This window comes from Streptomyces sp. NPDC057950 (assembly GCF_042887295.1).
GTDB classification, from domain to species: Bacteria; Actinomycetota; Actinomycetes; order Streptomycetales; family Streptomycetaceae; genus Streptomyces; species Streptomyces kaempferi.
This window is the reverse complement of record NZ_JBHVPP010000012.1, coordinates 217,742-274,868: the sequence shown is the minus strand read 5'-3', so window position 1 is coordinate 274,868 and position 57,127 is coordinate 217,742. Positions and strand designations below refer to the sequence as shown.

Sequence of the window (57,127 nt, the reverse complement as noted above, 5' to 3'; positions counted from 1 at the left end):
GTGAACGCGGGGCGGTCGGCGCGGGTGCCGGACGGCGTCCCGCGCGACGTCGCCGACCGCATGCGTGAACTCGGTGGCCAGGTCTTCGGCCATGGCTTCGTGCACGCGATGGGGCCCGCCGTGCTGGTCGCCGCCGCCGTGCTGCTGGCCGGCGCGCTCGCCTGCCTCGCCGTACGCCGTCACCGGGGGCCGTCGGCCAACCCGCACGCCCTGCCCGTGTACGAACCCCAGCTGGAGGAAGCGGCCTCATGACCACCGACACCATCGACCTCACCGTCATGTACGCGGCCCACGACGCCTTCCGGCGCGACCTGGAGCGCCTCGCCAAGGCCGCGGTGGACGGCACCGCGTCCGCACCCCAAGTCCGCGCGGGCTGGGGGAACTTCAAGCATCAGCTGCACATCCATCACACCGCGGAGGACAGTGATCTGTGGCCGCGCGTGGAGCGCGGGGCCGCGGGGCGGCCCAGGGACGTCGCGCTGCTGGCCGCGATGGAGGCGGAGCACGCGGGCCTCGGCGCGCTGCTGACGGCCGTCGACACCGCGCTGCGTGACCGTTCGGCCGAACTGCCCGCCTGTGTCCACGCGTTGGCCGCCGCCCTTGACGACCACCTCACGCACGAGGAGGACAGCGCCCTTCCGCTCGTCCAGGAGGTCCTGACGTCGGCGGACTGGGCTGCCTTCACCGGGAAGATCCGCGAGGCACAGGGGCTGCGCGGGGCCGCGCTCTTCGTGCCGTGGATCGTCGACGGCGTCCCGGCCGCCGACCGCGCCAGGTTCCTCGGCGCGCTCCCGCCGCCCGTGCGGGTCCTCAACCGGCTCTTCTGGGAGGCGGGTTACCGCAGGCGCGGGTTGTGGCGGGCCTGAGGCCGAGGGGTGCCCGGACGGGGCTTCGGCTCCGTCCGGCTGCCCGGCCCGTGTCCCGGGGCCGCCGGCCGAGGGCGGGAGGATCGGGGCCGGCGGCCGGTTTCGCGCGGGAGAGCCGCCGTCCTGCGCGGGGCCTCCGAGAAGGGCCGGGTTCCAGTGGACCACCGAATTCCGTGCGCCGGTAGCGTGCGACGGGCTCCGGCGCGAGCGTGTGGTTCACACGGGGCGCACAGAATTTCGAAATCCGGTGCGAGTGGGTCGAGTTGGCAGAGCAATTGACCATCTTTCAAAAGTGCGGATGTTTCCCAGGCGCCTTGTTGGTCATGAGTGTGTTGTGCGAGGGTGAACTCACTGCGCGTGGTCAATGGCCGGGTGTGAAATCCGTGTTCGTCATTTCGGACCGCCGGCGAGCTCGAAAGACTCCGGACGAGGGTCTTCGTCGACCTTCCCGCCCGGCTGTTCTCCCGGCGCATCGCCAAAAAGGCACGCAACGGGCAGGGCTGCTTTTCGGCGGCCGGAAATAGCCCGTGTGCCACCTTGCACCGTGGAAGGAACCCGCTCCGTGCCCACCCCCCACCCCCCTCGTCCCGCCCATCCTCCCGGCGGCGCTTTCGGCGAATGCGACGAGAGTCTCGCCGCCCGACTGAGAGGCCGACCGGCGGGTGGGGCCACCCAGTCCGTCGCCCTGCTGATGGCCCGCCACTGGCAGTCGACGTACGACTACGCGGTCGTCTGCCTCGCCTCTTCGTCGCACGTCGCCTCGATGGTCGCCGCGACCTCCTTCCATTACGCGCTCGACTGCCTGGTACGCGGCGAGTCCGGAGCGGCCCTGCGGCCGCGGCTCCTGGTGACGGTGCGGGACACCGTCAAGGAATGGTCCGCGGAGGACCGGATATCCGGTGTCCTGCCGGATCTGGCGAAAACCGCCGGTGGGCGTGGTATGCGGGTGGCGGGATCCGCGGGATCCCTGACGGCCGAAAATCGGAAGCTCGCCGAGCGTTCCTTCCATACTCTCCCGGGTTCCGCGCAGTGTCTGCTGTGGCACGCCGAGGTCGAGGCCGAGCCCATATCCGTACCGGCCGGTCTGTCGGGCATGGACATCGGGACCGCGGCGGCCGCTCTGGAGCGGGCCCGCGAGCAATTCCGGCAGGGTTGTGTGCGCGCCCATCGGGAACTCGCGCCGCGCGAGGAATGCGGCTACTACAACCGGCTGCTGGATGTCCCGACGCGTCGCGGCGGTGCGCCGTCGCCGGAAGACCGGCACCATCTCGCGGGGTGCGTCCACTGTCGGTATGCCGAGGAGCAACTCAGCCTGTGTGAAGGTGAGTTGGGTGTTCTACTGACCGAAGCCGTGCTCGGCTGGGGCGCGCGGCGCTATCTCGACACCCGCACGGGGGGCGTGCGGCGAGGAATGCGCCCCCCGGACGGGCCGGCGTTCGGAGGCATGCCTTCGGCCAGTCCCGGCGTACCGGGCGGCCGGCGAGGTGGCCGTGGCGATGGCGCAGGCGCGGGACGTCACGGGGGTCCGGGCGATGACGGAGGTCCCGCGGCGAGTGGGCGTGCCGGGAGCGGCGGACGCCATCGACCGCCGGAGGGGATTCCCGCGCGGGGTCGCCGGATCCTGACCGGACAGGCCCGTTCCAAGGCCCTGCTCACGGGGGCGGGCACCGTCTCGGCCCTGCTGCTCGTGACCGTCCTCGCCGTGAGCCTGTCGTCCTCGGGCAGCGGCGGAGCCGACCCGGCCGCCTCCACGGGCGTCGGCAGCACCCGCACCGTTCCGGCCGCCCCGGGTTCCTCGCCCCCGGCCTCGGCCGGACTTCCCACCGGTACCGAGCGGACGCGACTGCGCAACCTCGCCGCCGACCTGTGCCTCGACATCCGGGGCGGTAGGGCGACGTCCGGCGCGGAGACGGAGCTTGCCGCCTGCTCCTCCGCCGGGACCCAGCAGTGGTCCTACGAGGACGACGGGCTGCTGCGCAGTGTCGCCGACCCCGGAATGTGCCTGGACTCCGGGGCGGTCGACGGTGTCGTCGCGCTGAGCCGCTGCGTCGGTCCGGGGGACGCGCACCGCGACGACGTTCGCTATGACCTCACCGTGCGCGGCGAGTTGCTTCCCCGTGCGCGAAACCGGCTCGCGGTCGCACCCGGTTCCACCGACCCGGACGCCGACATCGTCGTCAAGGACCGAAGCGGTTCCGACGCGCAGCGCTGGCGTACCGACGCCTCGCCGGCCGCACCCCGGTCGTTGTCGATCGCGGGCACGGCGAGCGCGTCGACGCGTCCCGTCACCGAGCCGGTGTCCGCCGGCGGCACGACGGCCGGACAGCCCGGCGACCCGTCCGGTGCCCCGTCCGGTGAGCAGCCGACGCGCGCACCCGATGCCCCGGAGATGACCGCGCCGGTCGCCCCCGACGAACCCCGTCCGGTGAGCGCCGACGACCGCACCAGCCCGGAGTCCGTACCGCCGCCTGTACGACTTCCGCCCGCGGCGGCCGGGACGGCCGAGACGGGCCCCTGAGGGATCGGTCCCCCGGCGCGCACGAGGCGCCGGGGGACCGGGACCCGGTCGGGACCGGGTGGCCCCCAGCCCGGGGTGCCCCGCGGGACCGGCCGGCGCGCGGGATCGGGCACGGTCGGGGGACCGGGCCCGGTCGGGGAACCGGGTCGGGGAACCGGGTCGGGCCGGGGGACCGGGTCGGGGAACCGGGTCGGCCGGGGAACCGGGTCGAGCCCCTACGACACCACGTCCCGTAGCGGCTTGCCCGCCACGAAGTCGGCGGCGTTCTGGACCGCCGCCAGCGCGATCCGTACCAGGGTCTCGCGTGTGACACCCGCGACGTGCGGCGAGAGCACCACGTTCGGGGCCTTGAGCAACCGCAGCGCCGCCGTGGGCGGTTCGGGGTCGAAGACGTCGAGACCCGCGCCGGCCAGGGCACCCGCGTCGAGCGCGTCCGCGAGGGCTTCTTGGTCGATCAGGGCGCCGCGTGAGGTGTTGACGACGAACGCGGTGGGCTTCAGGAGCGCCAGCCGTTCGGCATCGAGCAGATGCCGGGTCGTCTCGGTGAGCGGCGCGTGCAGCGTGACGTAGTCCGACGTCCGCAGCAGTTCGTCGAGTTCGACATGGCGGGCGCCGCCGAGCCGGGCCTCCGCCTCCGCGCCGATGGACTGCGGACCGGCGTACACGATGGACATGTCGAACGCGACCGCGCGCCGGGCGACCTCCTCGCCGATGTGACCGAGCCCGATGATGCCGAGGGTCTTGCCGGACAGTTCGGTGATGGACCGCTGCAGCCGCGGCAGGGCCCAGTCGGCGTCGACGAGCGCGGTGTGGGCCGGGATCAGCTGCTTGGCGAGGGCGAGCATGAGGGCGAAGGTCTGCTCGGCCACGTTCTGCTTCTCGGCGCCGCTGGAGCCGATGTTGCACACCGGCACCCCCTTGGCGCGGGCGGCGTCCAGGTCCACGTAGTCGAAGCCGTGGCTGGCGCACTGCACCAGTTCGAGGTCCGGTGCGGCGGCCAGGTGCCCGGCGGTCACCGGGGCGAGACCGGTGATGATGACCTGGGCCTCGCGCAGCGCGCCGGGGTCCTCGTCGGTCGACTCGACGACGGTGACGCGGGCCTCGCCGGGGAAGACCCCGGCCAGCGCGGCTCCGGCGGTGCGGCCGCCCACGTGTGCCGAGACCACGGCGAGTACGTTCTTCACGGTGTTTCCTCGATCAGGTCGTCGGCGCCGAGGCCGGTGGGGCGGGAGTGTCCGGACAGGGCGAGGGTGAGGTCGAACTCCGCGAGCAGACAGCGGATCACGTGTTCGACCCCCGCCTGTCCGTCGAGGCCGAGCCCGTAGGCGTACGGCCGTCCGACGAGCACGGCCCGTGCGCCGAGGGCGAGCGCCTTGAAGATGTCGTCGCCGGTGCGGATGCCGCTGTCGAACAGGACGGTCAGCCGGTCGCCGACCGCCTCGACCACCCGGGGCAGCGCGTCGGCGGCCGCGACCGACCCCGCCACCTGCCGCCCGCCGTGGTTGGAGACCACCACGCCGTCCATCCCGGCGTCGGCCGCGCGCCGGGCGTCGTCCGGGTGCAGGATGCCCTTGAGGACGATCGGCCCGTCCCAGTTCTCCCGCAGGAAGGCCAGGTCCGGCCAGGTCTTTCCGGGGTCGGCGAACATCCCCACGAAGTGCATCACGGCCGCGTTCGGGTCCTCGTGCACCGGTTTGGCCAGACCCGCCTGGAACGCCGGGTCCGAGAAGTGGTTCGCGGTGCCGATGCCGTGCAGGAACGGCAGATACGCCTGGTCGAGGTCGCGCGGACGCCAGGCCAGCAGGGGAGTGTCCAGCGTGACGAACAGGGCCGTGTATCCGGCGGCCTTCGCCCGGTCCAGGAAGCTCCGGGTCACCTCGCGGTCCTTCGCCCAGTACAGCTGGAACCAGCGCTCCGCGTCGCCCATCGCCTCGGCGACCTGCTCCATCGGCGTACTGGACGCCGAGGACAGGATGTACGGGACACCCTGCGCGGCGGCGGCCCGCGCGGCGGCCGGCTCCGCGTCCGGATGCATGATGGAGAGCACGCCCACGGGCGCGAGCGCCAGCGGCGCGGGCAGGGCGCGGCCCAGCACCTCCACGGACAGGTCGCGTTCGTGCACGTCCCGCAGCATGCGCGGCACGATCCGGCGCCGGTCGAGCGCCTCCCGGTTGGCCCGCGCGGTGCTGCCGTTGCCCGCGCTGCCGGCCACATAGCCGACCGGACCGGGGCCGAGGCGCTGCTCGGTGAGCTCCTCCAGCCGGGTCAGATCGGTGGGCAGCCGCGGCACGGCGCCCGTCATTCCGTTCAGATAGATCTCGTACTGGAAGTCGGCCCAGTGCTTCGCCATCCGTACGTCCCGCCTCTCGTCCCTGAGATCGCGCTGTACGCCGTCGATCCTGGCGACTGTGACAAGGTCCGTCCACCGCGGTGCGCACATCGAGCGGCTGGGATCATCATCAGGTGACAAAGAGGCCCGTGGACGTCAGGGAACGCGTCCGGCAGGAGATGGTCGCCGACCCGCGTGTCGTCGAGGCGGTCGTCGCCGCCGTGCACGAGCAGGTCCCGGCCTACGCCGCGCTCGACGACAGCCGGCTGCCGGAGGTACGGGCCATCGCGGCCTGGGGGCTGGAGCGCCTGCTCCAGCTGTGGGCCACCGACGCCACCCTGGAGCCGTCGGACCTGAGGCGCTTGCGGGGCATCGCGGCGGCCCGCGCGGCAGACGGGAGGCCCGTGCGGGCGGTGCTGCGCGCCTACCGGGTCGCGGCGACCGTCCTCACGGACGAGATCGCAGCCCGAGCGCCGCGGCTGACCGCGTCGGACGCCCTGGCGCTCACCAGGATGCTGCTGACCGCGCTCGACACCCTCTCCGAGGAGATGGCCACGGCGTACGCGGCCACCAGCGAGGACCTCGCCGCGGACCGTGACCGGGCGCTGCGACTGCTGCTGGACGACCTGATCGCGGGGCGGCACGCCTCGGTGGGCGCGCTGACCGACCGCTCGGCCCGGCTGGGCATCCAACTGCCCGACCCCGCGTGCCTGCTGGTGGCGGAGCCGGCCGGCCCGGACCGTCCCGACCTGACGCACGACATGGTGACGGCCCTGCTGGACGCGCTCGACATCGCCGGCACCCCCGACGTCACCGCGCCGACGACCGTACGGGGCCCCCGCGCCGTCCTGCTGCTGCCCGCCGGAGCCGTCGCGGGGGCCGGGGCGGCGCTCCGCGCGCTGGAACTGCGCGGCTGCGCGATCACGGCGGAGAGCCTGGACCGGGTCGCCGTCGCCCACCGGCTGGCCGCCGACGCCCTCGACACGGCGCCCGCCCACGCGTACCGGGGAGGCCGCCTCCTCACCGACGCCGACGCCCATGTCCTCGCGCTGCTCGCCGGGCATCCGGCCGCGCCGCCGGACCACGTCGCCCGTCTGGTGCTCGGGCCGCTCACCGACCCGGGGCAGGGACACCTGCTGGCGGCGCTCACCGCGTATCTCGACACGGGTTCGGCGAACGCCGCCGCACGTGAACTCCATCTCCACGCCCAGTCCCTGCGCTACCGCCTGCGCCGCGTCCGCGAACTGACCGACCGCGATCCGCGGGACGCCTGGCAACGGCTCACCCTGGACATCGCCCGCACGATCAGGGCGGCCTCGCGGTGACGCCGGCCCGAGCGGCCCCCGGCGTGAGCCAGGGGTGCGCCGCGTAGTGGTCGGTGCCCCAGTGCGCCGGCCACCCGGTGGCCGGCGGGAGGATCCCGGCCGGTCGCCGCCCCAGGAGGCCGAGCGCCGGCGCGAGATGATCAGGGGTGATCGGCTCCCGCGCCGCCAGCCCCCGGACGTCGACCACCGGTCCGACGAACTGGCCGGGGATGTCGGTGAACAGCACACCGGCCACCGCGGCCACCCATCACGCCGTCATGCCCCGCCAGTTGCAGCCGTGCGAGAACCAGTGGCGGCCGCCGCGCCGGCGGCGGTTGAAGACCTGCTCGACCTCGGTGAGGTCGGGAGAGGTGGCCGGGGAGTCGTCGGACAAGAGTGCACCAGCGAAGTGCCCGTACCCGGACGGGCGGTGGAGCGCGTGGTGGCGCCGGGGGAGGGATGGCCGATTGTCGCCGCCGGGGTGTGCGGCGTGAGCGGTGGCCGTCCTTCTGGGGTCTGCCGGCGGTAAGGCGTCGCGGGGTACGGGCAGCAGAGGGGTGATCATCCATTCTCCGGGCCGCCGCGGGACGATATCTCCACATTGGTGAGCGGCCCGTCGCTACGACGTCACCTCTCGTTCACTCCCCGGGCTCGTCCCGCTGCCCTTCCCGTTCGCCTCCTTCGCCGGTGGCGGCGGCGTCCTGCGGCCCGGCGTCCGGCCCCTGGGCCCGGACCCGCTCCACGTGTGCGAGCGAGTCGCGCAGTTCCGTCAGCCAGTCGTCGGTGTGGCGCTGTACGAGGCGGACGCACCAGGCGAGCGCGTCGCTGCGGCTGCGGGCGACACCGGCGGCGATGAGGGTGTCGAGGACCTGGCGTTCGGGCTGACGCAGCCGGGTCATGACAGGTGCGGCGACGTGGGTGAACAGCGTGCGTTCGCCCCCGCATTCGACACCCCAGGACACCTTCCTGCGAAAGCGGTGCTCCGCCTCGCGCGCGACCGCGACCCGGTCGTCGCGGGTGCGCTCCCGGAACTCCTGGACGCGTGCCTGGAGGGCCGCCTCCCGCTCGGCGTCCGAGGCGCCCTCGGTGAGCCTGGGCTCCGGTATGCGGCCGACGACGGTGATCTCCTCGCGGTCGACGGTCACCTCCGCCAGGCCCTCGAAGAGATCGTCGGGAAGGCGGCCGGCGAACCAGCCGCGCGTCTGCTCGCGTTGATCGCTCGTAATCATGTAATGACGATTACTCCAATGCGGTGGATGCGCAAGGGTCGCGGAGCGTTGTCCGCCGTGGGCTGAAGGTGGTCTTCAGGGGCTGGGGGGCGCTGAGCGGAATGTTTCAGGCCTATTGCGGAGCCGAGGGAAACCGGCCATGAAGGTGCCCCGGGCGATCAGCGCCCGTGCCGTTGTGGGGCTCGAACGTTCGAGTTTCGTTACTTCGCGCCAGTGATTCAATACTCAAAGTTACCGAAACGCGTGGGGTCGATGTGTGTTTCCGGTGTGGACTCGGCAGACTCGCGCTCGCCGCACCGACACACACCGAGCCGGTGCCGCATTCAACCGAGCGGAAGGATGCACACAATGCCGAACACCGCGCGCTGGGCAGCGACTCTCACCCTCGCGGCCACCGCCGTCTGCGGGCCCCTCGGAGGGTCCGCCCTCGCCGCCCCCGCCCCTGCCCCCGCCCTCGCCCCCGCCGGCCTGTACGCCCCCTCGGCCCTGGTGCTCACCACGGGGCACGGGCAGAGCGCCGACGCCGCCACCCCGGAACGTGCGGTCACGCTGAACTGCGCGCCGACCGCCTCCGGCACCCACCCCGCCGCCGTCCAGGCCTGCGCCGAACTCCGCGGGGTCGGCGGCGACTTCGACGCACTGTCGGTCAGAGACGGCGTCTTGTGCACGAAGCAGTTCGACCCCGTGGTCGTCACGGTCGCCGGCGTCTGGCAGGGCAAGCGGGTCACGTACGAACGGACCTTCGCCAACGAGTGCGTGAAGAACTCCTACGGGACGACCGTCTTCACGTTCTGAGAGACCGGGATCGCGCGCTTTTCGTGAGCATCGATCGAGGCGCGTAGCTGGGGAGTGCGAGCCCCGTCGCGGAGCGCAGCGCGATCTCGCACCGAGGGTCGGCCGGACGGAGTGGGGCCTCCGGCCGGCCCTCGGCATGTTCCGGGCCCGCCCAGGACTCAAGTCGGCTCGTCCGCAGGGGGGTTCGGCTCGCGGAGGAAGCATGACGACCGCTGGAAGCCCCGCGGACGGCACCCGCGGGGCCCAACTGGTCCGGGAAGCCGCCCCGACACGGATCGACCGTCACGCCGGGCTCGGGTCAAAGCTGCCGGGCGACCCGCGCGGAGGCTCCGCGCGGAGCAGCCGCGTCACCGGTCCGAGTCTCCGGGGATGCCGGGTCCGGCCCGGTACCGTAGCCCTGGATCATGAATGTTCTGAGTGACGCGGACCGACGGCTGTTCCGACGTGTGGCGGCCGCGCGGCTGCCAGGCGCGGATCCGGCGCTGCGACGGCTGAGCCACTCCGCCGATCACGGAGGGCTGTGGCTCGGCGCGGCGGCAGGCCTCGCGCTCGTCGCGGGCGGCACCGGCCGCCGGGCGGCGCTGCGGGGTCTGGGCTCGCTGGCGCTGGCCTCGCTGACCGTCAACACCGTGGCCAAATGGAGCACCCGGCGGCCCCGCCCGCTGCTGGACCTCGTACCGTCGGTCCGCCACCTCGCCCGGCAGCCGCACAGCACCTCCTTCCCCTCCGGGCACTCCGCCTCGGCCGCGGCCTTCGCCACCGGAGTCGCGCTGGAGTCGGCCGGACACGGCGCGCTGGTCGCGCCCGTCGCCGCCGCGGTCGCCTTCTCGCGGGTGTACGTGGGGGTCCACTACCCCGGTGACGTGCTGGCCGGCGTCGCGATCGGAGTCGGTGCGGCGGTCCTCACCGCGCGCTGGTGGCCGCCGCGCCCGGAACTCCCTGAGCGGGAACGGCCCGCCGTGTCCGCACCGGCGCTGCCCGGCGGCGCGGGGCTGGTCGTCCTCGTCAACAGCGAGGCGGGGACGGCGCGGACCGGGGCGTCGTCACCGGTCGAGCGGCTGCGGGTGCTGCTGCCCGCGGCCGATCTGATCGAACGCGGCCCGGACGACGACTTCGCCGCGCTGCTCGACCGGGCGGCCGCGAAGGCCACGGAGGCGGCCGGTGTGCTCGGGGTGTGCGGAGGGGACGGCAGCGTCAACGCCGCCGCGCGGGCGGCGGCCGAACGCGGGCTCGCACTCGCCGTGTTCCCCGGCGGCACCCTGAACCACTTCGCCCAGGACGTTGGCGTACCCCGCATCGAGGACACCGCCACCGCGGTCGGCCGCGGCGAGGCGGTGAGGGTGGACCTGGGTGTGTCGAGGCCGCGGGGGGCCGGGCGCGAGGTGCTGTTCCTCAACACCTTCAGCATCGGCCTGTATCCCGAACTCGTCGCGATCCGCGAGCGCTTGGAGGATCGCTGGGGAAAGCGGCCGGCCGCGGCGGCCGCCCTGGTGCGAGTGCTGCGCACCGCGGCCCCCGTCGACCTGCGCGTCAACGGCCGTGACCGGCGCCTGTGGTTGCTCTTCGCGGGCAACGGGCGCTACGAGCCGGAGGGGTTCGCCCCGGTCTCCCGTCCTCGCCTGGACGACGGACTCCTCGACCTGCGCCTGATCGACGCAGCCCACCGCCTCGCCCGCACCCGGGTGGTGGTCTCCGCCCTCGTCGGCGCGCTCGGCCGCTCCCGTGTGTACGGCGCCGAGAGGGTGCCCTGGGTCGAGCTGGAGGGCCTCGACGGCACCAGGACGCTCGCGTACGACGGCGAAGTCGCGCCCGCGCCGACGGGGTTGAGGCTGGAGAAGGACCGGCGCGCGCTCGTCGTGTACCGGCCCGCCGCGGTGGGGGACGCGAACGCGGGCGAGAGCGGCCGGGGTGCTTCGGCCGGCGGCCGCCGCGACGGGAGGAGGGGCCGCCGTCTCCCTGAAGACGGCGGCCCCTCGGTTCCGGGGTGATCACACGGGTCCTACATGTGGACGGCGCGCACGGCGTCCGGGTCCTGTTCCTGGGTGCCGCGGCGGTAGAGCAGGAAGGCGATGACCGCGCCGGCGGCGAAGAAGCCCGCCGACCACCAGAAGGCGGTGGTGTAGCTCTCGATCGTCGACTGCGCCCGGACCAGCTTGTCCGTGGCGTCCTTGCCGGCCAGGTAGCCGGTGGCGGCGCTCGCGGCGAGCGTGTTCAGCAGCGCGGTGCCGATCGAACCGCCCACCTGCTGCATCGTGTTGACGGTGGCGGAGGCGACGCCCGCGTCCTCGGCGGCGATCCCGCTGGTGGCCAGCGACATGGCGGGCGGCATCACGATGCCGAGGCCCGCGCCGATCAGGAGCAGCTGCGGCAGCACGGCGGTCGAGAAGTCCGAGGCGACCCCGATACCGGTCAGCCAGGCCATGCCCGCGACGGCGATCGCGAAGCCCGCGGGGATGACGATCTTCGGGCCGATACGCGGCACCAGGACGGTGGTGGACACCTGAGCCATGATCATCAAGGTGGCCATCATCGGCAGGAAGGCGACACCGGTCTTCGTCGGGCTGAAGCCCAGGTTCAGCTGCAGGTAGTAGGTGAGGAAGAGGAAGACACCGAACATGCCCGCACCGGTGATCAGTACGGTGACGAACGACGCGGCGCGGTCGCGGTCGAGCAGGACGCGCATCGGCAGCAGCGGGTGCTCGGCGCGGGTCTGCCACCAGGCGAAGCCGCTGATCAGGATGGCACCGGCGGCCAGGAAGCCCCAGGTCAGCGGCGAACTCCAGTCGTGCGTCTCGGCGTTGGAGAAGCCGTAGACCAGGGCGAAGAGGCCGGAGGAGACCAGCAGCGTGCCCGGCAGGTCGAGCCGGGAGTTCGCGGCGTCCCGGTGGTTGCTCAGCAGGATCCAGCCGCCGGCGAAGGCGACGACCGCGAAGACGAGGTTGACGAACAGCGTCCAGCGCCAGTCGAGGGCGTCGGTCAGCACACCGCCGAGCAGCAGTCCGACCGCGCCGCCGGCACCGGCGATCGCGCCGTAGACACTGAACGCCTTGGCGCGTTCCTTGGCGTCGGTGAACGTCGTGTTCAACAGCGAGAGCGCGGCGGGGGCGAGCAGCGCGCCGAAGACGCCCTGCAGGGCTCGCGCGGTGACCAGCATGCCGAAGCTGGTGGAGGCGCCGCCGAGTACGGAGGCGCCGGCGAATCCGGCGACACCGATGAGGAAGGCGGGCTTGCGTCCGAAGAGGTCGGCGATGCGTCCGCCGAGCAGCAGCAGCGAGGCGAAGGCCAGCGAGTACGCCGTGACGATCCACTGCCGGTTGCCGTCGGAGAAGCCGAGGTCCGCCTGTGCGGACGGCAGGGCGATGTTCACGATGGTGGCGTCGAGGACCACCATCAGCTGCGCGATGCCGATGATCGCGAGGATCCACCACCGCCTCGGCGAGGGTCCGGACGAGGGGTCCACGGAGCCCTTGCGGGCACCTTCGGTCAGGGTCTGGGACATGGGAGAACCACTCCAGGGAAGTCGCTCAGGATGACGGAGACGTAAACGAAACTGTTTCGTACACATCGACAGTAGGGCACCGCCTGCGAAACGGCAACGTTTCGCTAGAGGGGTCGGGTGAGGTGACCGTCACATCGCGAGCCCCCTGGGTGTCCGCGCATGCCTTGACCGGCATATAACCGAAGCGGCATATTGGGCGCATGCCCGACGTCACTCCCTGGACCGCGCTCGCGGACCCGCACCGCCGCGCGATCGTCGCGCTGCTCCGGGAGCGCCCGCGTGCTGTCGGAGAGATCGTGGCGGCATGCGGACTGAGTCAGCCGAGCACCTCGAAGCACCTGCGCGTGCTGCGGGACGCGGGTCTGGTCCGGGTCAGCCAGGACGCGCAACGCCGCGTCTACGCCCTGGATCCGGCACCGATCGCCGCACTCGACGCCTGGCTCGCCCCGTACCGCACGCTGTGGAACGACAGCCTCGACACTCTCGGACGCCGTCTGGACAAGGCGGCGGGGGAGCCGTCGGACGACCCCGAAGCCCCCTCCGCGAAGGACTGAGCCACCATGTCGGCCGAACGCACCGCCCTCACCGGCACCTACCTCACCCTCGAGGACGGCCGCCCCGCCGTCCGTTTCAGCCGTACCTACGACCACCCCGTCGCCCGCGTCTGGGAGTTCGTGACCGACCCGGAGGAGCTGGCCGGCTGGTTCCCGTCCCGCGCGGAGATCGAGCTGCGCCCCGGCGGCACCATCAGGTTCAGCGGCGACCCGAACATGTCCGACTCCACCGGCCGCGTCATCGCCGTCGACCCGCCCCGGCACCTCTCCTTCGACTGGGGCGGCGACGAGCTGCACTTCGGCCTCGAAGCCCTCGACGACAAGCGCACGCGTTTCACGCTCACCGACGTGCTCGGGGCCGAGGACACCGCCGCCCGCAACGGCGCCGGCTGGGAGGTGTGCCTCGCCGCCCTCGACGCCAAGGCCCTCGGCCGGCACTCCCAGGGCCCGCACGCCGGTGCCGGAGCTCCCTGGCGGGAGATCTACCGCGCCTACCTCGCCGCCGGTGTCCCCTCCGGCGCCCAGGTGCCGGGGACGGACTGACCGCTCACGCCAACTGCCGCCGCACCAGCTCGTGCAGCCGCCCGCCGGTGTCCGCGAGCAGCCGTGCGGGAGGCCCCTGCTGGGCGACCCGGCCGTCCTCCATCAGGATCACCCGGTCCGCGTCCATGACCGTGGACAGCCGGTGCGCGATCACGACCCGGGTGGCGTTGAGCGCCTTGGTGCTCTCGATGACCGTGCGCTGGGTCTCGTTGTCCAGGGCGCTGGTGGCCTCGTCGAAGAAGAGGATGCGCGGGCGGCGGATCAGCGCCTGGGCGATCATCAGACGCTGGCGCTGGCCGCCCGAGACCGCGCCGCTGCCGGAGACGATCGTGTGCAGTCCCATCGGCATCCGCCTGATGTCCTCCGCCAGGCCCGCCATCTCGGCCGCCGCCATCGCCTCTTCGGGCGTGTAGGGCTCGGTGCCGCAGATGCAGTCCAGGACGGAGCCGGTGAACGGCTGCGCGTGCTGGAGCACGACACCGCACTGACGGCGTACGGCGGACTGGTCGAGGGCCGCGAGGTCCTGACCGTCGTACAGCACACTGCCCGAGACCGGTTTGTCGAAGCCGATGAGCAGCCTCAGCAGCGTGGACTTGCCGCAGCCGCTGGGGCCGACGATCGCCACGAACTCGCCCGCCCGGATGTCGAACGACACGTCGTCGAGGACGAGCGGCCCGTCGTCGGTGTACCGGAAGGAGAGCCTGCGGGCCTCGACGGCCCCGGACAGCACGCCGGGGCGGGTGCTCGCCACCCGGACCTCCGGGGTGGCGTCGAGCACCGGCCTGATCTCCTCGAACATCGGCAGCGCGGCCGCCGCCGAGACGAAGGCGCCGGTCAGCTGGGTGACCGAGGTCAGCAGCATGGTCACCGAGGTGTTGAAGGTGAGGAAGTCCGCGGCCGACAGGGATCCGCTCGCCGGGCCGGCGAGCAGCATGAACATCAGCAGGGAGCAGAGCGGCAGATACACCGCACCCAGCACCGTGGTGAGGTTCTTGATGCGGCCCACCTTCCGCTGGAGTTCACGGCTGCGCGCGAACTCGCCCGCCCAGGCGGCGTACGCGTAGTTCTCCGCCGCCGCGACCCGCAGCTTGGGCAGTCCGCGCAGGGTCTGGAACGCCTGGTTGTTCAGCTTGTTGCCGAGCACGACCAGCCGGCGCTGCCACCGCACCTGCCACAGGCCGAGCCCCAGGAACACGGCCGCGATGACGACGAGCATGGCGACCGCGGCCAGCGCCATGGGCACGCTGTACCAGAGCAGCAGCCCCAGGTTCATCGCGCCGACCGCGCCGGCCTGCGCGAGCGTGGGGCCGACACCCGCGAGGAGACGACGGATCGCGCTGATGCCCATGGCGGCACTGGCCAGTTCACCGGTCGAGCGCGAGGTGAAGAATTTCGTCGGCAGCCGCAGCAGCCGGTCCCACACGGCCGGTTGCAGCGTCGCCTCGATCCGCCCCTCCATGCGCAGCAGCGTGAGGTTCTGCAGCAGCATGAACGCCGCGGACACCACACTGGTGATCATGATCGCCAGGCAGACCTGCACGATGAGTCCGTGCTGGGCCTTCGGCACGTACTCGCCGAGCACCTTGCCGGTCGCGATCGGCACCAGGGCGCCGATCGCCACGGTGACGAGACCGCTGACCGCCAGATTGCGCAGGTCGCCGCCGGTGCCCTGGAGGCAGAACCGCGCCAGCCGCAACGGACTCAGCCGGCGTTCGGGCAGCGGCCGGTAGAACATCACGGCCCGCGGCTCGAACTCGGCCGCGTTGGCCTTCTCGACCGGCGTCTCCCGCCCGGACGACGGCTGTACGGCCACATAGCCGCCGCGCCGCCACAGCAGCGCGACCGGGCTGCCCGACACCGCACGCCGGCCCACCAGCGGACCGATGTCGTCCCGCCACCAGGACCCGTCCAGGCGCACCGCGCGACTGCGGACGCGCGAGGCCAGCGCGATCCTCTCGACCGGGTCGAGCCGGTCGCTCTCCGTGCCGCTCTGCGCGGGCTCGGCGAGCGCGATCCCGGACGCGCGGGCGACCAGCGCGCAGGCCGCGTAGGTGGCGTCCGTGTCGGCCGGCGTGGGGCGCTTCGAGGGCGTCCCGATGGATGCCAGCAGGGTCCGGTCGGCCTGTGCGCGGACGGCCTCGCCCGCCTTGATGCCGGCCGCCGTCCGGTCCTCGTGACGGGCCTCGAGCTGCTCGATCCAGCGGTCCAGCGTGGCCAGCAGCCGGTACTGCTGGTCGACCATGCCCTGCCAGACACCCGAGTCCATCAGCAGGTCCGCGGCGGCCTCCGCGCCGTACATCGAGCCGTACCGCACACTCCCCGGCGGCACCTGCATCCAGAAGACGTCGTCGTCCGTCGGCGCGGCCGCGTTCTCCGTGGCCGTGGGGGCCTGGAAGAGGATAGAGAGGCTGCGGCCGACGCCGAGCGCGAGGGCGTACTCCAGCGGGCTCGATGTCGGCGGCACGTACTGGGGGTTGCCGTACTCGTCGTAGGACCAGGTCTCGGCGGGGGCCGGCTGGTACAGCTCGCGCAGTACGATCCGGCGCGCCGCGCAGTCCCGCGACGGCCGGCCGACCAGCGTGTGCTGGGGACCCGCGACGGGGCCGAGCAGCAGCGAGCCCGCTTCGAGACGACCGAGGTGGTGCCACTGGCCCTGCTGGGCGGCGTCCACCGCGAACAGGTCCAGGGTGCCCGCGGTGACCAGCCACAGCACCTGTGGCCCTTCCAGGTCGAGGCGGTTGAGCCCGGCGCAGCCGACCGGCGTGCCCATCGTGCCGAGCGCGCCGAGGACGACGTCGCCCTCGTGAACCGTCGTCATCTCATCGCTCCCTGACCAGCTCGGCGTACGGACCGCCGGCCGCCACCAGGGCGTCGTGCCGCCCGCGTTCCACGATCGTGCCGTGCTGGAGCACCACGATCTCGTCGCTGTCGCGCACGGTGCTGAGCCGGTGCGCGATCACCACACAGGCACAGCCGCGCTTGCGGAGGTTGTCGATGACGGTCTGCTCGGTCTCCGCGTCCAGTGCGCTGGTCACCTCGTCGAGGACCAGGATGCTGGGCCTGCGCACCAACGCCCGCGCGATCTCCAGGCGTTGGCGCTGACCGCCGGAGAAGTTGCGACCGTCCTGCTCGACCCGGCTGTGGATGCCACCGGGACGCCGCACCACGACGTCGTACAGGGCCGCGTCCCGCAGCGCCGTGACGACGGCGTCGTCCGTGATCGAGGGGTCCCACAGTGCCACGTTGTCGCGGACCGTGCCCTCGAAGAGGAAGACGTCCTGGTCGACGAAGGAGACGGAGGCCGCGAGCGCGCCGCGCGGGATGTCCTCGAGCCGCTGCCCGTCGATCCGGATCGTGCCCTCCCAAGGGGTGTACAGGCCCGAAATCAGCCGGGACACCGTGGACTTGCCGCTTCCCGAGCCGCCCACCAGTGCCACCTGCCGCCCCGGGCCGACGGTCAGCGAGAAGCCGGTGAGCAGTGGCTTGTCGAGCGGGCTGTAGCCGAACGTGATGTTCTCCAGCTCTACATGGCCCTGCAGCCTGCGGGTGGAGTCGCCGGTGCCGGAGCGGGCGTAGAGCGGGTCGGCCTGGAAGTTCTCGACGTCCTTGAGGCGGGCCACGTCGGCGGCGAAGTCCTGGATGCGGCCCGCGACGCCGTTGAGCCGGGTGAGCGGCGCGGTGAAGCGGGTGACGAGCGCCTGGAAGGCCACGAGCAGACCGATCGAGATGTGTCCCTCCATCGCCCGCAGGCCGCCGATCCAGAGGATCAGCGCGCTGTTGAGGGTGGCGAGCGTCGGCGCGACCACTCCCAGCCAGGCGCTCGGCACTCCGAGGCGCTGCTGTTCCTCCAGCGTGGTGGCGTGCTGTCCGGCCCACTTGCGGAAGTAGCCGTCCTCGCCGCCGGTCGCCTTCATGGTCTCGATCAACTGCAGCCCGGTGTAAGCCGTGTTGGTGAGCCGGGCGCTGTCCGCGCGCAATTTCGCCGTACGGGTCGCGCGCAGCCGGATCACCACCCGCATCGCGACCACGTTGAGCAGCGCGACACCGATACCGACCGCCGTGAGCTGCGGATCGTAGGTGTAGAGCAGGACGGCGTAGAGCACCACGACGACCGCGTCCACGCCCGCCGCCGCGAGGTCGCGGGCCAGGGTCTCGGCCACCGCGTCGTTCGACTGGAGTCGCTGCACCAGGTCGGCCGGACTGCGCTGGGAGAAGAACGTGACGGGCAGCCGCAGCAGATGGCGCAGGAAGCGTGCGCTGCTGAGCGTCGAGGAGATGATCCGGCCGTGCAGCAGGTTCGCCTGCTGGAGCCAGGTCAGCAGCACGGTCAGCAGGACGCAGGCGCCCATCGACGCGAACAGCACCCCGAGCAGCGAGGTCTGACGGCCGATCAGAAAAGTGTCGATGTACGTCCTGCTGAGCGCGGGCAGCGCAGCGCCGACCGCGACCAGCAGCAGGCTGGCCAGCACGGCCGCGGGCATCGTGCCCGACGTGCCGCGCAGCCGGGCCGGCATCGCACCGAGGATGCCGGGCCTGCGGCCGCCCGCGCGGAAGTCGGGGCCCGGCTCCATGACCAGCACCACGCCGGTGAAGCTGGTGTCGAAGTCCTCCATCGGCACGAAACGGCGGCCCTTGCCGGGGTCGTTGATGTGCACCCCGCGCCGTCCGAGACGGCGGCCCATTCCGTCGTAGACGACGTAGTGGTTGAACTCCCAGAACAGGATCGCGGGCGCCTGCACCTCGGCGAGCGCGGCCGTGTCCATCTGCATGCCTTTGGCCGTGAGGCCGTAACCGCGCGCCGCCTTGAGGAGGTTGCTGGCGCGCGAGCCGTCCCGGGAGACGCCGCAGGCGATGCGCAGCTCTTCGAGGGGGATGAACCGGCCGTGGTGGCCGAGCACCATGGCGAGGGAGGCCGCGCCGCACTCCACGGCCTCCATCTGGAGGACCGTCGGCGTGCGGACGGTCCTGCGGGTGCTCTTGGGGACGGTGCGCTTCGGGGGTGCGGCGCGACGTCTGCCCCGGTTGTCCTGCGCGGTGGTCACGGCAGCAGCCAATCGACGGGACGCTGATCGGCCAGCCGGATCGAACCCGTGGCCAGGGTCATGGAGGTCAGCGGGTACGGGGGCCCGTCCGCCGAGGACCACTTGAGGCCGCTCTTCGTACGGGACGAACGGTCGAGGGAGACGAGGACGGCCACCGGCCTGCCCTTCTTGGTGAACTGCTCGCCGAGCTGGCTGTCGCCGAGGGAGGAAGTGATCTGCTGCTGGGTCCGCACACTCCGGCCGACCGCCTTCACATGACCGCGCAGCACCCCGTACCGCTGGGTCGGCACCGACTGGACGGTGAGGTCGACGGCGGCGTCCGCGGGGATGGTGGAGGCGCTCTCGGCGGGTACGTACACCGTCGCGTAGAGCGGATCGCCGGCGTGCGCGACCTTCTCCACCGCGGCGACGTCCGCGCCGGTGGAGATGATGGCCCCGATGGTGGCGGCGAGGGCCGTGATGCGGCCGGCGGCCACGGTCCGGACGACCGATGTCCCGCCCTGGGCCGTACGGACCTTGAGCACCGGCGCGTCGGCCGCGAGCCGATCGCCCTCCTCGGCGAGGACCGCGGTGACCTGGCCGGCGACGGGGCTCTGCAGGACGTAACTGCCCTGCGCGTGCGTGAGGACGGCGGGGGCTCCGACCGTCGAGGCCACCGTGCCCGTCACGGCCCAGACCGACGCGGCCGCCATGACGACGACCGTCACCGAGAGGACGAGCCAGCCCTGGGGGCGGGCGAAGCGCACCGGCAGGTCGAGTTCTTCGGCCGACTGCAGCTTGGCGAGGGCCTGTTGGCGGAACTGCACGGGACTTCCCTCACCTGTCGGAGAGATCTACGGCATCCGAGAGTCCCGGAACCGGGGAGTGGTTCCGGGACTCAGCGGGATGAGGCGCGGTCAGAGACCGGCGACCAGACCGGTGACCGGAGCGGTGTTCAGGCCGGTCACACCCTCGACGGTGCCGATGGCCGTGCCCACGATGCCCGAAACCGGGGCAACGCCGTCGACCAGGCCGGTGACGGTGCCGACGGCGTTCAGCGACAGGCCGCCGGAGACGTTGTCGAGGTCCGCGTCCGAGATCTCGGCGGTGGCGACCTGGGGGGTGGAGTTCATGGGGGAACTTCCCTTCGTATGGATATTCATAAGGGGGGAGCGGCCCCCTCTGGGGACAGATGACGGCCGCGACCGCGGGGGTGCGGACCCCGTTTCCGGGAGCCGTGCGGCTCCCGTCTCCGGAAGCTTGCCGCGACCTCCGCGGTGCACGGATCAAAGCACGGTCGTGAGGCGCGCATCCAATCAACCACGGCTCTCACCTGGGAACTTGGGCGCTGCTTCGGCCCAACCGTGCAGGCGTGCGCACGTCATTGCGGCCACTTCTTCACATGCTGCACGGCATTGTTTCGGCGCCGCCCTTGCCCCCGGGCGTCCCAAGGGGACGGTCCGGTCCCAATGGTGCCCGGGGGGCGCGCGACTGTGCAGATCCGTCGCGCGCCGTGACGTGCCTGCGCATTCGATGTGCAGATTCGCTGAAGCAAGGATTCCGGCCCCGTCGACGGACGGAGTGTCACCGGTCGTTCGCGGACGGTGGCGTTCAGCCCAGCAGGGCGTACACCGTGCTCGCGCGCGCCGCGACGTCCCGGGAGTTCCCCGCGGTCATCGTGATGTCGGCGAAGGCCATACGGCGGCCTAGCTTGGTGAGGACCGCCTCGATCAGCACGTCCGCGTCCGTGACCGCGCGCTGGAAGCTGGTGGACTGCTGGACCGTCGTCATCGGGACGAAGGCGCCGCGTGCCGCCGACACCGCGATCACGGTCGCCGTGTCGGCGGCGGCCATCAGGGCCTGTCCCGACAGCGAACCGCCGTCGCGGGCGAGCCGGGCGGACCAGGGCAGCCGCAGCACCGCGCGGTTCTCACCCAACTCCGTCACCGACAGACCCAGGTCCAGTACCCAGGGGGCGAAGTGGGTGGAGAGGATCTTGTCGGCTTCGGCGAGGTCGAGTGTCATACGGAGCAGTGTTCCCCGGTCGGACGGAGGGAAGACGCGATCACCTCGTAATCCATGCCTGTCGCCGGGTCGACTCCTGCCTTTCTCAAGAGGAGTTGAACAACCTCCGCGACCCACACGTATCAACAGGCATCCAGGCGCCCCCCCAGCCAGCCGCCGGACGGTGGCATCGACCCCGTCCCCAGGAGGTCAAGAGTTGAGTCACAAAAGGATTCCCAAGCGCAAGGCCGCCATCGCCGCCGGAAGCGTCGCGGCACTCGGAGCCGCGGCGCTGCTGCTGCCCAACGCCAACGCCTCGCAGACCGACGCGAAGGACGCCGGTCCCAAGACGCTGAAGGCCGCGGACGCCTCGGACCTCGCCTCGCTCCTCGCCACCCAGCTGGGTGATGCCTACGGAGGCGCGTACTACGACGCCGCCAAGAAGCAGGTCGTCGTCAACGTCGTCGGCGACAACAGCAATGTCGTCGACGCGGTGAAGAAGGCCGGCGCTGTTCCCCGCAGCGTCGACAACAGTCTCGCCGCCCTCAAGTCGGCGGCCCGGACGCTGAGGACCGGCGCGACCATCCCCGGCACCGCCTGGTCCGTCGACCCCAAGACCAACCAGCTCCGTGTCACCGCCGACAGCACGGTCACAGGTGCGAACTGGAACAAGCTGACGTCGACGGTCGGCTCACTGGGTTCCGGCATGGCCACCGTCAAGAGGTCCGCGGGCACCTTCAAGACGTTCGTGGACGGCGGCGACGCCATCTTCGGGGGCGGAGCCCGCTGTTCGCTGGGCTTCAACGTCACCGCGAGCGACGGCAGTCCCGCCTTCCTGACCGCCGGACACTGCGGGGTCGCGGCCAAGCAGTGGTCGGACACCCAGGACGGCGCGCCGATCGCCACCGTCGACCAGGCCACCTTCCCCGGTGACGGCGACTTCTCGCTCGTCAAATACGACGACCCCAACACCCAGGCCAACAGTGTGGTCAACGTCGGCAACGGTCAGACCGTCGCCATCAACCAGGCCGCCGACGCCGCCGTGGGCCAGCAGGTCTTCCGGATGGGCAGCACCACCGGCCTCAACGACGGCAACGTCACCGGACTCGACGCCACCGTGAACTATCCCGAGGGCACGGTCACCGGACTCATCCAGACCGACGTGTGCGCCGAGCCCGGCGACAGCGGCGGTTCGCTCTTCACCCAGGACGGCAGCGCGATAGGCCTGACCTCGGGCGGCAGCGGCGACTGCACCGTCGGCGGCGAGACCTTCTTCCAGCCGGTGACGACCGCGCTCACGGCGACCGGCGCGACGCTCGGTGCGGGTGCGGGTGCGGGTGCGGGTGACGCGAGCGCCACGGCCGGTGCCGAGCCCAGCGACCCCGCGGCGAGCGATCCGGCGGCGGGCGACCAGTCGGGGGCCGGCGCTGACCAGTCCGGTGCCGGTGACCAGTCGGGGGCCGGCGCTGAGCAGTCCGGTGCCGCGGGCGACAACCAGTCCGGCACCGGCGCGGACGACGGCTCCGGAATGGTGAGCTCGAACGGGTGACACCGCTGACACGGAGCCGCTGACGCGGAGCCGCTGACGCGGAGCCGCTGACGCGGAGCCACTGACCCGGTCGCGGAACTGCCGTCCCGGCCGCGGAACTGCCGTCCCGGTCGACGGTGGGAGGTCCGGCCCTCCGGCGGGAGGGCCGGACCGCACCGCTTCCCGGGACCAGCCGCCCGACCGGTGTGCGACCGGTGTGCGGCCGGGTGACACCCGGTCGGCGTGGACCGTACGACGCCCCCGTCGGCGTGTGCCGTCAGGTCGGTGTGCGTCGCGCGGCTCCCGGTCGGTGTCCGCCGCAGGCCGATCCGCGACAGGGACAACACCGTCACGCGTGCGTTCGTGCGCGCAGCAGGAGCAGTGCCACGTCGTCGAGCCGCTCCTGCGCCAGCGCCCCGCTCTGCCGCACCAGGCTGTCGGCCAGCTCGTCGAGCGGCTGCTCGGGGGCGTCGCCGAGGCGTCGTCCGAGGTCGGCCAGCGCGTCCTCGATGTCCACACCGGGGGACTCGATCAACCCGTCCGTATAGAGGGCGAGCAGCGAACCGGGCAGCAGCGGGACCTCGGTCGTCTGGTACGTGGCGTCCGCGTCGATCCCGAGCAGTGGCCCGCCGGCCAGGTCGAGCACCCGCACCCGCCCGTCCGGCCGTCGCAGCAGCGGGGGCGGATGACCCGCGCGTGCCATGACCGCGACCTCACGGGCGGGATCCAGGCGCAGATAGAGACAGCTCGCGAACAGGTCGGTGCCCAGGTCGATCAGCAGCCGGTTGGTGCTGCGCATCACCTCCTCCGGAGGCCGGCCCACGGCCGTGTACGCGCGGACGGCGGTCCGTACCTGTCCCATCAGGGCCGCCGCGGTCACGTTGTGCCCCTGGACGTCGCCGATGACCGCAGCGGCCAACCCGTGCGAGGGCATCAGGTCGTAGAAGTCACCGCCGATCTCCATGCCCTGAGTGGCCGGCAGATAGCGTGCGGCCGCCTCGATGAAGGGCAGCGACGGCAGGGTGTGCGGCAGCAGCGCGGCCTGCAGACCGTGGGCCAGCTGAAGCTTGGTGTCGTAGAGCAGCGCCCGTTCCAGTGCCTGCGCGACGAGCCCGCTCAGGCTCGTCAGCACGGCCCGTTCGTCGGTCGGGAAGGAGTGCGGCTCCGCGTAGGCGAGGACGCAGGTGCCCAGCGGGCGTCCGGAGGCGATCAGCGGCAGGTACGCCCATGCGGCCATGCCGTCGGACGTCGCGTTCCGGGGCGGGTACAAGTGCTCCAGTTGCGCGCGTGAGTCGAAGAAGGCGGGCACCCCGGTGTTGTGGGCGTGGGCGCAGGGGGACGGCGCGCTCAGCGACAGCCCGTCGAGGTGTTCCGCGACGTGCGTGTCCGGATACCCGCGGTGGCCGAGTACGTGCAGTCGGCCGGCCCGCGAGCCGAGAAGGATCAGGGCCCTGCTGCCGACGGCGGGCGCGATCTCGTCAGCGACGAGCTGCACCACGTCCTGCACGCTCGCGGCCTGGGTGAGCGCTCCGGCGAGGCTGAGCACATGGGAGATGGTCACCAGGCGAGGGGCGTCGTCGCGCTGCGGCCCGGCGCGGTTCATCTGCGCGACCGCCCTCGCCCGGGAGATGCGCACACTCAATCCGGTCGTACTCGGGTAGAGCCGGAACGACAGCCACTCACCGGGTGGCCGCAGCGCCACGAACGACGTCACGTGCTGACTGATCAACGCGGCCCGGTAACGGTCCTCGTAGAGAGGATCGTTGAGCCAGGGCACCGACGCCCACAGCTGGGTGCCCAGCAGAGCGCTGACCGGCAGGCCGAGCATCTCCGCCGTCGCCGGGTTGGCGTAACTGACCCGGCCGTGCAGATCGAGCGCGCACAGCCCGTAGGGCAGCCGCGCCACCATCCGCGCGGCCTCCACGGTGCCGAGCGAGCCGGGGACCGATGTGGCGGGCGGCGTGAGCAGATCGGGTTCCCCGCGGACCGGGCGGTGCTCCTCCGCGGCTCGCTCCAGGCGCAGCGCGAGCCGGTCGCAGGCCGCGGTGAGGTGGTCGCGCTCCCGGTCGGCGAGTTCCAAGGGGTGCGAGCCGGGCCATGTCACGAAGACGGCCCCGTACACGCTCCGCGAGGTCGCGACCGGAAGGGCGGCGAGCGCGAAGGGGTACGGCAGGACCATGGCGATCCGGGGGTAGCGGCGGGCCATCTCCTCCCCGCCGCTGACCCAGACCAGCCGCCGCTCGCGCACCGCGACGGCCACCGGGATCGGCGCGTTGAGCCCCACCCGCTGCCAGGGCGCCGCGAACGCCCGGGGCATGCCCGCCATCACCGCCATCTCCAGGACGGGTTCGCCGCTCGCCAGCAGGTACACCGCGCCGGAGTGGGCATGCACCTCCTCCACCAGCGAGGCCAGCGTCAGCGAGAGCCGAGGCCGCCCGACCTGGGTCGTACAGCCGACCGCCGGTGCCCGCACGGACCCCTGCCAGTCGGACACGCCGACCACCTCCTCGCGGGGCCGTGCGATGGCTCGCCGGGCCAGGTCGTGTCAGACCCTCCCCGTCGGGCGCCCGGCGCCCGGCACGGCACCTCGCCGCGTGGCCGGATCACCCGGGTACACCCGTACACGGGCGACCCTCCGTCGTGCGACGCGCCGCACCGGACACCGCCCGCCGATCCGGCACGAAGGGTCGGACATGGTCTAAGGCTCCCCCTTGGCGGCTCCCGCCGCACGGCGAGCGCCACGCGCGGGCCCCGTGCGGCTTCCGGGCTCCACCGCAGGCCCGCCGGTGCCGGAACGGTCACAGGGGCTGCGCGGGGGCTCCGGAAGCGCTGTAATGACGGACGTGGTCAGTGAGCGCGCTGCGGAACGGGGAACGCGGACGTTGCGTGCCGAAATCTCCCTGAAGACCCCCACGCCGGACCTCGATCCGCGCGAGCGGCTGCGGCGTGTCCTCGAACAGGCGCTCGTTTTCGCCGGCGCGACCGTCGCCGCGGTGTACTCGCCCACGAAAAAGGGCGGCGAACTTCATCTCGCCGAGTCGGCGGGCGTTCCCAGAACGCTCTACGGGCTGCGCGACAGCTATCTCCTCACCGGCAGCTCCCCCGCGGCTGACGCGCACCGCTCGGGCCGTCCGCTGTGGCTCGGTCCGGAGGAGATCGGCCTGTTCGCCGAGGCCCGCCGGCTGCCGACCCAGGACTTCTGGCTGGCCGTGCTGCCGCTGAAGGACGCCGGGTGCCTGGTCGCGGTCAGTGAACACCCCGGCGGCTTCGACACCGAGGACAGGGAGTGCCTCGCCCTGATCGCCGAGGCCGCCGTCTGCCCGACGCCCGGCTCGGTGACCGCCCCCGGCGCCCTGGCCGCCAGCGCCTTCGACCTCGCCATGGACACCGGGCACGTCGAGGTCGACGACGAGATGCTGGAGCTGTTCGGCCTGGATCCGGCCGAGTTCGACGGCAAGGTCGAGACCCTGCTGGCACTCACCGTCCCCGAGGACCTCCCCACCCTGATGTCCGTGGTGGAGGCGGACCACATGTCCATCGGGGAACGCGAGCTGGAGTTCCGCATCACGCAGCCCTCCGGCAAGCCGAAGTGGCTGCGGCTGCGCGGCCGCATGGTGCCGGGAGGAGACGGCCGCCCGGCCCGCCTGGTCGGTACGGTCGCCGACGCCTCGAAACTCCGCTCCGGCGTCAGCGACGTGGCCCGTGTGCAGCGGCTGGCCGCCGCCCTCGCCACCGCGGGCACCGTCCGGGACGTGGGCCGGGCCGTCGTGGCCGCGCTGCGGCGGCCTCTGCGGGCCGACCGGATCGCCCTCGCCGAGGTGGAGGGCGACCGCCTCGTCGTCACCGTCCTCGATCCGCCCGAACCGGCCGCCTGGCCGGAGCTGTGGCGCTCCGAATGGCGCTCGGAGTGGCCGGACGCGCCCGTACGCGCCATGCCGACCCTCGCGGCGGCCCTCAGCGAGGGACGCCCGGCCGTCTGGCCCGCCGGATCCCCGCTGGAACCCGCACTCGCCGACGTCGGCCCCGGCGGCCTCGCCATCCTGCCGCTGCCCGCCGGCGGACAGATGGCCGGAGCCTGTCTGATCGGCTGGGACGCACCGCACGACTTCGGACCCGACGAGCGTGCCCTGCTCACCGCGTCCGCGGGCCTCGCGGGCCAGGCACTCACCCGCGCCCGCTCCTTCGACGCCGAACACGAGCTGGTCACCACGCTCCAGCGCTCCCTGCTCCCGCGCCGGCTGCCCAGGCTTCCCGGCGCGGTCGCCGTCGCCCGCTACCTGCCCACCACGGCGGGACTCGAGGTCGGCGGCGACTGGTACGACGTGATCCCGCTGCCCGACAACCATGTCGCCCTCGTCATCGGCGACGTCCAGGGCCACAACGCCCAGGCCGCCACCCTGATGGGCCAGATGCGCACGGCCCTGCGCGCCTACGCCGTCGAGGGTCACCCGCCCGACGTCGTCGTCTCGCGCGCCAACCGGCTCCTGATGGACCTGGAGACCGACCTCTTCGTCACCTGCTGCTACGTCGACCTGGACATGGAGGAGGGCTCCGCCTGGTGCGTACGCGCCGGCCATCATCCGCCGGTGCTGCGTCACCCGGACGGCAGTACGGAGGTCCCCGACTCCGACGGCGGCCCCCCGCTCGGCGTGGTCACGCAGGCCGAGTTCCCGATGACCCCGCTCCGGCTGCGGCTCGGCACGGTCGTCGCCCTGACCACGGACGGGCTCGTCGAGTCCGCGGAGGTCGACATCGAGGACGGCCTGAACCGGCTCGCGGGGGAGCTGGCCGGCTCCGACCCCGCACACCTCGGGATGGTCGCCGACAGACTGCTCACGGGCGCCAACCGCAGCGACGACGTCGCCCTCCTCCTGACGCGCTACGACGGCATGTCACTGCGCCCGCTCCGGGAGAGCTGGACGATCTGGCGCGTCCCCGAGGCGGTCCGGCACGCCCGCCGCTTCACCCGGCGCACGCTGCGGTCCTGGGGTGTGACCGACGAAAGCATGGACACCGCGCTCCTGGTCGTCTCCGAACTGGTCACCAACGCCCTCGTGCACACCGGTGGCCAGGTCAGACTCGACCTCACCCTCATCAACCGGCTTCTGCGGATCGCCGTCGCCGACTCCTCGCCCCGGACACCCATCAAGCCCACCAGCATCGGCTGGGAGGCCACCGGCGGCCGCGGCATCCTCCTCGTCGAGGCCACATCGGCGGCCTGGGGGAGCCTGCCGGTCAGCGGCGGCAAGCAGGTGTGGAGCGAAGTCCTCCTGGACTGAGGCGGACCGGACCGACGTGGACCGCGCTGAGGCGGACCGGACTGACGTGGATCGGACCGACGTGGACCGGACTGACGGGGATCGGACTGACGTGGACCGGACTGACGGGGATCGGACTGACGTGGATCGAACCGACGTGGACCGCACTGAGGTGGACCGGGCCGACGTGGATCGGACTGACGTGGATCGGACTGACGTGGATCGGACTGACGTGGACCGCACTGACGTGGACCGCACTGAGCTGGACCGGACCGACGTGGACCGGGCAGAACCGGACTGCGGCGGACCGGCTCGAACAGCGGTCCGGACACGGCCTCGGCGCGGGGGACGGAACGTAGGGTGGAAGCCGTGCGCCTGCTCCTCATGTCCGACACCCATCTCCCTTCGCGGGCCAAGGAACTGCCCCCGCGGCTGATGGCGGAGCTCCCGCTCGCCGACGTCGTGGTCCACGCGGGTGACTGGGTCGACACCGCCACCCTCGACCTGCTGGAGGAACGGTCGCGCAGGCTCGTCGCGGTCCACGGCAACAACGACGGACCGGAGCTGCGCGCCCGCCTCCCCGAGGTCGCCCGCGCGGAACTGGACGGGCTGCGCCTCGGGGTCGTGCACGAGACCGGCGCCGCCCAGGGCCGCGAGCGGCGCTGCGCCGAGCGCTACCCCGACCTCGACGTCCTGGTCTTCGGCCACAGCCACATCCCGTGGGACACCACCACCGGCACGGGACTGCGCCTGCTGAACCCGGGCTCCCCGACGGACCGCCGCCGCCGGCCGGACTGCACCTACATGACCGCGACCGTGGCAGACGGCCGGCTCACCGACCTGACACTGCACCGGCTGCCGCCCCGCACGGGGAACTGAGCGCACCGCATCGCCTCACGGGCCGGACAGGAACAGGACAGGACCGCACGGGCAGGGACGCGCGGACAGGACCGCGCGGGCAGGGACGCGCGGGGACAGGAGACGCGCGGAGACGGGAACGGTGCGCTCAGGGCGCGGCCGCTTCCCTCCCCGCCGAGGTTCCGGCCGGCGTCGCTTCCGGCCGCACTTCCGGCGTCCCTTCCGGCGTTCCTTCCGGCGGGCCGAGGCGCCGCGGATGAATCGCCCCGCCCGTCGCCGTCAGGGGTGCCCCGCTGCCGCCCCAGCGCAGTGCGACGATCTCCGCGGCGACGGACACGGCCACCTCCTCGGGCGTCCGCGCGCCGAGATCGAGACCGACCGGCGAGCGGAGCCGGGACAGCGCGTCCCGCGGCACACCGGCCTCGACGAGCCGCTTCGCCCGGTCGTCGTGGGTACGGCGGCTGCCCATCGCGCCGATGTACGCGGCTGGACGGCGCAGCGCCTCCTCCAGCAGGGGCACGTCGAACTTCGGGTCGTGGGTCAGGACGCAGATCACCGTGCGCGCGTCGGTCGTCGTCCCGCGCAGATAGCGGTGCGGCCAGTCGACGACGACCTCCACGCCCGCCGGGAACCGCTTGGGCGTCGCGAAGACGGGCCGGGCGTCGCACACCGTGACCCGGTAGCCCAGGAAGTCCCCGACGCGGGCCACCGCAGCGGCGTAGTCGATCGCTCCGAAGACGAGCATGCGCGGCGGCGGGGCGAAGGACTGCAGGAAGACGGTCACGGCGTCCTCGCGGCGCTCACCGTGCGGTCCGTAGTGCCGCTGCACGGTGACGCCCTGGGCCAGCTCGCCACGGGCGTCGGCGGTGACGGCCGCGTCCAGACCGGCCGAGCCCAGCGAACCGGCCATCTCGTCCGGCCACACCGCGAGGGAGGCGCCGAGCGGAGCGGGCCCCGCCAGCACCGTCGCCGCCGTCACCGCACGTCCGGCGGCCACCGACTCGGCCACCGCGCCGAAGGAGGGGTCCTCGCCGGGCGTCACCCTGCGCAGCAGCAGGCTGATCTCGCCCCCGCAGGTGAGGCCGACGGCGAACGCGTCCTCGTCGCTGTACCCGAAGGTCTCCAGGCGTGCCTCGCCGGACGCCACGACCTCCCGGGCCAGTTCGAAGACGGCCCCCTCGACACAGCCCCCCGACACACTGCCCACGACCTCGTCGCCCGGCCCCACCGCCATCGCGGCTCCCGGGTCGCGGGGCGCGCTCCGGCTGACCGCGACCACCGTGGCGAGCCCGAAGGGGGAGCCTGCCGCGTACCACCGGTTCAGGGCCGGGAGGATCTCACGCATCGCTCGCTCCGCTCACCGCTCACCCGCTCGTCGCGGACCGTGGCCCGTTCGGGGGCCCGTTTCTCCTCAAGGGTCCACTCCTCCCACCGCCCCCGCCAGCCGTTCGGGTACGACCGGGCCGTGCCGGGCGTCGGTTGAGCGTTAATCCGTTGCCGCCGTGTCCGGCCGGCTGCTGGACTAGGGGGACACATCCGCCGGGATCAAGGAGCAGCGATGCGCACACCGTTCATGTCCGCCCAGGAAGGAATCACTCCCACTTCGAAGGACATGACGCCCGGTGCATATGCTCAACCTCGGAATCCTGGCGCACGTAGACGCCGGTAAGACAAGCCTGACCGAGCGCCTGCTGCACTCGGCCGGGGTCATCGACGAGATCGGCAGCGTCGACGACGGAAGCACCCAGACCGATTCCCTCGCGCTCGAACGGCAGCGCGGTATCACCATCAAGTCCGCCGTCGTCTCCTTCGCGATCGACGACGACGTCACGGTCAATCTGATCGACACCCCCGGTCACCCCGACTTCATCGCCGAGGTGGAGCGGGTGCTGTCCGTGCTCGACGGCGCCGTGCTCGTGATCTCGGCCGTGGAGGGCGTACAGGCGCAGACCCGGGTGCTGATGCGGACGTTGCGGCGGCTGCGGATTCCCACACTCGTCTTCGTGAACAAGATCGACCGCGGCGGCGCGCGGTACGAGCGCGTTCTGGAGAACGTCGTCGCGCGGCTCACCCCGGCGATCGTCCCGATGGGCGAGGTGCGCGGGTCGGGCACGCGGGACGCCCGCTTCGCCCGGTTCACCGCGGAGCGGCTCTGCGGGGAGCGGGCCGACCTGCTCGCCGAGCACGACGACGCGCTGCTGGCCGCGTATGTCGAGGGCCGGGTGTCAGGCGACCGGTTCCGCGAAGCCCTGGTGCGCCAGACGGGGCGGACGCTGGTGCACCCGGTGTTCTTCGGTTCGGCGATGACGGGCGCGGGTGTCGAGGAGCTGATCGAGGGGATCAGGGAGCTGCTGCCGCCGGCCGGGGGCGCGGCCGACGGCCCGGTCTCGGGCACCGTCTTCAAGGTGGAGCGCGGGCCGGCCGGGGAGAAGATCGCCTACGTCCGGCTGTTCTCCGGGACGCTGCGGACCCGCGACCGGCTGCGCCTGCGCGACGGCGAGGAGGCGAAGGTCACCGCCATCAGTGTGTTCGACCGTGGTGCGGCGGTGCCGGAGCCGGCCGTGACCGCGGGGCGGATCGGCATGCTCTGGGGCCTCGGGGCCATCCGCATCGGCGACACCCTCGGCGTACCGCGGAAATCGTCGGACGACGAGCTCCATTTCTCGCCCCCGACCCTCGAGACCGTCGTCGTCCCCCGCCGTCCGGCCGACAGGGGCGCGCTCCATCTCGCGCTCACCCAACTGGCTGAACAGGACCCTCTGATCGACCTGCGCCAGGACGAGTCGCGCAAGCAGGTCTCCGTGTCGCTCTACGGCGAGGTGCAGAAGGAGGTCGTCCAGGCGACGCTGGCCGACGAGTTCGGCATCGAGGTCCTGTTCCGGGAGACGACACCGCTGTGCGTCGAGCGGCCGGTCGGCAGCGGCGCGGCGGTCGAGTTCAACGGAAAGGACCCCAATCCCTTCCTCGCGACCGTCGGGCTGCGGGTAGACCCGGCGCCGGTCGGCTCCGGCGTGCAGTTCCGTCTGGAGGTCGAACTCGGAGCGATGCCGTACGCGTTCTTCAAGGCGGTCGAGGACACCGTGGGGGAGACCCTGGCCCAGGGGATCCACGGCTGGCAGGTCACCGACTGCACGGTCACGATGACCCACTCCGGTTACTCACCCCGGCAGAGCCACGCCCATCAGGGCTTCGACAAGAGCATGTCCAGCACGGGGGCAGACTTCCGGGGCCTGACCCCGCTGGTGGTGATGGACGCGCTGCGTGCGGCCGGTACCCGGGTGTACGAGCCGATGCACCGCTTCCGGCTGGAGGCTCCGACCGACACGCTGGGGGCGGTGCTCCCCCTGCTGGTGCGGCAGCACGCCGTGCCGGCGACCACCGAGACGCGCGGCACCGTGTGCGTGCTGGAGGGCCGGATCCCGGTCGCCCGGGTCCATGAACTCCAGCAGCGGCTGCCGGGCCTGACCCGTGGCGAGGGCGAGCTGGAGTGCGCCTTCGACCACTACGCGCCGGTCGTCGGGGGCGCGCTCCCGGACCGGCCGCGAACCGATCTCAACCCGCTCGACCGGAAGGAGTACCTGCTGAACGTGACGCGGAGGGTCGGCGCGTGACGCGAGGGCGTGTGACGCGACGGCGTACGACACGGAGCCCCCGTGACACGGAGGCCCGTCACAGGCCGGCGCCCGACGCGCGGGACGGTCGCCCGGAGGTGAGACTTACTCACGAGTCAGATGTATTGACCCCTTGACGCACAGCCGCGATTGTTGTGGACATGGCGAAGTTGCGTGCGCGTCTGCTCGGCGTCCTCGTCCTCCTCACCGGCTGCCTCTCGGCGGCGGGCGTGCGACCGGCGGCCGCGGACGGGCTTCCCGACTCCCTGTGGTTCGACGCACCGGCCGCGGCCGGCCTCACGGTCGACGGCGGACGCTTCACCGACGGCCTCGGCCGCGAGGTCGTCCTGCGCGGCTACAACGTCTCCGGCGAGACGAAGCTGGCGGAGAACGGCGGACTCCCCTTCGCCTCGGTCGCCGACGCCAGGAAGTCGGCGACGGCCCTGCGCGCCCTCGGCGGCGGCAACTCCGTGCGCTTCCTGTTCTCCTGGGCGCACGCCGAACCCGTACGCGGTCAGGTCGACACCGCCTACCTCGCCGCGGCCACCGACCAGATGCGCGCCTTCCTGGACGCCGGAATCCGCGTGTACCCCGACTTCCACCAGGACCTCTACTCCCGCCACCTCTTCGGCGCGGGCAGCTGGTACACCGGCGACGGCGCTCCCGAGTGGGCCGCGGACGCGGGGAACTACCCGGCTGAGTCGTGCGGGATCTGCCTCTTCTGGGGCCAGAACATCACCCAGAACGGGGCGGTGAAACAGGCGCAGTACGACTTCTGGCACGATGCCCACGGCCTCCAGGACGCCTTCCTGGCCACGGCCCAGGCGACCCTGGCCTACGTGGAGCAGCACCTCACCCCCGCCCAGTTCGCGGGCGTCGTCGGTTTCGACCCGTTCAACGAGCCGTACGCGGGCAGCTACGACCCGGGCCAGGCCGGTCGGGTCTGGGAACGTGACCTGCTCTGGCCGTTCTACGTGCGGTTCCGGGCCCGTATGGACGCGGCCGGCTGGCAGGACAAGCCCGCCTTCGTCGAACCGAACCTCTTCTGGAACGCGAACATCGACACGCAGAAGCAGGAGGGCGGCCTGCTCGACGCGGGCACTCTGGGCCCCCGGTATGTGTTCAACACCCACTTCTACGACCAGAAGGCGATCTCCGGCATCCTGATGTGGGGCAAGGCGGGGGACGGCCAGTACGCCACCGACTTCTCCACGGTGCGCGACCGTGCCACGGCGGCGGGCACGACGGCGATCGTCGGCGAGTTCGGCCAACCGCTGTCGGGATCGGTGGCGGACAAGGCCCCGACGGTCCTCAAGGCGATGTACCAGGCTCTCGACTCCCGCCTGCCGGGCACCGGTTGGTGGTCCCGGCCGGTAGCCTCCGGGCCGGTCCTCTCCGGCACCCAGTGGCAGTGGGACCTCTACAGCGGCCGCCATCACGAGCTGATGAACGGCAACGCGAGCAAGGTCCGCACCTCCGGTGACGCCTGGAACGACGAGGACCTGTCCGCCGTACGCCTCGACGACTCCGGCACGGCCGTCCTGCGCCAGGACGCCCGCCTCCTGGACCGGCTCTACCCCAGCGCGACCGCGGGCACCACGCTCGCCTTCACCTACGAGGACCGCTCCCGGGACGGCTCCGCCACCCTGACCTGGAACCCGGTCCCGTCCACCCTGCCCCATGTCGCCCAGCTCGTGGGCCCTGGCCAGTACGGACTGCTGGTCTGGCGCTCGGACGGCGGCGCCGCGCCCACGGAACTCCATCTTCCGGCGTCCTTCGCCACCTCGGCCACGACGGTGGTGTCCGACCTGGGTACGGCGTACTCGCCGCCCGCCTACACCACGGGCACGCCGATCGCCGTAGCCCCGGAGCCGGGCGGCACCGGCGCCCGCCGTCTGCTGCTCACCGCACCGGACGCGGGGGTGCCGCACTACGCGCTGGTCACGAACGGGTCGACGGCACCGTCCGCCGGCCTGTTGAGCGCGGCCCGCTCGGAACTGAGTTCATGGGCCGCGGCGGCGGCCGGCCGACCGGCCCCCTGACGACGCCTCGGGGAGCCACCGTGTCCTCGTCTTCACGACGCGCCGGGGGCCACCGTGTCCTCGTCTTCACGACGCCCCGGGGGACCATCGTGTCCCGTCTCCACGACGCCCCGGGGGCCACGGTGTTCCGGCCCCCTGCGAGCGTGACCATCCGTGAGGCCCGATACCTGCCCGTAAATGCGGTTATCTCATGATCGACCTATGCTGAGGTCGGCAAAGCTCGGGCAGTCGACGGCCGGTCGTGAGCCGGCGGGAAGCGGGCTTCCATGAGGGAGCGGTTCAACAGGCTGGGCCTGGTCGGGGAAATGGCCGCCGAATTCGTCGGCACCATGGTGCTGATCCTCTTCGGATGCGCCGTCGTGGCGCAGGTGGTGGCCGGCGGCGCGCTCACGACCCCACCGGGTGGACTCGGCGACCATGACAGCATCTCCTGGGCGTGGGGCATCGGCGTCACCATGGGCGTCTACGTCGCGGCCCGCCTCAGTGGCGCCCATCTCAACCCCGCGGTGACGGTGACGCTGGCCACGTTCAAGGGTTTCCCCTGGCACAAGGTGGCGCCGTACGCGCTCGCCCAGACGGCCGGCGCCTTCGTGGCGGCGCTCCTCGTGCGCTGGAACTACACCGAGGCGCTGGCGAAGGCCGATCCCGGTCACACCTTCAAGACGCAGACGGTGTTCTCCACGCTGCCCGCCAACGGCAACCCGAACCTGCCCGTCCACGAGTGGGGCGCGTTTCGCGACCAGGTCATCGGCACCGCCCTGCTGCTGCTCATGATCCTGGCCATCACGGACCTGCTCAACACACCCCCCGGCGCCAACCTGGGCGCGTTCATCACCGGTCTGGTCGTCGTGGGCATCGGTATGGCCTGGGGCACCAACGCGGGGTACGCCATCAACCCCGCGCGCGACTTCGGCCCCCGGCTGGCCAGCTTCCTCACCGGGTATCGCAGTGCGTGGCGGGATCAGTACGGAAACTTCTACTTCTGGGTGCCGATCGTCGGCCCGCTGGTCGGCGGTCTGCTCGGCGGGGCGCTGTACAAGGGCGTCGTCGGACGGTTCCTGCCCTCGGCGGAGCCCGAGCTCCCCGGCCGTGTCCCGGCCTCCGAGGGCTGACACCTACGCAGAAGGCGGCACCCATGGCTGACTTCGTCGGCGCCGTGGACCAGGGGACCACCAGTACCCGGTTCATGGTCTTCGACCACGCGGGCAACGAGGTGGCGAAGCACCAGCTGGAGCACACCCAGTTCCTGCCGCGCTCCGGGTGGGTCGAGCACGACCCGGTGGAGATCTGGGAGCGCACCGGGTCGGTGATCCAGAACGCGCTGCGGAACGGGAACCTGTCCGCGACCGACCTGGCGGCGATCGGCATCACCAACCAGCGCGAGACCACCGTCGTCTGGGACCCGCGCAACGGCCGCCCCTACTGCAACGCGATCGTCTGGCAGGACACCCGCACCGACTCCATCGCCGCGGCCCTGGAGCGCTCGGGCAGGGGCGATGTCATCCGCCGCAGGGCGGGCCTGCCGCCGGCGACGTACTTCTCCGGCGGCAAGATCCAGTGGATCCTGGAGAACGTGGACGGCGTCCGCGAGGCGGCGGAAAAGGGTCACGCCGTCTTCGGCAACACGGACTGCTGGGTCCTGTGGAACCTCACCGGCGGCCCGAACGGAGGCGTCCACGCCACCGACGTGACCAACGCCGGCCGCACCATGCTGATGGACCTGGAGACCCTCGAGTGGGACGACGAACTCCTGGGGTTCTTCGGCATCCCGCGGCCGATGCTGCCCACCATCAACCCCTCGTCCCACCGGGAGGCGTACGGGGTGACGAGCACGTCCCAGCCCCTGCGGGCCGCCGTCCCCGTCACCGGGGTGCTCGGCGACCAGCAGGCGGCCACCGTCCGACAGGTCTGCTACGCGCCCGGCGAGGCCAAGAACACCTACGGCACCGGCAACTTCCTGGTCCTCAACACCGGCACGGAACCCGTCCGTTCGCGGCACGGTCTGCTCACCACCGTGGCCTACCGGTTCGGCGACAGCCCGGCGGTCTACGCCTTGGAGGGCTCCATCGCGGTCACCGGGTCCGCGGTGCAGTGGCTGCGCGACCAGATGAAGATCATCAAGAACGCGGCGGAGAGCGAGACGCCGGCCCGTACGGTCGAGGACAGCGGAGGCGTGTACTTCGTGCCCGCGTTCTCGGGCCTGTTCGCCCCGTACTGGCGCTCCGACGCCCGCGGCGCGATCGTCGGGCTCGCCCGGTACAACGACAACGGACACCTGGCCCGAGCCACCCTGGAGGCCATCTGCTACCAGAGCCGTGACGTCGTCGAGGCCATGGAACACGACTCCGGCGTCCACCTCGACGTGCTCAAGGTCGACGGCGGTGTGACCGCCAACGACCTGTGCATGCAGATCCAGGCCGACGTGCTCGGCGTACCGGTCAGCCGGCCCGTCGTCGCCGAGACCACCGCGCTCGGCGCGGCCTACGCGGCGGGCCTGGCCACCGGCTTCTGGCAGAACACGGACGAGCTGCGCACCCACTGGCAGGAGTCCGGACGCTGGGAGCCGCAGTGGTCCGACGACCGGCGCGAGGAGGGCTACGCGGGATGGAAGAAGGCGGTGCAGCGGACGCTCGACTGGGCCGCGGTGGAGTAGACCGCGTCCCAGCCGCCCGCCTCGCAGGTCACCGGCGTCCCCACCGGTCAGCGTGCGCCCACCGAGCCGAGTGTCACCACGGCCAGGACGACGGCGCCGAGCAGGAACGCGGTGCACAGCCGGCGTCGCAGCGCGTGGTACGCCGCCTCGTACTCGGCCCGCAGTTCCCGGCCGCGCCGTGCCGTCCGCTCCCAGGAACGGCGGGCGAGCGCCAGGTGGTTGTCCGCGTAGGCATCCTCCACCTCCTCCCGCTGGGTGTCCGTCAGCCAGGGCAGGGACCGGGCGAAGCGAGCCGCCTCCGCCCGCCCCTCGGCACGGGTGGCCTCGATGAGCAGATGGCCTTCCAGCTCGCTGACGAGGGATCCGGGATCGAGCGGGCGGTCGTCCATGGCGGTCATCGCAGCTCCCCGCGCGCCGTCTCCAGGCGCGGGCGGTCGGCGCCGGTCTCCGGGTGGTGGAGATCGAACGCCGGGGATTCACTGCGGATCCGCGGCAGGGTGAGGAAGTTGTGGCGCGGCGGCGGGCAGGAGGTGGCCCACTCAAGTGAACGGCCGTACCCCCAGGGGTCGTCGACCTCGACCTTCTCGCCGTACTTGGCGGTCTTCCAGATGTTGTAGAAGAACGGCAGCAGGGAGCTGCCGAGCAGGAAGGAGAAGATGGTCGACACCGTGTTGAGGGTGGTCAGGCCCTCAACCGCGAGGTAGTCGGGGATGCGGCGCTGCATGCCGTTCGCGCCCAGCCAGTGCTGCACGAGGAACGTGCCGTGGAAGCCCACGAACAGCGTCCAGAAGGTGATCTTGCCCAGTCGTTCGTCGAGCATCTTGCCCGTGAACTTCGGCCACCAGAAGTGGAAGCCGGAGAACATCGCGAACACGACCGTCCCGAAGATCACGTAGTGGAAGTGCGCCACCACGAAGTAGCTGTCCGAGACGGGGAAGTCCAACGGCGGCGACGCGAGCATCACTCCCGTCAGACCGCCGAAGACGAAGGTGATGAGGAAGCCGGTGGCCCAGAGCATGGGGGTCTCGAAGGACAGTGAGCCCTTCCACATCGTTCCGATCCAGTTGAAGAACTTCACGCCTGTCGGTACGGCGATGAGGAACGTCATGAAGGAGAAGAACGGGAGCAGCACGCCACCGGTGACGTACATGTGGTGGGCCCACACGGTCACGGACAGACCCGCGATCGCGATGGTCGCGCCGATCAGGCCCATGTAGCCGAACATCGGCTTGCGCGAGAACACCGGGATGACCTCGGAAATGATTCCGAAGAAGGGCAGCGCGATGATGTACACCTCTGGATGGCCGAAGAACCAGAAGAGGTGTTGCCACAGCAGCGCTCCGCCGTTGGCCGCGTCGAAGACATGTGCCCCGAATTTTCGATCCGCCTCCAGGGCGAACAGGGCCGCGGCCAGTACCGGGAAGGCCAGTAGGACCAGAACCGCGGTGAGCAGCACGTTCCAGACGAAGATGGGCATGCGGAACATCGTCATGCCGGGAGCGCGCATGCAGATGATCGTGGTGATGAAGTTGACCGCGCCGAGGATCGTGCCGAAGCCGGAGAAGGCCAGACCCATGATCCACATGTCGGCGCCGACGCCCGGCGAACGGACAGCGTCCGACAGCGGGGAGTAGGCGAACCAGCCGAAGTCGGCCGCGCCCTGCGGGGTGAGGAAGCCGCCGACCGCGATCAGCGAACCGAAGAGGTACAGCCAGTAGGCGAACATGTTCAGCCGCGGGAACGCCACGTCGGGCGCGCCGATCTGCAGCGGCATGATCCAGTTCGCGAAGCCGGCGAACAGCGGCGTCGCGAACATCAGCAGCATGATCGTGCCGTGCATCGTGAACGCCTGGTTGAACTGCTCGTTCGACATGATCTGCAGACCGGGCCGCGCCAGCTCGGCGCGCATGAGCAGCGCCATGACGCCGCCGATGCAGAAGAAGGCGAACGACGTGACCAGATAAAGCGTGCCGATCGTCTTGTGGTCGGTGGTGGTCAGCCACTTCACCGCGGCGGTTGTGGGACGACGCGGAGGCCCGGGAACGGCTGCGGGCGGCGTCGTGACAGTGGTGCTCTCCATGCCCCGCCTGTGTCCGGCGCCGGGGCCACCGTCACACTTGGGGGAAGCGATGAGCGTCACACCGAGGACTGTGACGTTCGAGGGACTGCCGGACACATACGGATCATGAGCAACGACGAGACCTTCGCCGCTGCCTATCGCGAGCACTACTGGGCGGTCAGCCGCTACGTGGCGAGGCGACTGGACGGCCGGAGCGGTGATGTGGAGGAGGTGGTGGCGGAGGTCTTCACCGTCGCCTGGCGGCGCCGGTCCGACCTTCCGCCGTCCCCGCTTCCCTGGTTGTACGGGGTGGCGCGCCACTGTCTGGCCAACGCGGTACGCGGCTACGGGCGGCGCCGCAGGCTCCTCGACCGGCTGGGCAACGACGAGAGCGCGCACGGCAGACAGGTGGTCGAGAGCCCCGACTCCGGGGCGGCGGGCGACTGGGTGCACGAGGCGCTGGCCCGGCTCTCATCGGCGGACCAGGAGATACTGCGCCTCACGGCCTGGGAGGAACTGGGCGTCGACGAGGTCGCCGTCGCCCTCGGCTGCGGCACCCGCGCCGCGGCGATGCGCCTGCACCGCGCCCGCCGCCGGCTCAGAGCCGAGATCGACCGTCCGCATCTCACCGCGGTCCCCGCCACCGCGACGCCCCGCCACGACACCCCGAAGGAGCACGGCCATGGCTGACGAGCTCGACCTCCTGCGCCGCGCCAACCCGGTACCGCCCCACGACGGCCGTTTCCACGACCGGCCGCTCGACCAGCACGCCGAGCGCCGCCTCAACCGGCTGCTGCACAGCGGACGCCCCCGCCGGCTGCGCCGCTGGGTCCTGAGTGTCGGGACCGCTGCCGCCGTCGGCGTGCTCGCCCTGACGCTCCTGCTGTCGGGGTCGGCCACCATCCCCGCGGTGGCCGCGCCCCGCCCCCTGACGATCGAGTCCGGCTCCGCCCCCGTGCCGCTGGACCGGATCGCCGAACGGGCGGCGGCCGACGGCTCCCTGCGACTGCGCCAGGGCACCCACGTCCAGACCTGGAGCCTGGCCATGACGGCCGGCGCCGGCGCCCGGCGGGCGGTGACGCTGCCCGAGGAACGGGTGATGCGGTGGCACGCGGACGGCAGCGCCACGGAACTCGTCGTGGCCACCGACCCGCGCCACCCGGGCGGATCCGTCATCACCGACGCCGACCCCGTCCCGCGCGTCGTCGAAGACGGCCACGTCCTCAGCAGGCGGACCTACCCGCCCAGCTGGAGCGACGCCCCGCCCCGGGCCACCCCACCGCACGACATCGGGCGGCTGCGCGCCTACCTCGACGAACTCAACCGGACCGCACCGCTGGGCACGCCCGAACTCCTCGACGCCGTCAGCGAGCTGCTGGGCAACTGGACGCTCGGTTCACGCGAGAACGCCACGCTGGTCCGTCTCCTGGCCGAGGCCAAGGGCCTGCGGCCGGCCGGCGCGGTCACCGACCGTCTGCGCCGCCCGGGACAGGCGTACGTGTACGACGACACCGCCCACGGCCTGCGCCGGATGCTGATCCTGGACCCGGCGACCGGCGCCGTACTCGGCCTGGAGGACACCGTCACCAAGGACGAAGCCGAGTTCGGCGTCCGGGCCGGGGACGTGATGTCGTACAGCGCGTGGATGCGCTGAGCGCACACCTCCGGTGACGCCGGGCGTCGCCGGTCGATCCCCCGTCCCCCGGCGGGCGAGCCGTGCCGACAGGGCACCGCGGGACGGACCCCGGGGTGCCCACGGCTACCGGCGGCCGGTCGAGGCAGGGCTCAGCGACGGGGGAGGCGCCGGGTTCGAACGGCGCGCGGTGCCGGAGGGCGAGGGTGGCAACGCGCTGCGCGCAAGGCCGACCGCAACAGGGAAGCGGACATCCGCAGACCCGCCGCGGAAACCGGTCGTGGCCGTGCGGTCCGGTGCGACCGCGACCGCCCCATGGCCACCTTGGCCGAGAAGGTCCAGGTCAGACGGGAGGACACCTGGACCTTCGGCCAGTTCCTCCCTACTCGTCCCATGCCTGCAGCAGCGTGTGGTCGACGATCTTGCCGTCCCGCAGGGACATCATCGAGCTGGCCAGTACCCGCACGCCGTCCGGATAGAGGCAGGACTCGGTGAAGGCGACGTGGTCGCCCTGGATGACACACTGTTCGAGCTTGTGGACCATGTCCCGGCTGTAGACGTCGTTCAGCATGTCGGCGATCTCGCCACGACCGTGTTTCACCATCGGGTGACTGGGCTGAGTGTTGCGATCGACGATCCGTATCTCCGCGTCGTCCGCGTACAGCTCCAGCATCTCCGCCGCGTCGTGTCCTTCGATTCCCCGGCGCAGCGCTTCGGTGTCGAAGGCGGGGCCTGCCATGGTGCCCATGAATGACCTCCTCGAAAGGGCCGCGGCCCGGTGAGGAGCGGGCCGCGAGGGGCCTCTCCTCCGAGACTCCTCCGCCGCACAGCTCACGGCAAGCCCAGCCCTCACGATGAGCCTCCCGGGTGAGCGGCGGGGTCCGGCCGTGACCGGGCGGGGTCCGGCGCCGTTGCTGAAGGCATGATCTCAACACGACGTATGGTCGCCGCCGTCGGTCTCGCCGTCGGTGTCACGGGCCTGGCCGCGCCGATGGCCTCCGCGACCGCCCCCGAGGCCCCGGACGCGGGACGGCTGAACCCGATCACCCAGCTCGACTCGCTCGCGACGAGCGGCCTGCCGGCCGAGCACCGGAACGACATCCCGAGGGTGGCCGGCCAGCTGGCCGGGCTCAACCACCTCAACGATCTCAACCAGCTGCACCAGCTCACCGACCTGGCCGCCCCCGTCACCGGGCTGCTCCCGGGCATCGAGGCCTGAAACGGCCGACCGAGCCCCGCAGATCCTGCCCCCGGCACGCGTGCCGGGGGCAGGATCGCGTCCGCTCCTGTTCGCCCGGTGAACGAGCCTGCGTCCCGCGGGCACGCGGCGGGACGGCGCGGAGCCTCAGCCCGCCGTGGCGAGGAACTGCGTGGCCGCCAGTTCGGCGTAGAGCGGATCTCCCGCCACGAGTTCCCGATGGGTTCCCACCGCGCGCACCCGGCCCGCGTCCATGACGACGATGCGGTCGGCCATCGTGACGGTGGACAGCCGGTGCGCGACGACGAGGACCGTGGTCGTACGCGCGACATCGGCGACCGTGTCCCGCAGCGCGGCCTCGTTCACGGCGTCGAGCTGCGAGGTCGCCTCGTCGAGGAGCAGCAGGCGGGGGCGGCGCAGCAGGGCGCGGCCGATCGCGACGCGCTGGCGCTCGCCGCCCGACAGCTTGGTCCCACGGTGCCCCACCAGCGTGTCGAGACCGCGCGGCAGCCTGGCCACCAGCCCGTCCAGACGCGTCGTCCTCACCACCCGCGTCACCTCCGCCTCGTCGGCCTCCGGATTGCCGAGCAGCAGATTGTCCCGCAGGGAACCCGACAGGACCGGCGCGTCCTGCTCCACGTACCCGATGGCGGACCTGAGCTGCGACAGGTTCCAGTCCTCCAGCGGACGGCCGTCCACCGTGATCACGCCGGACTCGGGGTCGTAGAACCTCTCGATGAGGGAGAACACGGTGGTCTTGCCCGCGCCCGAGGGACCGACGAAGGCCGTCATGCCGCGGGCCGGTACGGCGAAGGTCACGCCGTGATGGACGTACTGCAGGTCGTCGGCGTACCGGAAGCGGACGTCGTCGAAGGCGAGCGAGGCGGGCACCGAGCCGGGCGTCGGCAGCGGCGTGGGGAGCGAGGCCGGTTCCGCGGGCAGCCGCAGCGCCTCCTGGATCCGGGCGAGCGCCGCGGCGCCGGTCTGATACTGCGTGACCGCGCCGACGACCTGCTGGATCGGCGACATGAGGTAGAAGACGTAGAGAAGGAAGGCGACCAGGGTGCCCACGCCGATCGCGCCGGTCGCCACCCGGGCGCCGCCCACCGCGAGCACCGTGATGAAGGCGATCTGCATCGCGAGCCCCGCCGTGTTGCCCGCCGCCGCCGACCACTTGGCGGCCCGCACGCTCTGCCGCCAGGACTCCTCGGCCGCCGCGTGCATGGTCCGCTCCTCGCGGTGCTCGGCCCCGGACGCCTTGATCGTGCGCAGGGCCCCGAGGATCCGCTCCAGCGCGGCGCCCATCACGCCGACCGCGTCCTGAGCCTGCTTGCTGGCCCGGTGGATGCGCGGCACGATCAGGCCGAGCACCGTTCCCGCGCACAGGATCACCCCGAGGGTGACGCCGAGCAGCACCGTGTCGACCAGCCCCATCATCACCACCGTCGCGACGAGGGTGAGGCCGCCGGTGCCGATGCCCACGAGCGAGTCGGTGGTGACCTCGCGCAGCAGTGTCGTGTCGGAGGTGATGCGGGCCATCAGGTCGCCCGGCTCGCTGCGGTCCACGGCCGGTATGCGCAGTCGCAGCAGATAGGACGACAGGGCGCGCCGCGCGCCGAGGACCACCGACTCGGCGGTGCGCCGCAGCACGTACGAACCCAGCGCGCCCACCGCCGTGTTGGTCACCACGAGCGCTGCCATGCCGATCAGCGCCCGCCCGATGGGCCGGTCGTGCGACAGGTCGTCGATGAGTCCGCGCGCCACCAGCGGCAGCAGCAGACCGGTGCCACCGGTCGTCAGCGCCAGCAGGGCGCCCGCGAACAGGGCCCACCGGTGAGGGCGTACGTATCCGAGAAGCAGCCGCCAGGCGGGTGGTTCGGCTTGCGTCCCTGCGATGGTCACGGCGCTCCTTGCGGGAAGGGATGAGGATGCCTCAGGCTACGTCGGCACGGGCACCGTACGGGCACCGGTCGGCCCCCTGGTACAAGGTGGAAGGGCCACGCGTCGACGCCGACCGGAGGGAGCCCGGCAGAGGTGGCCGGGCAGCCGTCGAGGGGACGGAACAGGGGGTCCGCCGGGCCCTGTTCGGCGTGGGCCGTGACGCCTCGTGCGGGACGACGGACGGCGGCCCGGCACACGTCGGCCGAGGCGACCGAGGACCACCTGGCCTGCTACCGGTCGGTCACACCGTAGGGTCGGTCGACGAACGTCGATCTACGGAAGGGTTCGCCACCATGGCGCAGGAAGTACGTGGCGTGATCGCCCCGGGCAAGAACGAACCGGTGCGCGTGGAGACCATCGTCGTGCCTGATCCGGGGCCGGGAGAGGCCGTGGTGAAGATCCAGGCGTGCGGGGTCTGCCACACCGACCTGCACTACAAGCAGGGCGGCATCAACGACGACTTCCCGTTCCTGCTCGGCCACGAGGCGGCGGGCATCGTGGAGTCGGTCGGCGACGGGGTCACGGACGTCGCACCCGGCGACTTCGTGATCCTCAACTGGCGTGCCGTGTGCGGGCAGTGCCGTGCGTGTCTGCGCGGGCGGCCCTGGTACTGCTTCAACACCCACAACGCGAAGCAGAAGATGACCCTCACGGACGGCACCGAGCTGTCCCCGGCCCTCGGTATCGGCGCCTTCGCCGAGAAGACCCTCGTCGCCGCCGGACAGTGCACCAAGGTCGATCCGGCCGTCTCCCCGGCGGTCGCCGGGCTGCTCGGCTGCGGTGTGATGGCGGGGATCGGCGCCGCCATCAACACCGGCAACGTCGGCCGGGGCGACTCCGTCGCCGTCATCGGCTGCGGAGGCGTCGGCGACGCGGCGATCGCGGGGGCCCGGCTGGCCGGCGCCGCGAAGATCATCGCCGTCGACATCGACGACCGGAAGCTGACCACCGCCTCGAAGCTCGGCGCGACGCACACCGTCAACTCCTCCTCGACCGACCCCGTCGCGGCGATCCAGGAGCTGACCGGGGGCTTCGGCGCCGACGTCGTCATCGACGCGGTCGGCCGCCCCGAGACGTACAAGCAGGCCTTCTACGCCCGTGACCTCGCGGGTACGGTCGTCCTGGTCGGCGTGCCGACCCCGGAGATGAAACTGGAACTGCCGCTGCTCGACGTCTTCGGACGCGGTGGATCCCTCAAGTCGTCCTGGTACGGCGACTGCCTGCCCTCCCGCGACTTCCCGATGCTGATCGACCTGCACCTCCAGGGACGGCTGGACCTGGAGGCGTTCGTGAGCGAGACGATCGCCCTGGACGAGATCGAGCCCGCCTTCGAACGGATGCACCACGGCGACGTGCTGCGCTCGGTGGTGATGTTCTGATGACCGCGCGCATCGAACACCTCGTCACCTCGGGCACCTTCTCGCTCGACGGCGGTACCTGGGACGTCGACAACAACGTGTGGATCGTCGGCGACGACCACGAGGCGATCGTCATCGACGCCGCGCACGACGCCGACGCCATCGCCGAGGCCGTGGGCGACCGGCGGCTGCTGGCCATCGTGTGCACCCACGCCCACAACGACCACATCGACGCCGCGCCCGCGCTCGCCGAGCGCACCGGCGCCACGATCTGGCTCCACCCGGACGACCTGCCGCTGTGGAAGCAGACCCATCCCGACCGGCTGCCCGACGCCTGGCTGCAGGACGGGCAGGTCATCGAGGCGGCCGGCGCCGACCTGACCGTCCTGCACACGCCCGGCCACGCCCCCGGCGCGGTCTGCCTGTACGACCAGGGGCTGGGCACCGTGTTCACCGGCGACACCCTCTTCCAGGGCGGCCCGGGAGCCACCGGCCGCTCCTACTCGCACTTCCCGACGATCGTCGACTCGATCCGCGAGCGTCTGCTCGGCCTGCCGGGCGACACCGTCGTCCGTACCGGGCACGGCGACTCGACCACCATCGGCGCCGAGGCGCCGCACCTGGAGGAGTGGATCGCGCGCGGCCACTGACGCCGGCGCGCCGGGACGGGGCGGCACGGGTGCGGGAGACCTCACGTCCCGGAGACCTGACCGGCGAGAAACCTGACCGGCGAGAAACCTGACACGCGAGAAACCTGACAGAAGATGTCCGGCTTCCACGTCACGCTCGGAGCGGCCCATGGGTGAAGCCACCGCATGGGCCCGCACGAACACGGACGGACGCGGGAACGTACGCACATGGAGGTCGGACATGTCAGGGCCACTCGAAGGCAAGGTCGCACTGGTCGCGGGGGCCACCCGGGGAGCGGGACGGGGGATCGCCGTGGAACTCGGCGCGGCCGGCGCCACCGTCTACGTGACCGGGCGCAGCACCCGCGAACGGCGCTCCGAGTACGACCGCCCCGAGACGATCGAGGACACCGCGGAGCTGGTGCGCGCGGCGGGCGGCGTGGGTGTCGCCGTGCCCACCGACCACCTCGACCCCGCTCAGGTCGAGGCCCTGGTCGCACGCGTCGACGACGAACAGGGCCGGCTCGACATCCTGGTCAACGACATCTGGGGCGGCGAGAAGCTCTTCGAGTGGGACGCCCCGGTCTGGGAGCACGACCTCGACAACGGACTGCGGCTGCTCCGGCTGGCCGTGGAGACACACGCCGTCACCAGCCACCACGCGCTTCCCCTGCTGCTGCGCCACCCCGGCGGCCTCGTCGTCGAGATGACCGACGGCACCGCGGAGTACAACCGGGACACCTACCGCGTCTCCTTCTTCTACGACCTCGCCAAGGCGTCGGTCCTGCGCATGGCCTTCGCGCTGGGACACGAACTGGGCCCGCGCGGCGCGACCGCGGTCGCGCTCACCCCGGGGTGGCTGCGCTCAGAGATCATGCTCGAGGCGTTCGGTGTCACCGAGGAGAACTGGCGCGACGCGACGGAGCGTGTGCCGCACTTCGGCATCTCCGAGACCCCGTTCTACGTCGGCCGTGCCGTGGCCGCGCTGGCCGCCGACCCGGACGTCGCGCGCTGGAACGGGCAGTCGCTCTCCAGCGGGCGGCTCGCCCCGGTCTACGGCTTCACCGATCGCGACGGCAGCCGGCCGGACGCCTGGCGCTACATGGTCGAGGTCCAGGACGCGGACAAACCGGCGGACGGGACGGACGGGGGAGGCGACGGTGGCGGGCCCGACGCCCAGGCGGTCGTCGAGTCCTATCGTTGACCCACCCCGCCTCGGCCCTCCCGCCGACCCGCCGTACGTCACTGGTCCACGTCGGCGTGTACGTGCAGGGGCGGGACCTGCCACGCCGGCGGACGGTCGGCCGACAGGGCCAGGTCCCCGCGGACCGCCGCGTAGTACCCCTCACGTGCCTCACGCTGGCGTCGCAGGAGAGCCTGCCATGCCTCGGGAGCACGGGTCCGCTCCCTCCCGAAGCGCTCCATCTCCATCACGACGACGGCCCACGCGCGGGCCTTCTCCACGACCGCCGGGGCGCCGAGGAGCAGGAGCGCCTCACCGGCCGGGTCCCCCGCCTCGGCGGCCCCGGCCAGCAGGGGCGCCGCCTCCTCGTGCGACAAGGCGTGCGGGTGGGGGTCGTTCCCGAGGTGGGCGGCGACCCGGTACGTCAGCGTGACCGTCCGCTTCAGACAGCGCGCGTAGTCGGCGTACACGGACAGCCGTCGCTCCTCCCACCGCGCCGTCTGCTCCCGGCGGAAGCGGGCCCGATCGCCGCGCACGATCGCCAGATACGAGCCGAGGGCACCGATGACCACGCCTATCAGCGCCGGGAGTTGTTGCATGAACGCGGACATGGGCGCACGGTATCTGTCCCGGTGACGATCACGGCAGTACCTTCGTTGCCATGACTGCCACGAGGCGCTTCGAAGGACACGGGGTCGTGATCACGGGCGCGGCCCGCGGTATCGGGGCGGCCACCGCCCGCCGGTTCGCCGACGAGGGCGCCCATGTGCTGCTCGCGGACGTGGACCTGCCCGAGGCGGAGAAGACGGCCGCGTCGATCCGTGAACTCGGCGGGCGGGCCGAGGCGTACGTCTGCGACGTGGGGGACCGCGCGTCGGTCGAGCGAGCGGTCGCGCATGCCGTCCACACGCTCGGCTCGCTGGACGTCCTGGTCAACAATGCCTACGGATGCACCCCCGACGAGCCGCTCTTCGAGGACGAGCCGGACGAGGTGTGGGCCCACGACCTCGACCTCACCCTGACCGGCGCCTACCGGTGCTCCCGCGCCGCGCTCCCGCACCTGGTGGCCTCCGGCCGTGGCGCGATCGTCCATGTCGGCTCCGTGAACGGCATCCAGGACTTCGGCAACCACGCCTACAGCGCCGCCAAGGCGGGTCTGATGTCCCTGACCCGCACGCTCGCCGGTCACGCCGCGTCCCGGGGAGTGCGCGTCAACCTGGTCGCGCCGGGCACGGTCCGCACCACGGCGTGGGAGGGGCGCGAGGACGACCTCGCGGTGGCCGCGGAGCTCTACCCGCTGGGACGGGTCGGAGAGCCGGACGACATCGCGGCCGCCGTCGCCTTCCTCGCTTCCGGCGACGCGTCCTGGATCACCGGGACCACGCTGTGCGTGGACGGGGGGCTACTGGCGGTCAACACCGGTTTCCACCGCGCGCTGCGACGGAGCACGGAGGGGCCGGAGTAGGGCTCGGCATCCGCGGGGGAGGCGTCCGCCGGGTGCCTCGGGTGCCTCACGTTTGTGCGCCTCCCCTCGCAGCCGTCCACGACTCGTCGGCACCCCATGGGCGCTCCGCGTCACGGGGTCTTGTGCCCCCACCGCGGGCCCACCTGCTCCCACGCACGGGCCCACTCGTCGTAGCGGCGCCGGTCGAGCCGCCAGCGGGCGAGGCGGCCGCCGGCGAACACCAGGCTGCCGAAGGCGATCGCGGCACCGGTGCCGAGGGCTCCCGCCTCGGCGGACGCCGTGCCCGGATCGGGAGGCCGGGTGGTGAGCCGCCCCTTCTGGTCCAGCCAGACCACGATCTTCGAGCCGGCCGGGTGCCCGGCGTTCACCAGCGTCCGGCCGGTGTGGGTGGCGCCGTCCGGACCCGTCCAGCGGACCGTGGCGCGGACACCGTCGTAGACGGGGCCGTCCCCTGTCGGCAGGGTCCTGGCCGTGTCGTCGACGAGGACGGCCGGGACCGGGTGCCGTTCGTGCCGCAACCGGGCGAAGGACGCTTCGGCGGTGTGGGCGGCGACCAGACCGACGAGGGCGCCTCCCACCAGGATGACGGCCCAGACGGCCAGTACGATCCAGGCCTCGACGACATCGTCGTGCCGGCGCAGCGGATTGCTCCGCCACCGCCAGCACCACCGCTTCGTACGCCGTGTCCTGTGCATCGCCGCACCTCCTCGTCGTGCCTACGGCCGGATGACGCCCGGGGAGCGAGGGGTGGCGGGGCCGACCGGACGGCGCGCGGGGCCGTCCGGCCCTCGTTCACGCGCGGGGGCCGTTCCGTCCCGGCCGGCAGGGGCCTCGTGAGCCCCGCCGGGTCCCGGGACGGGGACCGATCGGCCCGTGCGCACCGTGGGCGCGAGGGGCCGGTGAAGGGATGTCAGGGCCGGGGCGCCGGGGCGGGAAGGGCCCCACCCGCTTCTCGCGGGTCCTGATTGTGCGGTGCGCGGCTGCCGGCCGCTTCTCCGCGTCCTTCCCGGGTCCTTCCCGTCCCCTCCAGGACAGCACGTGCGGCACGGAACCGCCAGGGCCGATCGGGCCGGCCGCCCGCTCCGTGACCTCGCGGACCCCTCGTGAGCAGGAGCGGCACCGCCCGGACCGCCGACGATTCCCGCCCGGGACGGCAGGAGCGTCGGCCGGTCGAAGGGGCGCCACCGGCGCCCCGGGCGGTGCCCTTGGTGAGCCCCGGTGTCAGTCGTCGTGCCCCGTTTCCTCCTCGTGCCGGTGCGCCGCCACCAGGGCCTCCACCATGTCGACGGCGCTGCCCTCGTGGTCGCTGCCGGCCGTACCGCTGCCCTGCTGGACGTTCGCGGCCCGGTCCACCTCGAGGACCGAGTCGGCGTGCGAGTTGTCGAGCACGGTGAGGAAGCTGTCTCCCGCGGCCGCCGGCGCCGCCGCGGCACCCAGCAGGGCCACCGCCAGTAAGGCGGCCGTACGCAGGCGCGGTGACGGGCCGCCCGGCGCGGTCACGCCCTCGCGCCCTGGGGCTCCGGCCGCAGACGCGCGATGTTGCGCTCCAGCAGCTGGGTGGCGGTCGCGACGCCGACACCGTTCGTCGTGTCCACCACCGGGAGCCGGCCGTCCGCCGCCCTGAGGTCGGCGAGCGCGGAGTGCATCGCCTGGTGGGCCGCGAACAGACACGGCGTGCTGTAGATGGCGACGTCCACACCGAGTTCGGACAGCTCACCCAGGGAGAGCCGGGGCGACTTGCCGCCCGCGATCTGGTTGAACAGCAGTGGCTTGTCACCGACCACCTTGCGGATCCGCCGGATCCATTCCACGCTGCGCACCCCGTCGACGAGCACCACGTCCGCGCCGGTCGCGGCGAGCGTCTCGGCCCGGTGCAGGATGTCGTTCTCGTCGGTCGCGTCCGTGCGGGCCACCACGACCATGTCCTGCCGGGTCGCCAGCACCATCTCCAGCTTGGCGAGGTACTCGGACAGCGGCAGCACCTGCTTGCCGTCGGCGTGCCCGCACCGGCGCGGCCGCTTCTGGTCCTCGAGGATCACCCCCGACGCCCCGATCCGCTCCAGTCCCTCGACCACGTGACAGGCGACCTCGGGGTCGACGTACCCGTCGTCGATGTCCACCAGCAGGTGGTGCCGGGGGAACGCGCCCCGCAGTCGCTGGACGAACGCCACCATGTCCGGCCACGCGATGAACCCGATGTCCGGCAGCCCGTAGTACGAGGCCGCGAAGCCGAAGCCGGAGACGAACATCCCGTCGTAGTGCTCGGCCGCGATCGACGCCGAGTACATGTCGTACACGCCGATCAGGGGAGTGGTCTCCGGTCCGGCGATCTGCTCCCTCAGCTTCTTCCCGTAAGTCAACGTCCGGTTCCTTCCTCGGGGTTCGACATGGCGGACGGAAAGGACCGTTGCGACACGACAGCCCTTTGCCAAGACAAAAGGATCTCTATGGCGATACGGAACGCTCTCCTTGGACGGGCTTTGCTCACCCCAACGGCGCAAGCGGTTCACCGGAGAAACGTCACTCGGCCTCCGTCCGGGTCGCCGGACGCCCTCGCCGTCCCGTTCATCCGCGCGCAAGCCGCGCGTCACCCCCCGCTCAACTGCGGCTGGGACCTTCGCAGCAGCGACAGAGTTGGCTATACAACTTAGGGAGAGAGTGATGACCACGTCACCGTCAGTCAGGAAGTCGTCCGTCGAGGAACCCGCGGTGGAGGACATGCCGCTCATGTGGCTGCGGGACAACTGCGCCTGTGCCCGGTGCCGGGACCCGCGCAACGGGCAGAAGCTGTTCCAGATCACCGAGCTGCCCGCGGGCCTCGCGCTCGGCGCCGTCCGGCGGACCGCCGACGGCGTGGAGGTCGACTGGGCACCCGACGGCCACCGGTCGGCGTACTCCAGGCAGTGGCTCACGGCCAACCGCCCCGGTACGGGCGCCGACGTCGCCGACAGGCCCGGGGACCGGCGTGGCGAGACGGGCAAGACCCTGTGGACCGCCGCCGACCTGGACGGCCGGCTGCCCGAGGCGGACTGGGCGGAATACCTGGGCGACCCGGTCGTCAAGGCCCGCGTGCTGGACTCGGTCCTCGGGCTCGGCTTCGCCCTGCTGCGCGATGTTCCGTGCCGTACGGGCCAGGTGCTGGAGGTGGCCGAGACGTTCGGCTACGTCCGCGAGACCAACTACGGGCGGCTGTTCGACGTACGGGTCGAACCCGACCCCAACAACCTGGCCTTCACCGGCGCGCGCATCACCCCGCACACCGACAACCCGTACCGCGACCCGGTGCCCACCCTCCAACTGCTGCACTGCCTCGCCAACTCGGCGAGCGGCGGTGACTCGGGTCTGGTGGACGGATTCAAGGCCGCCGCGCTGCTGCGCGCCGAGGACCCGGAGGCCTTCGCGGTCCTGACTCGCACACCCGTGCCGTTCCGCTTCAGCGACGCCCGCACCGTACTGGAGGCGGAACGGCCGCTGATCGACGTGGACGGCCGCGGCCGGATCCGAGAGGTGCGCTTCAACAACCGCTCGATGTCCACCCTGCGGCTGCCCGCCGACGAACTGGAGGCGTTCTACCGGGCCTACCGGAAGTTCGCCGAAATCACCCTGCGCCCCGAACTCCAGCTGGACTTCAGGCTCTCGCCCGGCGACTGCCTGGTCTTCGACAACGTCCGGCTGCTGCACGCCCGGACCGCTTTCGAGGAGACCGGCGCCCGCCACCTGCAAGGCGCCTACGCCGACATCGACGCACTGGCCGGCACACTGGCCGTACTGCGCCGCCAACGGGACGCGGCGGGCGCGGAGTTCCTGGACGGGCTGTCCGAACTCTTCGAGGGCGAGGGCGCGGGCGCCTACCTGGGCGAGCCGGTGACGATGGCGCAGCACATGCTGCAGGCCGCGGCTCGAGCCCAGGAGGCGGGGGCGCCCGACGCGCTGGTGGCGGCCGCGTTGCTGCACGACGTCGGCCACTTCCACGGCCCGCTCACCGGCGAGGACCTGATGGCCGGCACCGACAACCGGCACAGCCACACCGGGGCGGACCGGCTGGCCGACTGGTTCGGCCCCGAGGTCACCGAGCCGATCCGGCTGCACGTGGCGGCGAAGCGGTACCTGTGCGCGGTCGAGCCCGAGTACTTCGGCCTGCTCACCGAGGCATCCGTCTACACGCTGCAGGTGCAGGGCGGTCCGATGTCCGCGGCCGAGGTCGCCGAGTACGAGGCGAACCCGTACGCGGCGGACGGGGTCGCGGTACGCCGCTGGGACGACCAGGGCAAGGACCCCGAGGCGCCGGCCCCGGACTTCGCGCACTTCCGGCCGCTGCTCGCCGCACTGCTGCGGACCGCCTGATCAGGCCGGCCGCAGCCGAGCACGCCGGCCGGGCGAGTGCGCGGTCAGGTGTCGCCGGCCGGGCGGCGGGCCAGCGAGCCGGAGGCGGCCGAACTGTGGACGGTGAAGGCCACGGTGTCCGGCAGGTACCGGTCGTCGGACCATTCGATCGGAGTGCCTGCCGGATCCGTGCTGCACCGCCGCTCGCGCAGCAACGGGTCGCCGGGCCGGCAGCCGAGCAACCGGGCGTCCTCCGCGTCGGCCGGGCACAGGTCGATGGTGTGCTGGGCGTCCGCGAACAGCACACCCCGCTCCTCCAGGGCCACGGTGTACGACACGGTGTCCGGCGGCAGCTCGGCGACCAGCTCACCGACGGCCGGCGGGAAGACGGTGCGCTCCACCATCGCGGGCCGGCCCGACAGCGTACGAAGCCGCCGTACGCGGTGGACCTCCGTCCCCTCGGGCAGACGCAGTTGTACGCACTCGGTCGCGTCGGCGGTCCGGGTCTCCGTGGCGATCATCAGGCCGCCGGGCTCCTCGCCCGTCGAACGTGCCCAGCGGGTGAAACTGAGCAGTTCGCCGAAGCTCTGCGGCCGGGGCACCCCGATCACGACCCGTCGGGTACCACGCCGCGAGGCGACCAGACCCTCGGTCCGCAGGAGGGCCATCGCCTGGCGGACCGTGCCCCGGGAGACGCCGTACCGTTCGGCGAGCTCGCCCTCGGCGGGCAGCCGTCCGCCGGAGCCGTATCTGCCCTCACCGATCTCCCGGCCCAGGTCCGCCGCCACCTTCCGGTACAGCGACTGGCCCCTGCTGTTCGGTGTCGCGCGTTTCCCGGTCCCGGCCGCGCCGTCCGTCACCGTGTGCCTCTCCGTCCTGCCCTGCCGCGGCCCTGCTCGACCGGGCGGCGGATGTGCTCCGACCAGGGAGCCTAGCCGGGTTCGACGGGTGTACGCCGACGCCTGCCCCCACCGCTCCTCGTTCGACGGGTGTACGCCGACGCCCGCCCCCACCGCTCCTCGTCGTGGTGCCCCTTCGTCCGGTTCCGCCCGGTGGACACCGATGGGACCGTCTTGTCACGCGGTACGGACGATGGCGGACACGGTGATCGCTACCCGGGTTTCGGGGGCACACGGAAAGAGGCACGGCACGGCGGGCCTCGTGTTCGGCGGCCGGGCCACAGCGCGCGCCGACGTCACCGCCGCGACCCGCCGCGACCCGCCGGGCCTCGCCGGTCGGCGGCCGCGTCGCGTCCCGCGGGCCAAGATCGTGGTGCGCGCGGAACCGGCGTGGCGGCCGACGCGACCCGAGGCCGAGGGGCCGCGGCCGCCCGTCCCGGCGGCGAAGGCGCACACACCCGGAGAGGAGGACGAAGACTGATGGAACAGCCCCGCTCGGCGGCCGACCGCGGCACGCCGGCCGTCGTCGGCGTGAGCGCCCCGCCCGCCGGTGCACTGCCCGTCGCGACCGACGGATCGGCCGCCGCGCACCCGCCCACGCGGTGGCCCGTCGTACGACCCGACGGCGCACCGCGCGACCGCCCCGCCCCGCCCGGCCCGCGTGAGCGGGACCGGCGAAGTACCGTCGTCCTCGCCGGCTCGCTCATCGGCCCGCTCACCGACCGGCCGGTTGCCGGGCTCGCGGCCGAGGAAGAGGTTGCGGGCCACGGTCATCAGCACTCCGAGAACCGAGCAGTTGCCGAACGCCGGGCGGTCGGACACCGCCGGGGACAGGGCCTTCACGCCGGGGAAGGTCTTCGACAGACCGCCGCCGCGAGCCGTCCGGTCACGCTCCCGTGCGTCACCCGGTTCCGCGACAGTGCCCGCGCCCGGCCGCCACCGCCCGTGCCGGACACCGCCCCCGCCACCGTGCCGCCCGCCGTCGACGCCCTGACGGCGGAGGCCGAGGCGGCCGTGACCCCGTACCGTCTCGTCACCCGGGTGCCCGTCGGCGCCCGCACGCATCGGAGCCCTCATGTCCGCTGACCCCCCTACGGACGCCCTCGCCGACGCCCGGCCCCTCCGGGCGGCGCGCCCGGCCGCGCTCCGGCCGTCGGCCGCCTGGTGGCCGGCGCTGCGCCGCACGCCGGTGGCGATGTGGAACGACGACGTCTCCGACTGGGCGGCGGCACTGACCTACTACGCGATCCTGACCGTGCTGCCCGCCCTGCTGGCCATGGTCATCGCGTTCGGTCTGATCAGTCCGGACACCGCGGAGCAGTTCACCGAGCACGTCACCTCCCACGCGCCCGCGCAGTCCGGGGCCGAACTGCACGGTGTGCTGGCCGGGACGCTGCGCGAACGTTCGGCCGCCTGGACGCTGCTCGTCACGGGTTCCGCGAGCGCGCTGTGGTCGGCCATCAGCTATCTCGCCGTGTTCCGCCGCGCCCTGCACCGCATGCACCGGGTCAAGGACTCACGTTCCGCCTGGCGCACGGCGCACCGCATCGTACTGACCGCCCTCACACTGCTCGGCCTGCTGGTGGTCAGCGCCCTCCTGCTGCTCCTGACCGGGCCCGTCGCCGAGGCACTGGGACATGCGCTGGGCCTCGACACCACGGCGGCCCTGGCGTGGAACCTGCTGCGCTGGCCGCTGCTGCTGTGTCTCGTGGTGGTCCTGGTGGTCGTGGTCTTCCACGCGGGCCCCGCTCCCGCCCGCCGCCGCTCCCTCAGCCTGCCGGGGGGAGTCCTGGCCGCCGCTCTGTGGCTCACGGTCTCCGCGGGCTTCGCCCTGTACGCCTCGGCGTTGAGCAACTACAGCAGGCTGTACGGCTCGCTGGCCGGTGCGGTGGTCTTCCTCGTCTGGCTGTGGCTGTCCAACCTCGCGCTGCTCGCCGGAGCGCAGTTCACCGCCGAACTAGCCAAGGCGGCGCCCGAGAGCGATCACTGACGCTATGTGACTTTGGTGTGTAGATATCGTTGTATCCGTGTGAACGTTCGTCATGACTCCAGTCCCCAGCAGCTGGTTCTCGCCGCTCTCCTCGGCGCCTACTGGCTGGACTCGCCGCCGCACTACCACGGGCGGCACACCCCCCGCGCCGACGGCCCACGGTCCGTTCCGAGGACGGAGACGACAGGTCCGCCCCGACACGAACGCGACGGCCCGCCCACCGGGAGCCCGGGTCGATAGACGGGCCGGAGCCGTTTCCTCAGAGACCGAGGGTGAACCAGGTCGTCTTGCCCTCGTCGGTGGGCCGTACGCCCCAGTCGTCGGCGAGGGCGCGTACCAGGATCAGGCCCCGGCCCGATTCCGCGTCCTCGGCCGCCGGGCGCGGCTGGGGGAGCTGCGGGCTGTGGTCGCTGACCTCGACGGTGAGATCGGTCGCGGTCCGGCACACGTGCAGGCGGATGGGGCCCTGGGCGTGCTGCACCGCGTTGGTCAGCACCTCGGAGAGCAGCAGCCGGGCGTCGTCCGCCAGGACGGTGCAGTCCCAGGAGGTGAGGGCCTTGCCGAGGAAGGCACGGCCCTCGGGCACGGACTCGGGGACGGCGGGCAGACCGATGGTGACAGCGGCCAGTGGTGCGTCGGGCAGGCGGGCCAGCAACAGGGTGACGTCGTCGTTGTGGCTCTCGGGGTCGGGCAGGAGGGCGGTCAGGACGTGATCGGCCGCCGCCTCCAGGTCGGGGGCGCCGGCGAACAGCCGACTCAGCGTGGTGGTGAGCTTGGTGAGCTGGTCCTCGATGTCACTGCCGGGGGTTTCGATCAGCCCGTCGGTGTAGAGCACGAGCGTCGCGCCGGGTGGGATGACCACGCTCGACTGCTGGTAGAGGACGCCGCCGACCCCGAGCGGCGCGTTCACGGGCACCGGGAGCGGGCGGGCGCCGTCGCCGGGGGTGGCGACGAGGGTGGGCAGGTGACCGGCCGAGCAGATCGTCACCTCGCCCGCGTCCGAGGCGATCACCAGATAGCAGCAGGTGACGAGCTGGTCCGGCACGTCCAGGTCGGTGACACAGGCGTCGAGGGCCTGCATGAGCTGCCGCGGCTGCATGCCCGTCTTGGCCAGGGCATGGGCGGCGGAGCGCAACTGCCCCATGACGGCCGCCGCCTCCAGCCCCCGGCCCATCACGTCGCCGATCAGGACTCCGACCCGGCCGGCCCCCAGGGGGATGAGGTCGAACCAGTCGCCGCCCACGCCCGCCCCCTGGGTCGCGGGCCGGTAGCGGCTGGCGGTCGAGAGGCCCGGAATGGCCGGAGGGGTGCCCATCAGGCTGCGCTGCAGGGTCAGCGCGATGTGCCGCTGCTGCTCGTAGAGGGCGGTCAGCTCGGCCTCGGCACGCTTGCGGTCACTGATGTCCCTTACGATCGCGCACGCGCCGACGACCGTGCCGTCCGCCGCCCGGGTCGGCCACAGCGTGATGTCGACGTCCAGCAGGTCACCGGAGCGGGTGAGCCGCAACGTCTCGAAGTGTTCGACCTTCTCCCCGTTGCTCAGCCGCTCCAGGAGGGCGTCGATCTCGTCCCGGTGCTGGGGCGGGGCGAGCAGGGACACGTGCCGGCCCAGCACCTCCTCCGGGATGTAGCCGTACAGCCGATGCGCGGCGGCGTTCCAGTACGTGATGTCGCCGTCGAGGGTCTTGGCGAGGATCGCGTCCTGGGAGGACTCCACGAGTCCGGCCAGCTCGTTGATGCGTTCTTCGGCGGCTTTGCGGTCGCTGACGTCGCGGACGGCGGCGGAGAGGAGGAGGCCGTCGGTGGTTTCCAGGGGGGAGAGGCTGATTTCGACGGG

Annotated in this window: 48 protein-coding genes (1 of these 48 only partly in view); 25 read left to right on the top strand and 23 right to left on the bottom strand. The window is 72.2% G+C overall.

Annotated elements, in window-relative coordinates; all coding sequences use genetic code 11:
• The 3 genes from ACFVTC_RS21670 to ACFVTC_RS21660 form a co-directional block, all read left to right on the top strand.
• Positions 1 to 252 carry the 3' portion of a DHA2 family efflux MFS transporter permease subunit gene (locus ACFVTC_RS21670; RefSeq protein ID WP_390129322.1) on the top strand. 1,362 nt of this gene lie to the left of the window's left edge, so 252 of the gene's 1,614 nt are visible here — the last part of the coding sequence; its start codon lies beyond the left edge, outside the window; the stop codon is at positions 250 to 252.
• Positions 249 to 866 (top strand): hemerythrin domain-containing protein, encoded by a 618-nt coding sequence (locus tag ACFVTC_RS21665; protein ID WP_390129320.1) that lies wholly within the window; start codon positions 249 to 251, stop codon positions 864 to 866. Before ACFVTC_RS21670 ends, ACFVTC_RS21665 begins: the two co-directional genes overlap by 4 nt.
• A 562-nt stretch (positions 867 to 1,428) precedes the next feature.
• Positions 1,429 to 3,384, top strand: a complete 1,956-nt coding sequence (locus tag ACFVTC_RS21660) for a ricin-type beta-trefoil lectin domain protein (RefSeq protein ID WP_390129318.1) — start codon at positions 1,429 to 1,431, stop codon at positions 3,382 to 3,384.
• A gap of 215 nt (positions 3,385 to 3,599) precedes the next feature.
• Here the strand turns inward: ACFVTC_RS21660 and ACFVTC_RS21655 are convergent, their stop codons facing one another.
• Positions 3,600 to 4,568 carry a 2-hydroxyacid dehydrogenase gene (locus ACFVTC_RS21655; RefSeq protein WP_390129317.1) on the bottom strand — a complete coding sequence of 323 codons (969 nt, stop codon included), beginning with the start codon at positions 4,566 to 4,568 and terminating at the stop codon, positions 3,600 to 3,602.
• Positions 4,565 to 5,734, bottom strand: coding sequence for a lactate 2-monooxygenase (locus ACFVTC_RS21650; protein ID WP_390129315.1), 1,170 nt, complete (start codon positions 5,732 to 5,734; stop codon positions 4,565 to 4,567). The genes ACFVTC_RS21655 and ACFVTC_RS21650 overlap by 4 nt, the downstream gene beginning before the upstream one ends.
• A 113-nt stretch (positions 5,735 to 5,847) precedes the next feature.
• Here ACFVTC_RS21650 and ACFVTC_RS21645 point away from each other — a divergent pair, with 113 nt between their 5' ends.
• Positions 5,848 to 7,038: a PucR family transcriptional regulator gene (locus ACFVTC_RS21645; protein ID WP_390129312.1), complete on the top strand. Its 1,191-nt coding sequence runs from the start codon at positions 5,848 to 5,850 to the stop codon at positions 7,036 to 7,038.
• Here the strand turns inward: ACFVTC_RS21645 and ACFVTC_RS21640 are convergent.
• The 3 genes from ACFVTC_RS21640 to ACFVTC_RS21630 form a co-directional block, all read right to left on the bottom strand.
• Positions 7,019 to 7,282 (bottom strand): hypothetical protein, encoded by a 264-nt coding sequence (locus ACFVTC_RS21640; protein WP_390129360.1) that lies wholly within the window; start codon positions 7,280 to 7,282, stop codon positions 7,019 to 7,021. The two genes, ACFVTC_RS21645 and ACFVTC_RS21640, sit on opposite strands and share 20 nt — an antisense overlap.
• 3 nt (positions 7,283 to 7,285) lie before the next feature.
• Positions 7,286 to 7,411, bottom strand: a complete 126-nt coding sequence (locus ACFVTC_RS21635) for a hypothetical protein (RefSeq protein ID WP_390129358.1) — start codon at positions 7,409 to 7,411, stop codon at positions 7,286 to 7,288.
• Positions 7,412 to 7,655: 244 nt separating this feature from the next.
• Entirely contained in the window at positions 7,656 to 8,246 is a 591-nt protein-coding gene (locus tag ACFVTC_RS21630) for a hypothetical protein (protein WP_390129310.1), read from the bottom strand.
• A gap of 348 nt (positions 8,247 to 8,594) precedes the next feature.
• Between ACFVTC_RS21630 and ACFVTC_RS21625 the strand changes: the two genes are divergently transcribed.
• The gene (locus tag ACFVTC_RS21625) at positions 8,595 to 9,041 is read left to right on the top strand and encodes a protease inhibitor (protein ID WP_390129307.1); all 447 of its coding nucleotides are present in this window, start codon (positions 8,595 to 8,597) and stop codon (positions 9,039 to 9,041) included.
• A gap of 404 nt (positions 9,042 to 9,445) precedes the next feature.
• Entirely contained in the window at positions 9,446 to 11,029 is a 1,584-nt protein-coding gene (locus tag ACFVTC_RS21620; RefSeq protein ID WP_390129304.1) for a bifunctional phosphatase PAP2/diacylglycerol kinase family protein, read from the top strand.
• A gap of 11 nt (positions 11,030 to 11,040) precedes the next feature.
• On the opposite strand, the gene ACFVTC_RS21615 is transcribed toward ACFVTC_RS21620, so the two are convergent.
• Positions 11,041 to 12,540: an MFS transporter gene (locus tag ACFVTC_RS21615; RefSeq protein ID WP_390129302.1), complete on the bottom strand. Its 1,500-nt coding sequence runs from the start codon at positions 12,538 to 12,540 to the stop codon at positions 11,041 to 11,043.
• A 200-nt stretch (positions 12,541 to 12,740) separates the two neighbouring features.
• On the opposite strand from ACFVTC_RS21615, the gene ACFVTC_RS21610 reads away from it, so the two are divergent.
• Both ACFVTC_RS21610 and ACFVTC_RS21605 read left to right on the top strand, forming a co-directional pair.
• A complete protein-coding gene (locus tag ACFVTC_RS21610; RefSeq protein ID WP_390129300.1) occupies positions 12,741 to 13,094 on the top strand; it encodes an ArsR/SmtB family transcription factor in 354 nt (117 codons plus the stop codon).
• A 6-nt stretch (positions 13,095 to 13,100) separates the two neighbouring features.
• On the top strand, positions 13,101 to 13,637 hold the full coding sequence (locus tag ACFVTC_RS21605) for an SRPBCC family protein (protein WP_390129298.1): 537 nt from the start codon (positions 13,101 to 13,103) through the stop codon (positions 13,635 to 13,637).
• A 4-nt stretch (positions 13,638 to 13,641) separates the two neighbouring features.
• On the opposite strand, the gene ACFVTC_RS21600 is transcribed toward ACFVTC_RS21605, so the two are convergent.
• The 5 genes from ACFVTC_RS21600 to ACFVTC_RS21580 form a co-directional block, all read right to left on the bottom strand.
• The gene (locus ACFVTC_RS21600) at positions 13,642 to 16,455 is read right to left on the bottom strand and encodes an NHLP bacteriocin export ABC transporter permease/ATPase subunit (RefSeq protein ID WP_390129295.1); all 2,814 of its coding nucleotides are present in this window, start codon (positions 16,453 to 16,455) and stop codon (positions 13,642 to 13,644) included.
• A gap of 1 nt (position 16,456) precedes the next feature.
• Entirely contained in the window at positions 16,457 to 18,679 is a 2,223-nt protein-coding gene (locus ACFVTC_RS21595) for an NHLP family bacteriocin export ABC transporter peptidase/permease/ATPase subunit (RefSeq protein WP_390129294.1), read from the bottom strand.
• On the bottom strand, positions 18,676 to 19,485 hold the full coding sequence (locus tag ACFVTC_RS21590) for an HlyD family efflux transporter periplasmic adaptor subunit (protein ID WP_390129292.1): 810 nt from the start codon (positions 19,483 to 19,485) through the stop codon (positions 18,676 to 18,678). The genes ACFVTC_RS21595 and ACFVTC_RS21590 overlap by 4 nt, the downstream gene beginning before the upstream one ends.
• 90 nt (positions 19,486 to 19,575) lie before the next feature.
• Entirely contained in the window at positions 19,576 to 19,791 is a 216-nt protein-coding gene (locus ACFVTC_RS21585; protein ID WP_168531631.1) for a type A2 lantipeptide, read from the bottom strand.
• 478 nt (positions 19,792 to 20,269) lie between these two features.
• Complete coding sequence (locus ACFVTC_RS21580) at positions 20,270 to 20,683, bottom strand: PaaI family thioesterase (RefSeq protein ID WP_390129290.1); 414 nt, start codon at positions 20,681 to 20,683, stop codon at positions 20,270 to 20,272.
• A gap of 196 nt (positions 20,684 to 20,879) precedes the next feature.
• Here ACFVTC_RS21580 and ACFVTC_RS21575 point away from each other — a divergent pair, with 196 nt between their 5' ends.
• Positions 20,880 to 22,211, top strand: coding sequence for a S1 family peptidase (locus ACFVTC_RS21575; RefSeq protein ID WP_390129288.1), 1,332 nt, complete (start codon positions 20,880 to 20,882; stop codon positions 22,209 to 22,211).
• Positions 22,212 to 22,539: 328 nt separating this feature from the next.
• Here ACFVTC_RS21575 and ACFVTC_RS21570 read toward each other — a convergent pair whose 3' ends face one another.
• Positions 22,540 to 24,693, bottom strand: coding sequence for a SpoIIE family protein phosphatase (locus tag ACFVTC_RS21570; protein ID WP_390129286.1), 2,154 nt, complete (start codon positions 24,691 to 24,693; stop codon positions 22,540 to 22,542).
• 331 nt (positions 24,694 to 25,024) lie between these two features.
• Between ACFVTC_RS21570 and ACFVTC_RS21565 the strand changes: the two genes are divergently transcribed.
• Complete coding sequence (locus ACFVTC_RS21565) at positions 25,025 to 27,469, top strand: SpoIIE family protein phosphatase (RefSeq protein WP_390129284.1); 2,445 nt, start codon at positions 25,025 to 25,027, stop codon at positions 27,467 to 27,469.
• A 348-nt stretch (positions 27,470 to 27,817) separates the two neighbouring features.
• Complete coding sequence (locus ACFVTC_RS21560) at positions 27,818 to 28,327, top strand: metallophosphoesterase family protein (RefSeq protein WP_390129281.1); 510 nt, start codon at positions 27,818 to 27,820, stop codon at positions 28,325 to 28,327.
• Positions 28,328 to 28,454: 127 nt separating this feature from the next.
• Here the strand turns inward: ACFVTC_RS21560 and ACFVTC_RS21555 are convergent, their stop codons facing one another.
• Positions 28,455 to 29,651 carry an XdhC family protein gene (locus ACFVTC_RS21555; RefSeq protein ID WP_390129279.1) on the bottom strand — a complete coding sequence of 399 codons (1,197 nt, stop codon included), beginning with the start codon at positions 29,649 to 29,651 and terminating at the stop codon, positions 28,455 to 28,457.
• A 277-nt stretch (positions 29,652 to 29,928) separates the two neighbouring features.
• Between ACFVTC_RS21555 and ACFVTC_RS21550 the strand changes: the two genes are divergently transcribed.
• The 4 genes from ACFVTC_RS21550 to glpK all read left to right on the top strand — a co-directional run bounded on the left by ACFVTC_RS21550 (position 29,929) and on the right by glpK (position 36,612).
• Positions 29,929 to 31,917, top strand: coding sequence for a GTP-binding protein (locus ACFVTC_RS21550; RefSeq protein ID WP_390129277.1), 1,989 nt, complete (start codon positions 29,929 to 29,931; stop codon positions 31,915 to 31,917).
• A gap of 161 nt (positions 31,918 to 32,078) precedes the next feature.
• Positions 32,079 to 33,959 (top strand): endoglycosylceramidase, encoded by a 1,881-nt coding sequence (locus ACFVTC_RS21545; RefSeq protein WP_390129276.1) that lies wholly within the window; start codon positions 32,079 to 32,081, stop codon positions 33,957 to 33,959.
• Positions 33,960 to 34,225: 266 nt separating this feature from the next.
• Positions 34,226 to 35,071, top strand: coding sequence for an MIP/aquaporin family protein (locus ACFVTC_RS21540; protein ID WP_390129274.1), 846 nt, complete (start codon positions 34,226 to 34,228; stop codon positions 35,069 to 35,071).
• 23 nt (positions 35,072 to 35,094) lie between these two features.
• Positions 35,095 to 36,612 (top strand): glycerol kinase GlpK, encoded by a 1,518-nt coding sequence (gene glpK / locus ACFVTC_RS21535; protein ID WP_390129272.1) that lies wholly within the window; start codon positions 35,095 to 35,097, stop codon positions 36,610 to 36,612.
• Between the two features lie 47 nt (positions 36,613 to 36,659).
• Here the strand turns inward: glpK and ACFVTC_RS21530 are convergent, their stop codons facing one another.
• Positions 36,660 to 37,010, bottom strand: coding sequence for a hypothetical protein (locus tag ACFVTC_RS21530; protein WP_390129270.1), 351 nt, complete (start codon positions 37,008 to 37,010; stop codon positions 36,660 to 36,662).
• Positions 37,007 to 38,692, bottom strand: a complete 1,686-nt coding sequence (ctaD, locus tag ACFVTC_RS21525; protein ID WP_390129268.1) for a cytochrome c oxidase subunit I — start codon at positions 38,690 to 38,692, stop codon at positions 37,007 to 37,009. The genes ACFVTC_RS21530 and ctaD overlap by 4 nt, the downstream gene beginning before the upstream one ends.
• A 105-nt stretch (positions 38,693 to 38,797) precedes the next feature.
• Between ctaD and ACFVTC_RS21520 the strand changes: the two genes are divergently transcribed.
• Both ACFVTC_RS21520 and ACFVTC_RS21515 read left to right on the top strand, forming a co-directional pair.
• Complete coding sequence (locus ACFVTC_RS21520) at positions 38,798 to 39,361, top strand: RNA polymerase sigma factor (protein ID WP_390129265.1); 564 nt, start codon at positions 38,798 to 38,800, stop codon at positions 39,359 to 39,361.
• Entirely contained in the window at positions 39,354 to 40,325 is a 972-nt protein-coding gene (locus ACFVTC_RS21515) for a CU044_5270 family protein (RefSeq protein ID WP_390129262.1), read from the top strand. The genes ACFVTC_RS21520 and ACFVTC_RS21515 overlap by 8 nt, the downstream gene beginning before the upstream one ends.
• 361 nt (positions 40,326 to 40,686) lie before the next feature.
• Here the strand turns inward: ACFVTC_RS21515 and ACFVTC_RS21510 are convergent, their stop codons facing one another.
• Entirely contained in the window at positions 40,687 to 41,052 is a 366-nt protein-coding gene (locus ACFVTC_RS21510) for a nuclear transport factor 2 family protein (protein ID WP_390129259.1), read from the bottom strand.
• Positions 41,053 to 41,226: 174 nt separating this feature from the next.
• Here ACFVTC_RS21510 and ACFVTC_RS21505 point away from each other — a divergent pair, with 174 nt between their 5' ends.
• Positions 41,227 to 41,523 (top strand): hypothetical protein, encoded by a 297-nt coding sequence (locus tag ACFVTC_RS21505; RefSeq protein ID WP_390129257.1) that lies wholly within the window; start codon positions 41,227 to 41,229, stop codon positions 41,521 to 41,523.
• A 126-nt stretch (positions 41,524 to 41,649) separates the two neighbouring features.
• Here ACFVTC_RS21505 and ACFVTC_RS21500 read toward each other — a convergent pair whose 3' ends face one another.
• Positions 41,650 to 43,404 (bottom strand): ABC transporter ATP-binding protein, encoded by a 1,755-nt coding sequence (locus ACFVTC_RS21500; protein WP_390129254.1) that lies wholly within the window; start codon positions 43,402 to 43,404, stop codon positions 41,650 to 41,652.
• A 332-nt stretch (positions 43,405 to 43,736) separates the two neighbouring features.
• Here ACFVTC_RS21500 and ACFVTC_RS21495 point away from each other — a divergent pair, with 332 nt between their 5' ends.
• The 3 genes from ACFVTC_RS21495 (at position 43,737) to ACFVTC_RS21485 (ending at position 46,634) form a co-directional block, all read left to right on the top strand.
• Positions 43,737 to 44,822: an S-(hydroxymethyl)mycothiol dehydrogenase gene (locus ACFVTC_RS21495; protein ID WP_390129252.1), complete on the top strand. Its 1,086-nt coding sequence runs from the start codon at positions 43,737 to 43,739 to the stop codon at positions 44,820 to 44,822.
• On the top strand, positions 44,822 to 45,451 hold the full coding sequence (locus ACFVTC_RS21490) for an MBL fold metallo-hydrolase (RefSeq protein WP_390129249.1): 630 nt from the start codon (positions 44,822 to 44,824) through the stop codon (positions 45,449 to 45,451). Before ACFVTC_RS21495 ends, ACFVTC_RS21490 begins: the two co-directional genes overlap by 1 nt.
• A gap of 220 nt (positions 45,452 to 45,671) precedes the next feature.
• Positions 45,672 to 46,634: an SDR family oxidoreductase gene (locus ACFVTC_RS21485; protein WP_390129248.1), complete on the top strand. Its 963-nt coding sequence runs from the start codon at positions 45,672 to 45,674 to the stop codon at positions 46,632 to 46,634.
• A gap of 38 nt (positions 46,635 to 46,672) precedes the next feature.
• Here the strand turns inward: ACFVTC_RS21485 and ACFVTC_RS21480 are convergent, their stop codons facing one another.
• Positions 46,673 to 47,224 carry a hypothetical protein gene (locus ACFVTC_RS21480; protein WP_390129246.1) on the bottom strand — a complete coding sequence of 184 codons (552 nt, stop codon included), beginning with the start codon at positions 47,222 to 47,224 and terminating at the stop codon, positions 46,673 to 46,675.
• Positions 47,225 to 47,274: 50 nt separating this feature from the next.
• Between ACFVTC_RS21480 and ACFVTC_RS21475 the strand changes: the two genes are divergently transcribed.
• Complete coding sequence (locus ACFVTC_RS21475) at positions 47,275 to 48,078, top strand: SDR family NAD(P)-dependent oxidoreductase (protein ID WP_390129243.1); 804 nt, start codon at positions 47,275 to 47,277, stop codon at positions 48,076 to 48,078.
• A 110-nt stretch (positions 48,079 to 48,188) separates the two neighbouring features.
• On the opposite strand, the gene ACFVTC_RS21470 is transcribed toward ACFVTC_RS21475, so the two are convergent.
• The 3 genes from ACFVTC_RS21470 to ACFVTC_RS21460 form a co-directional block, all read right to left on the bottom strand.
• Positions 48,189 to 48,773, bottom strand: coding sequence for a hypothetical protein (locus tag ACFVTC_RS21470; RefSeq protein WP_390129241.1), 585 nt, complete (start codon positions 48,771 to 48,773; stop codon positions 48,189 to 48,191).
• Positions 48,774 to 49,299: 526 nt separating this feature from the next.
• Positions 49,300 to 49,578, bottom strand: a complete 279-nt coding sequence (locus ACFVTC_RS21465) for a hypothetical protein (RefSeq protein WP_390129238.1) — start codon at positions 49,576 to 49,578, stop codon at positions 49,300 to 49,302.
• Positions 49,575 to 50,438: an oxaloacetate decarboxylase gene (locus ACFVTC_RS21460; protein WP_390129236.1), complete on the bottom strand. Its 864-nt coding sequence runs from the start codon at positions 50,436 to 50,438 to the stop codon at positions 49,575 to 49,577. The genes ACFVTC_RS21465 and ACFVTC_RS21460 overlap by 4 nt, the downstream gene beginning before the upstream one ends.
• A gap of 301 nt (positions 50,439 to 50,739) precedes the next feature.
• On the opposite strand from ACFVTC_RS21460, the gene ACFVTC_RS21455 reads away from it, so the two are divergent.
• The gene (locus ACFVTC_RS21455) at positions 50,740 to 52,422 is read left to right on the top strand and encodes a TauD/TfdA family dioxygenase (protein ID WP_390129234.1); all 1,683 of its coding nucleotides are present in this window, start codon (positions 50,740 to 50,742) and stop codon (positions 52,420 to 52,422) included.
• A 44-nt stretch (positions 52,423 to 52,466) separates the two neighbouring features.
• Here ACFVTC_RS21455 and ACFVTC_RS21450 read toward each other — a convergent pair whose 3' ends face one another.
• Positions 52,467 to 53,261 (bottom strand): GntR family transcriptional regulator, encoded by a 795-nt coding sequence (locus tag ACFVTC_RS21450; protein ID WP_390129232.1) that lies wholly within the window; start codon positions 53,259 to 53,261, stop codon positions 52,467 to 52,469.
• Positions 53,262 to 53,780: 519 nt separating this feature from the next.
• Here ACFVTC_RS21450 and ACFVTC_RS21445 point away from each other — a divergent pair.
• Positions 53,781 to 54,386, top strand: a complete 606-nt coding sequence (locus ACFVTC_RS21445; protein ID WP_390129230.1) for a hypothetical protein — start codon at positions 53,781 to 53,783, stop codon at positions 54,384 to 54,386.
• 109 nt (positions 54,387 to 54,495) lie between these two features.
• Complete coding sequence (locus ACFVTC_RS21440) at positions 54,496 to 55,290, top strand: YihY/virulence factor BrkB family protein (protein WP_390129351.1); 795 nt, start codon at positions 54,496 to 54,498, stop codon at positions 55,288 to 55,290.
• Positions 55,291 to 55,549: 259 nt separating this feature from the next.
• On the opposite strand, the gene ACFVTC_RS21435 is transcribed toward ACFVTC_RS21440, so the two are convergent.
• Positions 55,550 to 57,127, bottom strand: a 1,578-nt coding sequence (locus tag ACFVTC_RS21435; RefSeq protein ID WP_390129228.1) for a SpoIIE family protein phosphatase, incomplete at its 5' end; no start/stop codon positions are given.

Coding starts and splice junctions, on each gene's coding strand:
- ACFVTC_RS21485 (WP_390129248.1), top strand. CDS start 45,672: ATGTCAGGGCCACTCGAAGGCAAGGTCGCACTGGTCGCGGGGGCCACC.
- ACFVTC_RS21580 (WP_390129290.1), bottom strand. CDS start 20,683: ATGACACTCGACCTCGCCGAAGCCGACAAGATCCTCTCCACCCACTTC.
- ACFVTC_RS21480 (WP_390129246.1), bottom strand. CDS start 47,224: ATGTCCGCGTTCATGCAACAACTCCCGGCGCTGATAGGCGTGGTCATC.
- ACFVTC_RS21520 (WP_390129265.1), top strand. CDS start 38,798: ATGAGCAACGACGAGACCTTCGCCGCTGCCTATCGCGAGCACTACTGG.
- ACFVTC_RS21585 (WP_168531631.1), bottom strand. CDS start 19,791: ATGAACTCCACCCCCCAGGTCGCCACCGCCGAGATCTCGGACGCGGAC.
- ACFVTC_RS21615 (WP_390129302.1), bottom strand. CDS start 12,540: ATGTCCCAGACCCTGACCGAAGGTGCCCGCAAGGGCTCCGTGGACCCC.
- ACFVTC_RS21625 (WP_390129307.1), top strand. CDS start 8,595: ATGCCGAACACCGCGCGCTGGGCAGCGACTCTCACCCTCGCGGCCACC.
- ACFVTC_RS21630 (WP_390129310.1), bottom strand. CDS start 8,246: ATGATTACGAGCGATCAACGCGAGCAGACGCGCGGCTGGTTCGCCGGC.
- ACFVTC_RS21545 (WP_390129276.1), top strand. CDS start 32,079: ATGGCGAAGTTGCGTGCGCGTCTGCTCGGCGTCCTCGTCCTCCTCACC.
- ACFVTC_RS21605 (WP_390129298.1), top strand. CDS start 13,101: ATGTCGGCCGAACGCACCGCCCTCACCGGCACCTACCTCACCCTCGAG.
- ACFVTC_RS21505 (WP_390129257.1), top strand. CDS start 41,227: ATGATCTCAACACGACGTATGGTCGCCGCCGTCGGTCTCGCCGTCGGT.
- ACFVTC_RS21555 (WP_390129279.1), bottom strand. CDS start 29,651: ATGCGTGAGATCCTCCCGGCCCTGAACCGGTGGTACGCGGCAGGCTCC.
- ACFVTC_RS21475 (WP_390129243.1), top strand. CDS start 47,275: ATGACTGCCACGAGGCGCTTCGAAGGACACGGGGTCGTGATCACGGGC.
- ACFVTC_RS21490 (WP_390129249.1), top strand. CDS start 44,822: ATGACCGCGCGCATCGAACACCTCGTCACCTCGGGCACCTTCTCGCTC.
- ACFVTC_RS21495 (WP_390129252.1), top strand. CDS start 43,737: ATGGCGCAGGAAGTACGTGGCGTGATCGCCCCGGGCAAGAACGAACCG.
- ACFVTC_RS21470 (WP_390129241.1), bottom strand. CDS start 48,773: ATGCACAGGACACGGCGTACGAAGCGGTGGTGCTGGCGGTGGCGGAGC.
- ACFVTC_RS21540 (WP_390129274.1), top strand. CDS start 34,226: ATGAGGGAGCGGTTCAACAGGCTGGGCCTGGTCGGGGAAATGGCCGCC.
- ACFVTC_RS21445 (WP_390129230.1), top strand. CDS start 53,781: ATGGAACAGCCCCGCTCGGCGGCCGACCGCGGCACGCCGGCCGTCGTC.
- ACFVTC_RS21665 (WP_390129320.1), top strand. CDS start 249: ATGACCACCGACACCATCGACCTCACCGTCATGTACGCGGCCCACGAC.
- ACFVTC_RS21455 (WP_390129234.1), top strand. CDS start 50,740: ATGACCACGTCACCGTCAGTCAGGAAGTCGTCCGTCGAGGAACCCGCG.
- ACFVTC_RS21515 (WP_390129262.1), top strand. CDS start 39,354: ATGGCTGACGAGCTCGACCTCCTGCGCCGCGCCAACCCGGTACCGCCC.
- glpK (WP_390129272.1), top strand. CDS start 35,095: ATGGCTGACTTCGTCGGCGCCGTGGACCAGGGGACCACCAGTACCCGG.
- ACFVTC_RS21650 (WP_390129315.1), bottom strand. CDS start 5,734: ATGGCGAAGCACTGGGCCGACTTCCAGTACGAGATCTATCTGAACGGA.
- ACFVTC_RS21620 (WP_390129304.1), top strand. CDS start 9,446: ATGAATGTTCTGAGTGACGCGGACCGACGGCTGTTCCGACGTGTGGCG.
- ACFVTC_RS21565 (WP_390129284.1), top strand. CDS start 25,025: ATGACGGACGTGGTCAGTGAGCGCGCTGCGGAACGGGGAACGCGGACG.
- ACFVTC_RS21510 (WP_390129259.1), bottom strand. CDS start 41,052: ATGGGCACCATGGCAGGCCCCGCCTTCGACACCGAAGCGCTGCGCCGG.
- ACFVTC_RS21530 (WP_390129270.1), bottom strand. CDS start 37,010: ATGACCGCCATGGACGACCGCCCGCTCGATCCCGGATCCCTCGTCAGC.
- ctaD (WP_390129268.1), bottom strand. CDS start 38,692: ATGGAGAGCACCACTGTCACGACGCCGCCCGCAGCCGTTCCCGGGCCT.
- ACFVTC_RS21600 (WP_390129295.1), bottom strand. CDS start 16,455: ATGACGACGGTTCACGAGGGCGACGTCGTCCTCGGCGCGCTCGGCACG.
- ACFVTC_RS21610 (WP_390129300.1), top strand. CDS start 12,741: ATGCCCGACGTCACTCCCTGGACCGCGCTCGCGGACCCGCACCGCCGC.
- ACFVTC_RS21440 (WP_390129351.1), top strand. CDS start 54,496: ATGTGGAACGACGACGTCTCCGACTGGGCGGCGGCACTGACCTACTAC.